Raw genomic sequence first — 57671 nt, 5'->3', positions numbered from 1 at the left:
GAAATTCCTGAACGAAATGTACAGTAATGCAGATCTGGTCAACCTGTTAGACTGGGGAATTGAGGGCGTTCATTATGAAGTCCAGGACGATGGAACGGTTGATTTTCCGGAAGGGGTGGATGCCAGCAATACAACGTATGGTCTGAACATGGACTGGTTCTTTGGAAATCAGTTCTTAAGCAAAATCTGGGGTAAAGGAAGAGATACTACCATCTATGAGAGACTGGAAGCAAACAACAAAAATGCACAGTTCACACCGGTTATGGGATTCTCTTATAACAGTGAGCCGGTATCCACAGAAATTGCAGCAATTTCCAATGTAACAAATCAGTATCTGCCAGGCTTACAGTGCGGTTCCCTGAATCCGTCTGAGACCATTCCGGAATTTTTACAGGCACTCGATGACGCAGGTATCAATGTTGTAATCGAAGAAAAACAGAAACAGCTGGATGAGTGGAAAGCAAACAATCAGTAAACAGAGAAATAGTCAGTAAAGAAAAACGCAGGCTGCTGCACGGGTGCAGCAGCCTGTTTTGATGACAGACAAACTGATACAAAGTGTAAAAATGGAGTGGCAAGAAATATGACGAATAAAAAGAAAAAAGGCCTGAGAAAACAGTGGCCGTTTTATTTGATGGTACTTCCTGGAATGTTGTATCTTCTGATTAATAATTATGGACCTATGGCGGGACTGTTTATCGCGTTTAAGAAAATCGATTATTCATTAGGTGTCTGGAAGAGCCCATGGGTGGGACTGAAAAACTTTACCTATTTATTTAAAACAAAAGCAGCTTTTCAGATCACAAGAAACACGATTCTTTACAATCTGGTATTTATCGTTCTTGGTACAGTTCTCGGAATCGCAGTCGGCATTATGCTCAGCGAACTGCGGCATAAATGGGAGACAAAAATATTCCAGACATTAATTCTTCTTCCATATCTTCTTTCCTGGGTTATCTGTGCGTATATCGGATATGCCTTTATGAGTAAAGAAACTGGTCTGATCAATGGCGTACTGAGCAGTCTTGGCATGGCGAAGATAGACTGGTATAACGATGCCGGAAAGTGGCCGTTTATTCTTACTTTTGTCAATTTGTGGAAAGGCATCGGTTATGGTTCCATTGTTTATATGTCCACAATTATCGGTATTGACCGATCTTTGTATGAATCGGCCATGGTAGACGGAGCCAGCAAATGGCAGCAGATCGTCAAGATTACCCTGCCGTTATTGAAATCCACCGTAATCATGATGCTGATTATGAGCATTGGCCGTATGTTCTATTCCGATTTCGGTCTGTTCTATCAGATCCCGATGAACTCCGGAAGTATTTTCTCGACCACGCAGACAATTGATACGTATGTATACCGTGCACTGATGCAGCAGAACGATGTAGGAATGTCTTCTGCAGCCGGTTTCTATCAGTCAATCGTTGGATTTATCTTAGTACTGTCCGCAAACATGATTGTCCGCAAACTCAGTCCGGATGATGCAATGTTCTAAAAAGGGGGAAAAGAAAAATGGCAAATGTATTAGGAAAAGGAGAAAAGATTTTTCAGGTCATTATCCATATCTTTTTGATCCTGCTGGCACTCTGTGCAGTTTTACCGATCTGGATTCTGGTTGCCGGTTCGATCACCGGAGAACAGGAACTGATTTTAAGCGGCTATTCATTTATACCGAAAACACTGAGCCTGGACGCCTATAAATATCTGTTTTATAAAGGAGCCGATATCCTGCGTGCTTATGGTATCACCATTTTTATCACGATATTCGGAACGGCAGTGAGTCTTCTGATGACACCGCTTCTTGCGTATCCGCTGTCCAGAAAAGACTTTAAAGCAAGAAACATTTTCGCTTTTCTGGTCTTTTTTACGATGCTGTTTAATGGTGGTATCGTACCGTCTTACATCATGTGGACGCAGATTTTTCATATGAAAAATACAATCTGGGCACTGATTGTACCAGGTCTTCTGATGAATGGATTTAATGTTATTCTGATGAAGAACTACTTTGCACAGAATATTCCGCCGGAACTGATTGAAGCAATGAAAGTGGATGGAGCCGGAGAGTTCTGCATTTTCTTTAAAATGGTACTTCCGCTGTCTCTTCCGATTATGGCAACCGTAGGCCTCTTTGTCGGAATTGGTTATTGGAATGACTGGACAAATGGTTTATACTACATTACAGATACTTCGCTTTTCAGTCTGCAGAATCTGTTGAATCGTATTTTACAGGATGTGCAGTTCTTAAGCTCCAGCACCTTGTCGCAGGCAGCCGGAGGCGCAGCAGCGCAGACAACCATGCCGTCTGTCAGCATCCGTATGGCAATTTCCGTTGTTGGAATTCTGCCGATTATGATCCTGTATCCATTCTTCCAGAAATACTTTGTAAAGGGAATTACAATTGGAGCGGTAAAAGGCTGATATAGCAGAAAACAGGAAACCGAAAGCATGAAAAACAGAAGGTATCAAAACATGGAGGTGTAGCAAAATGGAGTTTCAGATCCCATATACGAACTGGATCTGGCTTCCGGTGTGGGGGCCGGACGACCAGGAGGAATGTGCGCTGGCTTATTTTAAAAAGAATGTGAAGCTAGACGCCGTTCCGGAAGAAGCGTGCGAGATTGAAATCTCGGCAGATTCCAGATATAAACTGTATGTCAACGGAGTATTAGCAGAACTTGGTCCAAGCAAGGGAGACCGGATGAAATGGTATTACGATACCGTCGATCTTGGTCCGTTCCTGAAAGAAGGAGAAAACAGCATTGCCGTAGAAGTTCTGCGGTATCCGATGAACAGCCGGAAAGGTAATTATGGTGTTTTCCGTACAGAGACACCGGGCTTGTATGTGAAAGAAAAACCAGGAAAGGTTTCTCTTGGACTGAATGCAGATGCTACCTGGAAATGCTGGAGGGAAAAAGAGTTTCATATTGTCTCAGAGAATCCGTTTTTTGCACCGCTCCAGATTCTGGAGGAGCGCAGCGGAGACGGCGAAACGGCGGGATGGAAATACAGCACTTACGATGACAGCAAATGGGAAACGGTAAAAGTATATAATGAGTTCGAGATGCCAAAAGCAGTTTCTCCGGGAAATCTGTTCCCGCGTCCGATTCCGTATATGAAAAAAATCCCGGCAGAATTTCCTGGTGTCCATGGAAAATATGAGGCAGAAGCTTCAACCCGGGAAGCTTGGAATGATGTGCTGCATAAGAAAGGAACCATTACGATTCCGGCAGGCTGTACCGTATGCGTGGAAATCAATGCAGGCGAAGAAATGACGGGATTTCTTTCTTTACAGCTAAAGCAGGGAGCAGGAGCAGAAGTAAAAATTCTGACTTCCGAGTGTTATGTAGAAAAAGAGAAAGGTGAATCCGACCATCCGATGCGGCTGCCGAAAAAGGGAGACCGCTGTGACTGGGAAAATGGAGAGCTGAACGGTTATACCGACACGTATCACGTAGCGGGATATGGCGATGCCGAACAGGAAGAGATCTATGAACCATTCTGGTTCCGGACCTTCCGTTTTGTCCGGCTGGAAATCAGGACAGCGGAAGAACCGCTTGTCGTTACAGGCTTTGATTATATGGAAACCGGATATCCACTGGAAGTGAAAACCAAAGTGGAAACGTCCGATGAAAGCCTGAAAGGCGTGTGGGATATCAGCCTTCGGACTTTAAAGAGATGCATGCATGAAACGTACGAGGACTGTCCGTTCTATGAGCAGCTGCAGTATGCGATGGATTCGAGAAGCCAGATTCTTTATACCTATATGGTATCGGGAGATGACCGTCTAGCCAGAAACTGTATGGACGATTTCCGGCGCTCCCAGCGCTATGATGGGATGATTAACTGCTCATACCCGACCTGGGGACCGAATGTTATTCCGGGATTTTCTATTTATTATATTTTGATGCTGTACGATCACATGATGTACTTTGGTGATCCGGAATTTTTACGGCAGCACATGGGAGCTGTGGATGGAATTCTGGAGTTCTTCCGGAGAAATCTGGATGAGCGGGGTCTGGTAGGAAAAGTCGGAGGCATCAACGGCAGAGCAAAATACTGGTCTTTCATCGACTGGACAAAACAGTGGGATGAGACAAGCGGAATGCCGCGTGCCGGACTGGAAGGGCCGATTACGATGGAAAGCCTTCTGTATATCCTGGGTTTGGAATATGCTGCAAAAGTTCTCGAATATCTGGGAAGAAACAGTGTGGCAGAAGAATACCGGGAGCGTGCCGCGAAAGTCCGCGATGCGGTGAACCGCTGGTGTGTGGACGAAAATGGCGTATACATCGATGGACCTGGCGTAAAACAGTACAGCCAGCATTGTCAGGTATTTGCATTACTGGCGGGCTGTGTAGATCCACAGAAAGGCGCAGAGAACCTGAAGAAATCCATGGAAGATCCGGAAACTTATGCACAGTGTTCCGTGGCAATGGCGTATTATCTGTACCGAGCACTGGAAAAAGCCGGTATGTACGCAGAGACGGAAAAGTGCTGGGATCTCTGGAAAAAAATGGTAAAAGACAATCTGACCACCTGCGTGGAAGACGGCGTAAACGGCAGAAGCGACTGCCATGCGTGGGGATCGCTGATCCTGTTTGAGCTTCCGGCGGTTGTCCTAGGCGTTCATCCGGCAGCACCGGGCTATGAAAAGATTGCCGTAGAGCCAAATCCGGGCTATCTTGAATGGGCGAAAGGTGAGGTTATTACGAAAAAGGGAATGGTGAAAGTTTCCTGGAAAAAGACGGAATCTGGTGTGGATGTAGCGTATGAACTGCCACAGTAAAAGGAACGACGCAAGTCATAGACGAAAACTATGACTTGCGTCGTTTTTGTACATGACAGAGCGGGTAGTCCGACAGAACAATTTTAGTCCGGCCACACAAAGTGTGCGTTCCCTGCTTCGAGCCCGTCAATCAGAATATTCTGCCCGGTGCAGAACCGGTTCGTCACGGTCATGAAATACGCCCAGTCGGCAGCCTCCTTGACGGTCATCCACCTCTTCAGCGGTGTCAGATCCATAATCTGATCCCAGAGCTTTTTGTCCTCCATGACCGGCAGATTCAGCTCCGTCAGTACGCCGCCAAAGTCAAGGCTGTTGCACGTTCCGCCGTACGGTGCAATGCGGAGTGCCACATTTTTCGTATAAGCGAGCACGCCGCCTTTACTTGCCGTATACTCCGGAAATTCTGCACCGGTGTGGCCGCTGGCCGATCCGATCATAAGAACGGCGCGGATTCCATCATGAATCCCGTAGGATTCCGTGATCGCAATGGTTCCCTTCAGATTGATATCAATATCATCTTCATTCTGCACGCCGGCGTTGTTGATAACAATATCAAACGGCGCAAGAGACGGATACTGCTTTTTATCGCGGATATCGAGACAGAAGTGGGTATAATGCTCCTGCACAATCGAAGCTGCTTTCCGGTCAAAGCCGGTAACGTCAAATCCTTCTTTTAGAAATTTTTCCGCAATCGCTTTCCCGATTCCGGAACTGGTTCCTGTGATAAGTACACGCATATGATAACCTCCAAGTCAAAGATTACCCACATTATACCGCAAACCCGCCGTGTGATCCAGAGAAAAGGAGAGGCATTTCCGGATTGCTTGGCATCCCAAGAGAGCTGCCCGTGGCAGGTCCTGCCGGTGTGCTCGAAATAGCAGGAATTGGCCTGAACGATCCGATTTGGTTTCCAAAAGAGAACAAAGGAATGAAAGTAAAACGTGGAAAAATCAACGGATTTATGGTACAATGTGCGCATAAGCGTCAGGCACCGAGCGACAAGACAGATCCGGAACATTTCCGACCAACGAAAAGCATCCATTCCGATTGTGCCAAAATAGACGTAAAACAGGTGCGGCGGCATTCTGGAAAAGAGGAGAAGACCATGGAAAAACAGAAAAAGATAGCGCTGATTAACGATTTGACCGGCTTTGGCCGGTGTTCCACAGCCGTGATGGCGCCGCTTGTGTCAGCGATGAAGATTCAGGCGGTGGTAGTTCCGACCGCGATTCTTTCCGCACATACGCAGTTCCCGACGTATTACTTTGACGATTATACGGACCGGATGAAGGATTACATTCAGACATATAAGGATCTGAAGCTCGATTTCGACGCGATTTCAACCGGTTTTCTGGGATCGGAGCAGCAGGTAAACATTGTGCTTGATTTTATCTGCCATTTTAAGACGGACAACAATTTCGTCATCGTTGATCCGGTAATGGGAGATTATGGAAAGCTGTATCGAACCTACACAAAAGAGATGTGCGACAAGATGAAAGAACTGGTTCACTATGCGGACATCATTACACCGAATCTGACAGAGCTGTGCACACTGCTCGATATGCCGTACCCGGAAAACGGGGCATCCATTGAGGAGCTGAAAGAAATGTGCTCCAGACTGGCAGAGCGGGGGCCGAAGCACATTGTGGTGACGGGTATCCATTTCAATCAGACACAGATTGCAAACTTTATCTATAATAAAGGAGAAGATTTCCAGATTGTCATGGTAGACCGGATCGGCGGCGACCGGAGTGGGACGGGAGATGTGATCGCGGCGATCATTGCGGGAATGTATCTGAACGGCCACAGTCTTTACGAATCCGTGAAAAAGGCGGCAGACTATGTATCGAAATGCATCCGCTACTGTGAAGAGAACGAAGTGCCGAGTTACTGGGGACTTAGTTTTGAAATGTTTATGAAAGATCTGACGGAGGAAAACTGATGTATTTATATACCGTAACCGGAGCCGTCGGCGAGGAGGGATACCTCGACCTTGCAAAAAGCGGCGATTTAACCGGAAAAAATGTCTATGTCAACATGACGAACAAATGTCCGTGCAGCTGTGTGTTCTGCCTGCGCCAGACGAAACAGCAGCAGGAGGGAAATACACTGTGGTTAAAAGAGGGCGAGCCGTCCGTTGAGACGATGCTGTCGCTGTTTGCAAAGTACGATCTGAGCGTAATCAACGAGCTTGTATTCTGCGGCTTCGGCGAACCGCTGGAGCGCCTTTCTGATGTCTGTCAGGTGATTGATGCGCTGAAAAAGCAGTATCCGTCCCTGAAAGTACGCCTGAACACGATCGGACTTGCAAATCTGATTTATGGAAGAGATGTCACGCCGGAATTAAAGGGAAGATTCGACACCGTTTCGATCTCTTTAAATGCACCGGATGAAAAAGAGTTCCTGGAGCTGACACGCTCCCGCTTTGGGCTTCAGTCATATGAGGCGCTCAAGGAGTTTGCTGTCCTTGCGAAACGGTATGTGCCAAATGTTGTCATGACCGTGGTGGAAAAAGTTATGCCGGAAGAAAAAATCCAAAAATGTCGGGAAATCTGCGATTCCCTTGGCGTTACGCTGCGGGTAAGACCGTTTGAAAATTAAAAGATAAAAGCTTAAAATTTTTAAGCTTTTATCTTCTTTATCTTTCCCTTGTGTTTTTGACGGGCATTGCCTATAATAGAAAAGAAAAACAAAAGAGAGGGAAAGACGTATGAACGAATCTAATGGAGTCATTCGTGATGCGAGAAAACTCGGCATTCCCAAAATGCTGATTCTCGGATTGCAGCACATGTTTGCCATGTTCGGCGCAACCATTCTGGTGCCGATTCTGGTAAACAGCTACTTTGTGGATGCATGCGGCGAGGGTCCGTCGAGAGGCCTTACCGTATCCGTCACACTGTTCTGTGCCGGTTTTGGAACTCTGCTGTTCCATCTGTGCGCGAAATTTAAAGTTCCGGCATTCCTTGGTTCCTCGTTTGCATTCTTAAGCGGTTTTGCCGCTGTTGCAAATCTGAACACGGGAAAATATGCCAATATGAGTGTCAACGACAAGGCAGCCTATGCCTGCGGAGGTATTGTGGTAGCAGGTATTCTGTACCTGATCTTTGCCCTTATCATCCGCCTGGTCGGCGTAAAACGCGTGATGCGTTACCTGCCGCCGGTTGTCACAGGTCCGGTCATCATCTGCATCGGCCTGAGCCTTGCAGGTTCCGCCATTGGAAATGCTTCGACCAACTGGTTCCTGGCACTGGTGGCACTGGCTGTCATCATCATTTTCAATATCTGGGGAAAAGGAATGTTCAAAATTATTCCGATTCTGATGGGTGTTGTGATTGCCTATGCCGTGGCCGTGATCTTAAACGCACTCGGGATCAAAAACCCGGACGGATCCGTCATCATCAACTTCGCACCGGTTGCGCAGGCAGGCATCGTCGGACTTCCGCCGCTGCAGTTCTGCAAATTTGATCTGACGAGTATCATGATTATGGCGCCGATCGCGATTGCTACCATGATGGAGCATGTCGGCGATATGTCCGCAATCTCTGCAACGGTAGGAGAGAACTTCCTCTCCGATCCGGGACTGCACAGAACGCTGCTTGGCGACGGTCTTGCAACGGCAATGGCAGGTCTCATTGGCGGACCGGCAAACACAACGTACGGTGAGAACACCGGCGTTCTGGAACTGAGCCGTGTTCATGACCCGAGAGTCATCCGCATTGCTGCAGTTTTTGCCATCATTGTCAGCTTCATTCCGAAGGTATCGGCACTCATCAGCACCATGCCGTCCTCCATCATCGGAGGCGTCAGCTTTATGCTGTACGGTATGATTTCTGCCATCGGTGTGCGTAACGTCGTTGAGAACAAGGTAGACCTGACGAAATCAAGAAACCTGATTATTGCGGGTGTAATCTTTGTCTGCGGACTTGGGTTCAGTGACGGCCTTTCCTTTACCATTGGCGGAACGACCATCACCCTGACTGCACTTGCAATTGCAGCGATCGCAGGAATTCTGCTGAATATGATTCTTCCGGGCAACGATTACGAATTCGGCGTAAACGAGACCGGAGACGAGAACAGAGGAATCCACGCATAAAAAGCAAAAAGAAAAAGATCTGTATTTTCAGAACCTGTTATGAAAAATGACAGGTTCTGAAAATACAGATCTTTTTTTCTTTTCAGACTATTTTATCCGTTCAAACGCGATCCGTGGGGAGTGATTCAGGACGTAGATGATGCCGCACTGTTCAAATCCGTTTTTCCGGATCAGATGCTGCATGATTTTGTTGTCTGCATGTGTATCGATACGCAGATGCGGGATCTGTGCCTGACAGTAAGCAACGATCTGCGAGAAAAATCCATGGATCGTTCCATCCGAGGCAACCTGGTGGATGGTGCCGTATGGCGCATCGGAAAGCCAGGAGCCGTCGTCGATCTGCAGATACGTCGGATCTTCACCGATGATGAAGGCAAAGACGCCGTGCAGTACGCCGCCTTCTTCGAGGACAAAGAGCTGACGGTCACGGATGCGGTTGCGAATCAGCGCTTCCGGCGGAAAATGATTTCCCCATTGATTCGGATTTCCGGTTTCCTGCATAAAAGAGCGGGCGTATGCATAGATTGCCATGATCGATGAAAAATCATTTTGGACGGCAGGTCGTATCATGATAAAATTCCTCCTTTTGGTTCGAAATCAGCAGTTTTATTGTAACACAGTGAATGGGGAAGCACAAGAAAGAGAAAACAGGATTTGACTTTTCAAAAAATCCTATGTACAATGAAGTTAGTTGAGACTAACTAAAAAGCAAAAAGGTAATTTCAGGTTATCCATCAGCCGGTTCCGTATCAGAACAGCAGAAAGGAAAGAATATGAAACAAAGTAAAAAACAAAATGAGACGGCGGGTATGAATTTTCTTCGCTATCTCGGACCGGGGCTTCTTGTCACGGTCGGCTTTATCGATCCAGGAAACTGGGCATCCAACATTGCCGCAGGATCGGGCTACGGCTATGAGCTTCTGTGGATGGTTACGCTGTCCACGATCATGCTGATTTTTCTGCAGCACAATGCGGCACATCTTGGCATTGTCACAGGAAAATGCCTCTCCGAGGCGGCAAGCGTCTATCTGCCATCCTGGCTGAAAAACACGATTCTCGCGACGGCGATGATGGCAGCAGTGGCGACTGCAATGGCGGAAATTTTAGGCGGTGCGATTGCACTTCAGATGCTGTTTGGCATTCCGGTCAGGCTTGGGAGCATGATGATTCTCGTGCTGGTTCTGATCTGTGAATTTACAAGTGCCTACAAACGGATTGAAAAACTGATTATTGTGTTTGTGTCGCTGATCGGTTTTTCGTTCCTCTTTGAGGTCTGGATTGCCGATATTGACTGGGCGAGGGCGGCCGTCGGCTGGGTGAAACCGTCGTTTCCAAAGCATTCGATGCCGGTTATCTTAAGTGTCCTCGGCGCGGTTGTGATGCCGCACAACCTGTTTCTTCACTCGGAAATTATTCAGAGCCGCCAGTGGAATCTCGAGGATGGTGCGGTGATCGCGCGCCAGCTGAAATATGAGTTCAAAGATACCCTGTTTTCTATGATGATCGGCTGGGCCATCAACAGTGCGATGATTCTGATGGCGGCCGCAACCTTTTTTCAGCCGCAGAATGCAAAACAGGTGGATGATCTCGCAACAGCGGGAAGGATGCTGACGCCGCTCCTTGGAAATGCCGCTTCTGTGATTTTTGGCGCTGCACTTCTCCTTGCTGGAATTTCGTCGAGCATTACCGCGGGAATGGCGGGCGGAACGATTTTTTCGGGAATTTTTAACAAGCCGTATGAGATGAAAAGTCAGGAGACACGCGGGGGAATCCTGCTGACCATGATCCCGGCGGCCGCGGTGATTCTCCTGATTGATTCCCCGTTCCAGGGGCTTCTCTATTCACAGATGTTCCTGGGAATGCAGCTTCCGATCACGGTGTTTACACAGCTCTATCTGACTTCGTCGAAAAAAGTCATGGGAAAATATGCAAACAGTCTGCGGCTGAAATTTGTCTTATTTGGCATTGCGGCGATTGTGACGTTGCTGAATCTTGCGCTGCTGTTTTTGCAGTAAAAGAAACAAAAACGGGAAGAACTCCGCCGCCGGCACCTGGAAAAGGTACCGGCGTGCGGAGTTCTTCTATTATAATATGCTCTCCATGCAGGCATCGACAAAGTCCTGCAGAAGAGGGGAAAGATTTCGGCCCTTTTTCCAGATTACGGCGATCTGTGTTTCAAGGTCACTTTCTAAGAGCGGCTGGATGCGAAGACCCTGACAGAGAGAACTCATGGACTGCGGGAAAATGGCGGTAGCAAGGCCTTCCTTTGCCCAGAGCATCGCGCCGCGGGGATCGTCGCAGACACAGAAGAGATCGGGTTCCATGCCGCGCGAGTGGAATGCATCCATGATGAGTGACTCGTACCGGCGGTAGATGATAAGTGGAATATTTAAAAGATCCGAAAGTTTTAGCGCTCCGTTCTTCTCGGGAAGCATATCTTTGGAAGAAACGGCAATCATAGGTTCAGAGCTTAAAATTTTATAGTCGACATCATCGAGCCGCAGCGGCGTGCGGGCAATGGAAATATCAATGATGCCGTCCATCAGATAGCGGTACAGGGTGTAGGTGATGCCGTCATGCACTTCGAAGTTGACGTCGGGATTGCGGCGGGAAAAAAGCGAGACACACGGCATGATTGTCGCAACTGTGGTCGGTGTGATGCCAAGTCGGAGAACCCGCTTTTTGCCGACCTTTGCGACCTCAAGCTCCGTCGATTTCACGTACTCGAGCAGGTTGGCGGAGCGGTCGTACAGCAGTTTTCCGGCCTCCGTCAGACGGACACCCTGGCGGGTGCGCTCAAACAGGATGACGTTCAGTTCCGTTTCGAGCTGTTTTAACTGGTAGCTGAGCGGCGGCTGGGACATGTTGAGGCGGCGGGCGGCCTCATGGATGCTTTCGGTTTCCGCGATGACACGGAAGTATTCGAGCTGACGCAGTTCCATAGGGGAAGCTCCTTTCGTAAAAAATTCTATGATATAAAAATTATATCACTAAGCGATAAAAACAATACTAGTCGTATTAATCATATGAGATTATACTGTCAATGTCAAGGTGCCAGGATTGCGGAGTACAAAATACGGAGCGATCCGTTATGGCATTGAAGAAACAAAGAAATGGAGAGTGAAAAAGAAGATGAAAAGTCTTGGAGTCTACTTGAAGCACTACAAAAAAGAGAGCATCATTGCTCCTTTGTTCAAGCTTCTGGAAGTCGTATTCGACCTTCTGGTGCCGATGGTTGTTGCCCAGATCATCGATGTGGGTATCGCCGGCAATAACCGTCCGTACATCGTCAGCCGTTTTGGAATCCTGGTTCTGATGGCGGCAGTCGGACTTTGCTGCAGTTTCACCGCACAGTACTTTGCGGCAAAAGCCAGCGTCGGCTGTGCGACAGAACTTCGCCAGGCAGTATTTGACCATATCCAGGCTCTGTCCTTTACCGAGCTGGATACGATTGGAACCGATACGCTGATTACCCGTCTGATCAACGATATCAACCAGGTGCAGAATGGAATTAACATGGGTCTGCGTCTGCTGCTGCGAAGCCCGTTTATCGTATTTGGTTCCGTTGTGATGGCATTTACCGTCAATGTAAAATGTGCCATTGTATTCCTGGTAACCATTCCGATTCTGTTCGTTGCCGTTTTTGGCATCATGCTGGTCAGCATTCCGCTGTTCAAAAAAGTACAGTCAGCGCTTGACCGCGTCACCGGAATGACAAGAGAGAACCTGACCGGCGTCCGCGTCATTCGTGCATTCTGCCGTGAGGAGCAGTCCGTTGCCGATTTTGAGAAGAGCAACGACGAGCTGACCCGTCTGAACGAATTTGTCGGAAAAATTTCCGCACTGTTAAACCCGCTGACTTATGTTCTTATCAACATCGCAGCCGTTGTCCTGATCTGGCAGGCAGGTCTTCAGGTCAACATCGGCAGTATGCAGCAGGGACAGGTCGTCGCACTTTACAACTACATGCTGCAGATCATTGTGGAGCTGATTAAACTGGCTTCCCTGATCATCACCTTAAACAAATCCGTTGCCTGTGCAGAACGTGTTTCCGGTATACTGGCCGTTCCGACCAGCATGGCTTACCCGGCAAAGAGCGGCGCTGCAAAGAAAGTCAGCGGAGATGCTGCTGTTACGTTTCAAAATGTCAGCTTCACCTACGAGGGAGCCGGCGCAGAGAGTCTGTCGGATATCAGTTTTACTGCAAAACGCGGTCAGACCATCGGAATCATCGGCGGTACCGGAAGCGGAAAATCGACTCTGGTCAGCCTGATTTCCCGTTTTTACGATGCGACAGGCGGTGAAGTATTCCTTGACGGTGAAAACGTGAAAGATTACACCAAAGAAGAACTTTGCCGTAAGGTTGGCGTCGTACAGCAGAGAGCTGTGCTCTTTAAGGGAAGCATCCGCGACAACATGAAATGGGGCAAGGAGGATGCCACCGATGCAGAAATCTGGGAGGCACTCACCACAGCCCAGGCAAAAGAAGTGGTGGAAGGAAAACCGGATCAGCTCGATTTTATGCTGGAGCAGAACGGAAAGAATCTCTCCGGCGGACAGAAACAGCGTCTTTCCATCGCGCGTGCGCTGGTAAAGAAACCGGAAATCCTGATTCTGGACGACAGCTCGAGTGCGCTTGACTTTGCAACGGATGCAAAACTCCGCAAGGCCATCCACAATCTTGAAGGAACTACCACCACATTCCTCGTATCCCAGAGAATCGCCGGCATCCGTCAGGCAGATCAAATCCTGGTACTTGGAAATGGTACGCTTGAAGGAAACGGCACACACGAGGAACTGATGAAAACGTGTGAGGTTTACCGCGAGATTTACTTCTCTCAGTTCCCGGAAGAGCGTGCATCCTATCATAACGAAAGCGGGGTGATCGCATGAAAAAGACAGAAAACAAGTCCGGAAAGAGCGGCATGCAGGTGATGAAAAAACTGATGGCGTTTATTGGAAATTACAAGATTTTCCTGGCCTTCAGTATTGTGCTGGCTGCGATTACCGTTATTTTACAGCTGTATATCCCAATCCTTTTCGGTGATGCGATCGATGAAGTTGTAGCAGCCCATCAGGTCAATTTCCCGGAAATGTGGTTCTATCTGAAACGAATCGTATTCTTTACCCTCGTTTCCGCCCTCTCTGCGTGGGTGATGAACCTGATTAACAACCGTATGACGTACCGCATTGTGCGCGACCTGCGTTCCCAGGCGATCCGCCATATCCAGGTGCTTCCACTGTCCTATCTGGATCAGCACAGCTCCGGAGACATTGTAAGCCGTGTCATCACAGATACCGATATCTTATCGGACGGTCTGCTGCTTGGCTTTACACAGCTCTTCTCCGGTGTGGTAACCATTATTGTGACACTGTTTTTCATGTTCTCAAAGAATGTATGGATCACACTCCTTGTGATCTGTCTGACGCCGCTGAGCTTCTTCGTGGCAAAATTTATTTCCGGCCGTTCGTTCAAAATGTTCCAGAAACAGAGTGAGACGAGAGGAAAACAGACCGCACTCATCGATGAGATGATTGGAAACCAGAAAGTAGTCAAAGCCTTCGGTTATGAGGAAAAAGCTTCCGAGCGCTTTGCAGAGATTAACAAAGATCTGCAGAAATACAGTCAGCAGGCCGTATTCTACAGCTCGCTGACCAACCCGTCTACCCGTTTTGTCAACAATGTCATCTATGCCGGAGTTGCCCTTGTGGGAGCGTTTATGATACCGGGCGGCGCGCTGACCGTCGGCGGACTTTCCGTTCTGCTGTCGTATGCAAACCAGTATATGAAACCGTTCAATGATATCAGCTCCGTTATCACAGAAATGCAGAACGCACTTGCGTGTGCAGGCCGTATCTTTGCCCTTCTGGAAGAAAAAGAGGAGAGCGCTGATCCGACCGGAACGATCGATCAGGTGACGGGAAATGTGACCATTGACGAGGTAGCGTTCAGTTATGACAAAGACAAAAAGCTGATTGAAAACTTTAATCTCGACGTACAGCCGGGCATGCGTGTTGCGATTGTCGGTCCGACCGGATGCGGAAAGACCACATTTATCAACCTGCTGATGCGTTTCTATGACGTAGATGCCGGAAAGATCTGCATCGACGGAAAGCCGATCGACGGGCTGTCCCGCCATGCACTCCGCAGCTGCTTTGGTATGGTGCTGCAGGATACGTGGATCAAGCAGGGAACTGTGCGCGACAATATCAGCTTCGGAAAGCCGGATGCGACCGAGGAGGAGATCATTCGTGCGGCAAAAGAGGCACACAGCTGGGAGTTCATCAAACGTCTGCCGAAGGGACTTGATACGGTTCTGAGTGAAGACAGCATCAGCCAGGGACAGAAGCAGCTTCTCTGCATCACCCGTGTGATGCTCTGCCTGCCGCCGATGCTGATTCTCGACGAGGCAACCTCCAGCATCGATACCCGTACCGAACTGCAGGTTCAGGAGGCGTTTGACAAGCTGATGCAGGGCAGAACGAGCTTTGTGGTTGCACACCGCCTGTCAACCATTCGCAATGCTTCCCTGATTCTTGTCATGAAAGACGGAAAGATCATCGAGCAGGGACGCCACGAGGAGCTGCTCGAGAAGAAAGGCTTCTACTACAATCTGTACAACAGCCAGTTCCAGGCGTCATAAAATATGGTTTAACCAAATCGAGAAAGTCCCCTGCTTTCCAGAGGAATATCCTTTGAGAAAGAGAACAGCAGATCTATGCCGTACATACGATTTTGAGGCGTGTGTGCGGTAGATCTGCTGCTTTTTTTATATAACGGGAAATTTCGTTGAAATTCCCCGTTATATAAAAAAGCCCTCCGGGCAGGATCGCACTGCGGCGGAGAGGAATTATGTCGCTAAAGCGACCCGCCGCAGGCGGAGAATCCTGCAAAGCAGGATTCTTTCTTAGATATTTTTCCAATATTTCGAAAAAAATACGGCAGGGGGTATTGACGAATCGTATCACAGGTGCTATAGTTTTACAAAAATAAAAAAAGACGTAGAAGTTTTTAGAAAATGTGCGGAGAGCCTTTGGAAATTTAATTTTTGAAAGGTGCACGACCGAAGAAGTAAAACTTTCAGGTGCCGGTTCTCTTCTTAAAACAAGAATGGGAGGAAACGGCGAGGACTAAAAACGGAGTGGTCTCTGGAGAAGCTCTTGAAAAGAGTGCCGAAGGTGCAATGCAGCGATGCAGAATCTCTCAGGCAAAAGGACAGAGTCAAAAAAAGATACAGAAGAAAAACAGCCGCGGAACAAGAAAAGCGGTGCGCAGGAACGAAAAAAAGTTTTCGGAAGCGCAGTTTTTGCTGTATTTTTCAATCAGAGCCATGTTCTGCAGGATATCCCGCGGAAGATGGTATTTTTTTTCTCAAAACGGTGCGGATGTGTGATCCGGATCGTTCAGACCATACGTCGAATGGAAAGGGAGAAAAGAAAATGGATGCATTGAATCAGGCAATTGCGCAGATCAGTGATGTGCTCTGGAACAGCGTACTGCTGTTTCTGCTGGTAGGTACGGGAGTTTATTTCTCTGTTCGGACCCGCTTTGTACAGGTAAGAAAGTTTAAGACCGCGTGGAACCGCGTCTTCGGCGGTTTCTCGTTAAAGGGTAAGAAGGCCGGAAAAGACGGCATGACTTCCTTCCAGGCACTTGCAACAGCGATCGCCGCACAGGTCGGAACCGGAAACATCGCAGGATGTGCGACCGCACTCGTATCCGGCGGCCCGGGAGCCATCTTCTGGATGTGGCTTGCTGCGTTCTTCGGCATGGCAACGATCTACGGCGAGGCGTATCTCGCGCAGATCTCCAAACGCCGCGATGAGAGCGGAGAAGTCATCGGAGGACCGGTTTACTACATTACCCACGCATTCAAGGGAACGTTTGGAAAAGCACTGGCAGGCTTCTTTGCCGTAGCCGTTATTCTGGCACTTGGCTTTATGGGAAATATGGTACAGTCGAACTCCATCAGTGATGCGTTCTACACCGCATTTTCCGTACCGAAATGGGTGATGGGTGTGATTGTAGCCGTTCTCGCCGCATTCATTTTCATCGGAGGTATCTCCCGTATCGCATCCTTCACCGAAAAAGTTGTTCCGGTGATGGCAGCACTGTATCTCGTCGGAGCCCTTGTTGTTATTCTGATCAACATCCAGCATGTGCCGTCAGCGATTGCTTCGATCTTTATCTGTGCATTCCGTCCGGACGCCGTATTTGGTGCAGCAGCCGGTATTACCGTGCGGAAAGCCATGCGTTACGGTGTTGCCCGAGGCCTCTTCTCTAATGAAGCCGGTATGGGTTCCACCCCGCATGCCCATGCGATTGCCGATGTCGAGAACCCGGAGGATCAGGGTGAAGTAGCGATGATCGGTGTCTTTATTGATACCTTCGTTGTCCTGACCATGACCGCTCTCGTTATTCTTTCTTCCGGCGTTCTGGAAGAGATGATGAGTACCGGTGTTAAAGGAACCCCGGTCGCACAGGCGGCATTCCGAACCGGCCTCAAAGGCTTCGGACCGGCGTTCGTAGCGATCTGTCTTCTGTTCTTTGCATTCTCGACCATCGTCGGATGGTACTTTTTTGCAAGACAGAACGTACAGTATCTGTTCGGAAAGAAAGCAGTCGTTCCGTTCTCGCTGATCGTCGTTGTGTTCGTTTTCCTCGGCTCTCTGCTGAAAGTGGATCTCGTATGGAACCTGTCAGACCTCTTTAACGGCCTGATGGTAATTCCAAACCTCATGGCGTTGATCGTCCTCGCAGGAACCGTAGCAAAAGCGGCAAAAGGTGAAAAAGTAGAATTCTAATCATATATACAGAACGGGAAAAAGGAGGAAAGTCTGCTGATGCAGACTTTCTTTTTGCAATTATTCAGAGCCACATCTCGATTCCGCTGCGCTGCATCTCGAGATGGCTCTGAATAATTGCAAAAAGAAAGACCGGCAGGGGAGCTACCGGTCTTTCAAGGGGAGTATAAATAATTAATAAGGGGTTATTAATTGTAAAAAAATTTATGAAGGGTAAATTCTTTTACAAAATTGATTATAATACAGATAACGGGAAAAAGCAACATCGAAATTCAAAAGTTGGAAAAAATTACCACAATTTGGAAAGCAGTGGTCCGAAAGCAGGAAAAACACTGTATTTTTGGGCTTGCATTCCCCACTTTGGAACAGATACCGTGGAAAAACAGGGTTCTGGATGCATAATCTGCGCGGAAAAAGCGATACTAAAGGATGTCGCAGGACAAAAAAACATTCAGGAGGAAACAAGATTATGACCAGAAACAGCAAAAATGAATACAGCAAAAACGAGTACAGCAAAAACGGATACGAGAAAAGCGAATACAGCAAAAACCAGAAGAACAGCAGAGACTGCAATCATGTGAAAGACCGTGAGATGTCATCCTACGGTCAGCAGAACCGGGAGCAGGACGAGAAGGATGAGTATGAAAAATACTAAGTAAACCTTGGGATTCCGGCAGAAAAAGCCGGCGGAGGGTCCCATACGGACTCTGCCGCCGGTTTCTGCATACATATAAAACAGGAGAGAAAGTCAGATCCGGAGAGGGGGACCAGGATATGGCAGGCATGACACTGCTGGCGGCAGACCAGCTGGACTGGTACGTGGGAAAACCGTGGGCGATGATCATCGATGTGCGGAACCGGCGGGAATACGAAAAAGGGCATGTGAAAGGAGCGGTGAATCTTCCCTATGACCATCTGCTCGAACGGGTCTGTCTGCCGCGGGACAAAATTCTTGTGATCTGCTGTGAGCGGGGTGCCGCGAGCATGGCGGAGGGAAAGCGGCTGGCGGAGAACGGATACGAGGTCAAAACGGTCATCGGCGGAATGCATGCATACCGCGGACGATATCTGGTGGCGGGAGAAGAGCTGTAATGGGGCGGCAATCCAACATTTCTTCTTGTCAAGCGGGAAAAGATACGGTAAGATGAAACAGAAAACAATACAAAACCAAACCACAAAACGAAAGAGAGATCACGATATGAAATACATGTTTGCATCTGATATTCACGGTTCTGCCTATTACTGCAGAAAAATGCTGGAAGCCTTCGAAGCAGAGGGCGCAGGCCGCCTGTTTCTGTTAGGCGACCTTCTCTATCACGGCCCGAGAAACGATCTTCCAAAAGAATACGCACCGAAACAGGTCATCGCCATGCTGAATGAGAAAAAACAGTACCTCACCAACGTGCGCGGAAACTGCGACGCAGAAGTAGATCAGATGGTACTGGAGTTCCCGGTGCTGGCAGATTACGGCATCCTGATCGAGGGAGGCCATACCTTCTATATGAGCCATGGCCACATCTACAATGAGCAGAATCTGCCGCCGCTGATGGATGGAGATATCTTCCTGTACGGCCATACCCACGTCCTGCGTGCCGAGAAAAAAGGCGCACACACCTTCCTGAACCCGGGTTCTGTATCTCTGCCGAAAGAGGGCAATATCCCGACCTATGCAATCCTCGAGGACGGCGTATTTACGATCAAAGGCTTTGACGGCACCGTCGTAAAACAGCTCACATTATAAGAGGGGACGGGAGAGTATGGAATTATATGAACTGATCGCCCCGTGCCACTTCGGCCTGGAGGCGGTGATGAAACGTGAAATCCTCGACCTCGGCTACGAAATCGAGCGCGTGGAGGATGGAAAAGTAACGTTTCTTGCAGATGCAGAGGGAATCGCCTACGCCAACCTGTTCCTTCGCACGACCGAGCGTATCCTGCTCAAAGTAGGACAGGTCCACGCCGAAACGTACGATGAACTCTTTGAAGCGACAAAAGCGCTCCCGTGGGAGAAATTTATCCCGAAAAACGGAAAGTTCTGGGTAACGAAGGCAAACTCCATCAAGAGTAAGCTCTTCAGCCCGTCCGATATCCAGTCGATCATGAAAAAAGCGATTGTCGAGCGATTGAAACAGGTCTACCACATGGAGTGGTTCCCGGAGGACGGTGCACAGTACCCGATCCGTGTTTCGATTTTAAAAGACGAGGTTACGATCGGACTCGATACCTCCGGCGTTTCCCTTCATAAGAGAGGCTACCGCAAGCTGACCGCGAAAGCGCCGATCACCGAGACCCTTGCCGCAGCACTTATCATGCTGACTCCGTGGAAGGGTGACCGGATTCTTGTCGATCCGTTCTGCGGAAGCGGTACATTTCCGATTGAGGCGGCCATGATGGCGGCCGATATTGCACCGGGTCTCAACCGTTCTTTCCTTGCGGAGCAATGGACGCACCTCGTGCCGAAAAAATGCTGGATGGATGCGGCGGAGGATGCACGCTACCGGATCCGGAACGATATTGAGACAGATATTCAGGGCTTTGATATCGACGGAGATGTCATCAAGAGTGCCAGAGAGAACGCAAAGCTGGCCGGTGTGGATCACCTGATCCATTTCCAGCAGCGTCCGGTTGCCGAGCTGTCGCACCCGAAAAAATACGGTTTTCTGATTACCAACCCGCCGTACGGTGAGCGCCTGGAGGACAAAAAAGATCTTCCGGCCCTGTATCAGACATTAGGAGAGCGGTACCGCGTTCTCGATTCCTGGTCGATGTATCTGATCACGAGCTACGAGGATGCCGAGCGGTATCTCGGCAAAAAGGCGGATAAAAACCGTAAAATTTACAATGGAATGCTGAAAACCTACTTTTACCAGTACGCGGGACCGAAGCCGCCGCGCCGGGAAAAAGAACAGAAATAATACAAATGGAGGAGCAATGCCGAATGATTTTTGGCGTTGCTCCTTTTTGATAACAAAAATTAAAAGAAGAATTTTAGAAAAGTTTAATATTTTCTTGAAATCACTGCACTACTGTGCTAAACTGTCCTCATGCGAAATTTTTTCATCAAGCGGAGGAAACCATGAACGGACAGGAGATCAGAGACAGGCTGCTGCATTCCTACGAGAGGAGCTACGATATCGTAAAGCCGTCCGAAGTAAACGGCCATACATACGATGCCTGTGCAAGCTACCACGAGAGCGGCGCAAAATACGTGCTCTCAAAGAAAGCAGAGCTGTGGAGGATCAGCTGTCATGAGCATGCGTATTTTAAAGCGGTGGAAGAACTGAACGACCAGGACGTCGAAACATTTCTGACGGACCTGACAGAATGGATAGAGCCAAAGGTGGTTCGCGAGGGGAAGGAAGTACCGGATACCGACCACATGTACACGCTGGTCACCGGTATTTTTTTTGCGGACAAACCGGTTGCGGACAGCGTAAAGAAGAGAATCCGAAAATATAAGTATTATAAAAATTACCGGTTTTCTTTGAGAGGCTACTGTCAGGTGCGGCTGCTCGTCTTTGATACGGCAGAACAGAAAGTGTTTGGAAACCGGGCGGCCTGGGAATTGGTAAAGGGATATGCTAAGATGTTCCGGTCTTAGTTATCTATAAATTTATTCTACCAAAAAGAGGGAGGAAAAAACAAATGAATAGTATTCTTGTACTGGTTGTCGGAATCGGCATTCTGATCGCCGGATACGTATTCTACGGAAAATGGCTTGCCGAGCAGTGGGGCGTTGATCCGAAACGGAAAACCCCTGCATTCACCGAGGAGGACGGTGTGGACTACGTTCCTGCCAAAGCTCCTGTCTTAATGGGACATCACTTCTCATCCATCGCAGGCGCAGGCCCGATCAACGGACCGATTCAGGCCGCTGTCTTTGGATGGGTTCCGGTTCTTTTATGGGTACTCATCGGCGGTATTTTCTTTGGAGGCGTTCACGATTACGGTGCACTGTTTGCGTCCCTGCGCCACAAAGGACAGTCTATCGGTGAGGTTATCGCAGACACGATGGGAAGCAAAGCGAAAAAGCTCTTTATCGTATTTGCTTACCTGACCTTGATTCTCGTTGTCGCAGCATTCGGTTCCATCGTTGCAAACACCTTTAAAGCGACCTATACCGAGAGCGGCGCTGTCGATGTGGCAGCAAGCTCCGCCAATGCAACAACGGCTATGATTTCCATTCTGTTTATCGTACTTGCCGTTGTGTTCGGCTTCATGGTATACAGAAGAAATGTATCTCTTGGCGTTTCCACCATCGCAGGCATTGCAGCAATCGTTGTCTGCGTAGTTGTTGGCTTAAACTTCCATCCGATCTATCTCTCCGAGACAGTATGGATGGTGATTGTTGGTATCTATATCACAGTAGCTTCCGTTGCGCCGGTCTGGATTCTGCTTCAGCCGCGTGACTACTTAAGCTCCTTCCTTCTGTACTTTATGATGATCGTAGCCATTGTCGGTGTCATCGGAAGTGCCCTGATGGGCCATGCATCCCTGGATATCCCGGCTTTCACCGGTTTCAAAGATACGCTGGCTCCGACCGGAAGCTCTCTTGGATTTATGTTCCCGGCACTGTTCGTAACGATTGCCTGCGGTGCAATTTCCGGATTCCACTCACTTGTTGGTTCCGGAACAACATCGAAACAGCTTGATAACGAGAAAAATGCCCGCCCGATCGCATACGGCGGTATGCTGATTGAGTGTGCGCTTGCGATTGTATCTCTGTGTGCAGTCGGCTACATCTGGTCCAGATACGCAGACGGAACCACCGTTGTTCCGACCGCTGTATTTGCAACCGGTATCTCCGAGATGGTAGCAACCATTCCGGGACTTGGCGGATCGACCCACGTACTGTACTCTCTGCTGGTTCTGACTGTATCGGTATTCTGCCTGACTTCTCTGGATACCGCAACCCGTCTGGCAAGATACATGTTCCAGGAGTTCTGGCTTGAGCCGGGACAGACTTACAAAGAGGCAACCGGCTACAAAGCCGTTCTGACCAATCCGGTTGTATCAACCGTTATCACTGTAGTACTCGGCATCGGCCTTGGCCTGACCGGTTACTCCAAAATCTGGCCGCTGTTCGGTGCATCCAACCAGCTGCTGGCAGCCATCGGACTTCTTGCTGTTGCCACCTGGCTTGGAAAAGTCGGCAAAAACAACAAAATGTTCCTGTTCCCGATGGTATTCATGCTGATCGTAACCATCACATCCCTTGTACAGACCCTGATCGCAAACTTCAAGGGCCTTGGCGCAGGCGTTGGCATCGGCTGGTGCGTAGCACGTATCGTGCTGGCAGGCCTGCTTGTCATCCTGGCGCTGATCCTGGCTGTCGATGGATTTAAGACTCTGGCAAATCAGAAAAAAGCAAAATAATGTGTGATTACAGAAAAAGGCTCCCGGATAAAAACGGGGGTCTTTTTTTGTGACAGGGTTCTTGTGTTTGCGTCACACATACGGTATAATGATCGCAAGTTATTTCAGCGTGAAAGAAGGAAAACGGTTATGAAAAAAATTGTATTTGCAACAGGAAACGCCGGCAAAATGAAAGAAATCCGTGAAATCCTTGCGGATCTGCCGGTGGAAATTTATTCGATGAAAGAAGCCGGCATTTCGGTCGAGATCGATGAGAACGGCAAAACCTTTGAGGAGAATGCAAAAATCAAAGCACAGACCGTTGCCGGATGCACAGACGGCGGCACGATCGTGCTGGCGGATGACTCCGGTCTGGAAGTGGATGCCTTAAACGGCGAGCCTGGTGTCTATTCGGCAAGATATATGGGAGAGGATACGTCCTACCGCATCAAAAATCAGAGCCTCGTTGACCGCCTGGAGGGCGTGCCGGTGGAAAAAAGAACGGCACGATTCGTCTGTGTGATTGCAGCCGCCTTCCCGGATGGAACAGTCTATACCACCAAAGGAACGATCGAGGGAAAAATCGGTTACGAGGAACGCGGGGAGAACGGTTTTGGCTATGACCCGATTTTCTATCTGCCGGATATGAGCCGCACGACCGCAGAACTTTCTCCGGAAGAGAAAAACGCAGTCAGCCACAGAGGAAAAGCACTGGCGGCGATGAAAGAACAGATTGCATCATATTTGAAATAAGAAGAGGGAAGAGAATGAGTATGAAATTTCTGATAGTGAGCGATACCCATGGACGGATGTATAACCTCGAGGAGGCCATGGAACGTGAGGAGTTCGACGGCATGATCCACTGCGGTGACGTGGAAGGGATGGATGACCTGATCAAATCCAAGGTAAACGGCCCGTGCTATATGGTCATGGGAAATAATGACTGGTTTTCAAACCTCCCGGCGGAGATTCAGGTGAACATTGATGATTACCGTGCCTTTATCACACACGGTCATAACTATGGCGTATCGCTCGGCCTGGAGGGAATCTATGCGGAGGCGCTTTCCAGGGGTGTGGATATCGTACTGTTCGGCCATACGCACCGGCCGGTCGCAGAAAAGCGTGGAAATCTCTGGATTGTCAATCCGGGCAGCCTCACGTATCCGCGTCAGATGGGAAGAAAACCAAGCTATGCCATGCTGACGATCAACGAAGAGCATGAGCTTTCGGTGGAAATCAAGTATCTGGATTAAAAAACGGGTCGAAAAAGGGCGGAGAACAGCCCAAAATCAAATGAATTATCGCAACTAACATGACTATTCCAAAGAAAACAGGGTAGTACCGGAGCAGGTTCTGACTAATCCTTAAAAAGTTTGTCAAAAAAATACAATTTAGGTGTTGACAGATGAGAAAAGATATGATAAGATCTCTTTGTTGTCCGGTGAGAGCAAAACAACACAAAAACATTTTGAAAAAAATGAAAAAAAGTGTTGACAAACCGAAAACAATGTAATATAATAAATCTTGCGTCGAGCGCGAAAGGGTTAAACGCAAATCGGGAAACCTTGTTTACGGGGTGTGGCTCAGCTTGGCTAGAGCGCCTGGTTTGGGACCAGGAGGTCGCAGGTTCGAATCCTGTCACCCCGATGTCGTGCGGGTGTAGTTCAATGGTAGAACACCAGCCTTCCAAGCTGGATACGTGGGTTCGATTCCCATCACCCGCTTGCTGCTACGATTTTGTAGAAGCTGTGTGCTTGTAGCTCAGTTGGATAGAGCAACGGCCTTCTAAGCCGTGGGTCGGGGGTTCGAATCCCTCCAAGCACGCTTCACTAAAATTAAATAGTGAAAAAAGACTGTAAGTCGTAATTATGGTGGGTATAGCGCAGTTGGTTAGCGCGCCAGATTGTGGCTCTGGAGGCCAAGGGTTCGAATCCCTTTATCCACCCTGCCAGCAAGGCGAAACATTGGGCTATCGCCAAGCGGTAAGGCACAGCACTTTGACTGCTGCATTCGCTGGTTCGAATCCAGCTAGCCCAGTTGGATGCAAAAGTATACGGAGCATTAGCTCAGTCGGTAGAGCACTTGACTTTTAATCAAGTTGTCCGGGGTTCGAATCCCCGATGCTTCACTAAATAACCCGTAGAAAACGCCCATGGAGGTTTTCTATGGGATTTTTCTTTTTCTCGAAAAAATAATATGCGGTTATGACGGAATTGGCAGACGTGCAGGATTTAGGTTCCTGTGCCTTTCGGCGTGTGGGTTCGAGTCCCACTAACCGCAGAAAAATCCACAGCAGTAAAATGACAAAAATCAGATTCTAAATAATTGCAGCAAAAATATTCGCGCATCAAATATCTTAAAAACTCCAAACAGAACCGAAAATCAAATAGAGAATAGATAGAGGAAAAATGGTATGACAAGAGAAAAGTATGAGTCATTGCCTTTGAGCACGCTGAAAGCGCTGGCAAAATCCAGAAACATGAAGGGGATTTCCACCCTGCGGAAAGAAGCGCTGATTGAGCGGATGCTGGAAGAAGATCAGAAAGAAAACCAGAAAAACATGGAAGAGCCGGCGGTTCTAAAAGAGGAAAAAAAGACGGAAACTGTACAGGATCAGAATCAGGAACCGCAGGAAAAGCGGGAGGACGGTATGGAGCGCCAGAATCGGGAAACCTCGGAAAACGGCACCGCGCGCCCGTACCAGAGACCGCGGTATGTCCGCCGGGAAGAGCGCAGTGAAAACGGAGAGCGCCAGGAGTACCGTCCAAGAGCGCCGCGTTTCAATGAGCGTAGATTTCAGGAACCACGGAATTATAATCAGAATAACCGTGAGGAAGAGCAAAGACAGGAGCCGCGTCAGGAAGCAGGGCAGGAAATGAGACAGGAGCCGCTGCGTCAGGAAGCAAGACCAGAGACGAGACAGGAACCGCGTCAGGAAACCAGCACGCTCGACAGCGGCCAGGAGGCCTGCGGCATCCTCGAGGTCATGCCGGACGGATTTGGATTTATCCGCTCCGACAACTATATGCCGGGCGACAGCGATGTCTACGTTTCTCCGTCCCAAATCCGCCGTTTCGGACTGAAAACGGGAGATATCATCCGCGGAAACACGAGAGTAAAGTCCGCAACCGAAAAATTCAGCGCCCTTTTATACTTAAAGAGCGTCAACAATCTGCCGCTCGACCAGATCATGCGCCGCGGCAATTTCGAAGATATGACACCGGTCTTCCCGGATGAGCGGCTGCGCCTTGAGCGCCCGGGCGGAAGCATGGCGATGCGGATCGTGGATCTTGTAAGTCCGATCGGAAAAGGCCAGCGAGGCATGATCGTTTCCCCGCCGAAAGCCGGAAAAACGACGCTTTTGAAGGATGCGGCAAAATCCATCCTGCGGAACAACCCGGAGATGTATCTGATCATCCTTCTGATCGACGAGCGTCCGGAGGAGGTCACCGACATTAAAGAAGCGATTCAGGGATCGAATGTGGAAGTCATCTATTCCACCTTCGATGAGCAGCCGGAGCACCACAAACGCGTGTCCGAGATGGTCATTGAGCGCGCGAAACGTCTTGTGGAGAGTAAAAAAGACGTTACGATCTTCATCGACAGCATCACACGTCTCGCCAGAGCTTACAACCTGACCGTTCCGCCGAGCGGCCGTACCCTTTCCGGCGGTCTCGATCCGGCAGCACTCTACATGCCGAAACGGTTCTTCGGCGCGGCCAGAAACATGCGCGAGGGCGGAAGCCTGACGATTCTTGCAACGGCGCTTGTGGACACCGGAAGCAAGATGGACGATGTCGTTTACGAGGAATTCAAAGGCACCGGAAACATGGAACTCGTGCTCGACCGGAAACTGCAGGAACGCCGCGTCTTCCCGGCCATCGACATAGCCAAATCGGGAACAAGAAGAGAAGATCTGCTTCTGACACCGGATGAGCAGGAGGCCGTTTACAATATGCGGAAAGCATTAAACGGCATGAAATCCGAGGAAGCCGTGGAAAATATTCTGAACATGTTTGCCCGCACCGGAAACAACGGCGAACTGATTCAAATTTTAAAGAAACAAAAAATAGTATAAGGCTTGCAATTTTCAAAATTGTGTGATACAATGAGAAAGCTGTGCAAGGTTGATGAGATTTTGTCAGCCTGAAATACGAAATCATCAGAGTAAATCTGAGAAGATAACAATATTAAGAAGAGGTGAATAAAATGAGAGAAGGAATCCATCCAGAATACCATCAGGCAACTGTTACCTGCAACTGCGGAAATACTTTCGTAACAGGTTCTACCAAGAAAGAGATCCATGTTGAGATCTGTTCTAAATGCCATCCGTTCTACACTGGCCAGCAGAAAGCTGCTGCAGCTCGTGGACGTATCGAGAAGTTCAACAAGAAATACGGCATGAAATAAGAATTGAATCAAGCAAGATGAAAAACGGGCTGAGGTTGGAAGATCTCAGCCCGTTCTTGCGTTACGGATGCAGAAAATCCCCTTTGAGGAGGTAAACGTAAATTATGAAATCATCCAATATTGGCGGCCAGGCCGTGATGGAAGGCGTCATGATGATGAACAAGGACCACTATTCCGTCGCAGTACGCCGGCCGGACGGGGAGATTGAGGTTAAAGTAGAGCAGCACAGGCCGCTGACAAAGCACAAGGGGCTTTTAAAAGTTCCGATTCTGCGCGGTGTCTTCAGCTTTGCCGATTCGATGATCGTCGGCATGAGTTCCCTTATGTACTCCGCTTCGTTCTATGAGGACGAGGAGGAGGAAAAGAAAAAGCCGGCGACGAAAGAGGAAGAGGAGCAGCAGAAAGCGAAAAAAGAAAAGACAGACAGGCTGATGATGTACGGAACCGTCACATTTTCCGTTGTCATCGCCGTCGTTCTCTTTCTGATGGTGCCGTACTTCCTGTCCGAACTGCTGCACAAAGCGGGAGCCGGAACGACACTGACCGCGGTGGCAGAGGCCTTTGTGCGTGTGGCACTGTTCCTCGGCTATCTGGCAGCCATTTCCCGTATGGAAGACATTCAGCGCGTGTTCATGTACCACGGCGCCGAGCATAAATGCATCAACTGTGTTGAGCACGGTCTGGAACTGAACGTGGAAAACGTCTTAAAGAGTTCCCGGGAGCACAAGCGCTGCGGAACGAGCTTTCTTATGTACGTCATCGTCATCAGCATCATCTTTTTCATGTTCATCCGGGTCGATTCCCCGGTGCTGAAAATCGTGATCCGCCTGCTTCTCATTCCGGTGATCGCGGGCATTTCGTATGAAATTATCCGCCTGGCGGGAAAAAGTGACAATAAACTGGTCAACCTGATCAGTAAACCGGGCCTGATGCTGCAGCACCTGACGACGCGCGAGCCGGATGCCGAGATGGCAGAGGTTGCGATCGCCGCTGTGGAGGCTGTGTTTGACTGGAGAGCGTACCTGAACGAAAACTTTGGTTATACGTACCCGGCCAAAACCGAAAAGAAAGAACATGAGGAGCCGTGACCGATGAGTGTGCACGATAGAAAAAACTTGAAATCTGCACTGGAATCCGCTATTCTGTACTTACAAAAGCAGGGGGTGGAGGAAGCCCGGCAGGACGCATGGCTTTTACTGGAGCATGTCTGCGGGATCAGCCACAGCACCTACTTTGTACACAGTGAAGATGAAATGCCAAAAGAACAGCAGGAGCAGTACGAAGCGCTGGTCAGAAAGCGCGGCGAACACATTCCGCTGCAGCAGCTGACCGGAGAGGCGTGGTTCTACGGAATCCCTTTTTTTGTGAATGAGCATGTACTGATTCCGCGGCAGGACACCGAGATTCTTGTGGAGGAAGCGCTCCGCGGCCTTCCAAAAGATGCACGGATTCTCGATCTCTGCACCGGTTCGGGATGCATTCTCATATCGCTTCTTGTGACGAGAGAGGACTGCACTGGAATCGGCGCGGATCTCTCCGAGAAAGCCTTACAGGTTGCGGAAAAGAACGGCGCACAGGCGGGCGGACGGGCATCGTTCGTAGAGAGCAACTTATTTGAAAACATCGAGGGAACCTTCGATGTGATCGCAAGCAATCCGCCGTATATCCGCACGGATGTGATTGAAACGCTGATGCCGGAGGTGCGCGACCATGAGCCGCGGATGGCACTCGACGGCAGTGCGGACGGTCTTGTCTTTTACCGGAAGATTACAGAGCAGGCAGGAAGCTATTTAAAAGAGGGCGGAAAGCTCTGTTTTGAAATTGGATACGATCAGGGAGATGAAGTGCGGGAGCTGATGGAAACCCACGGCTTTGCCGATGTACAGGTTCTGAAAGATCTGGCAGGCCTGGACCGCGTGGTGACCGGTATCTGGCACAAAAAACCCTGACAGAAATGAATTTTAATTTTGACACCATAATGACATCATAAACAGACGAAAACAGCAAAAAGGAGCAGTCATTTTATGTTTGATAAACTTGATGATATCCTCATGCGTCTCGAGGAGGTACTGAATCAGTTAAGCGAGCCGGACGTCGCTGCCGATGCGGCGAAGTTCCAGAAGCTGATGAAGGAGCAGGCAGAACTCCAGCCGATCGCAGACGCATATAAGGACTATAAAACACAGAAACAGACCATCGAAGAGAGCCTGATGCTTCTTGAGGAGGAATCCGACGAAGAGATGCGTGAAATGCTGAAAGAAGAGCTCTCCGATGCGAAAAAACGCGTAGAGGAGCTGGAGCAGGAACTCAAAGTCCTGCTTCTGCCGAAAGACCCGAACGATGACAAGAACGTTATCGTAGAGTTCCGCGCAGGTGCCGGCGGAGACGAGGCGGCACTCTTTACCGCAGAAATCTGCCGTATGTACATCAAATACGCAGAGAGCCGCGGCTGGAAAACCGAGCTGACCAGCGCCGATGAAAACGGAATCGGCGGCTTTAAAGACGCAACACTTCTGATCAACGGAGCAGGCGCGTACTCCCGGATGAAGTACGAGAGCGGCACGCACCGCGTACAGCGTGTGCCGGAAACCGAGTCCGGCGGAAGAATCCATACCTCAACCATGACCGTAGCGATCATGCCGGAGGTGGACGACGTCGAAGTACAGATCGACCCGAAAGATTACAAATTCGATGTATTCCGTGCTTCCGGAAACGGCGGCCAGTGTGTCAATACGACCGACTCAGCAGTCCGTCTGACCCACTTCCCGAGCGGCATCGTCATTTCCTGCCAGGATGAGAAATCACAGTTAAAGAATAAGGACAAGGCACTGAAGATTCTGCGTGCCCGTCTGTACGACTTAGAGCAGCAGAAACAGCACGATGAGATGGCCGAGCTTCGAAAGAGCCAGGTCGGAACGGGAGACCGCTCCGAGAAGATCCGTACGTACAACTTCCCGCAGGGACGTGTGACGGATCACAGAATCAAACTGACCTTATACAAACTGGACGCCATCATGAACGGCGATCTGGATGAAATCATCGACAGTCTGATTGCAGCCGATCAGGCCGCAAAGCTGAGCAGCATGCAGGAAGAAGCATAATAATAAACGCTGCGAATCACGATTGGTCTACAGGATCGATTGCTGATAGAATAAACAAGAGAAAAAAGGGGAAAAGAGAAAGGGAAAACGCTATGAAGAAAACAGCACTTGTGATCATGGCAGCCGGAATCGGCAGCAGATTTGGAAAGGGAATCAAACAGCTTGAGCCAGTAGGACCAAACGGGGAGATCATCATGGATTATTCCATCCACGATGCACTGGAAGCCGGCTTCAACAAAGTAGTCTTCATCATCCGCAAGGATCTGGAGAAAGATTTCAAGGAAGTCATCGGCAACCGCATCAGCAAAATCACAGAGGTGGAATATGCATTCCAGGAGCTCGATGATCTGCCGGCAGGCTTTGCAAAACCGGAAGGCCGTACCAAACCGTGGGGAACCGGCCAGGCCGTTCTTGCCTGCAAAGGTCTTGTAAAAGAGCCGTTTGCTGTTATCAATGCTGATGACTATTACGGAAAAGATCCGTTCGTAAAACTGCACGACTACCTCGTACAGGAGCATGATGTGGATGAAGTTATGCCGATCTCCATGGCAGGATTCGTGCTTGGAAACACCTTAAGTGACAACGGCGGTGTTACAAGAGGTGTCTGCGTCGTTGATGAAAACGGAAACCTGACCGGTGTCAACGAGACGAAAAACATCGTAAAGACCGCAGAGGGCGCAGGCGTTGAAAAAGAAGACGGAACGGTTGATCCGATCGACAAAAACTCCCTTGTTTCCATGAACATGTGGGGACTGCAGCCGGAGTTCATTGATCTTCTGGAGAAAGGCTTTGTTGAATTCCTTTCTGCACAGAAAGAGGGAGATGTAAAAGGCGAGTACCTCCTTCCGATCTACATCGACGAGCTGCTGCACGCAGGAAAAGCAGAAGTAAAAGTTCTTCCGACCGACGCAGAGTGGTTCGGCGTAACGTATCAGGAAGACAAAGCTTCCGTAACAGAAGCATTCCGCAAACTGATTGCGGACGGCGTATACAGCGAGAAGCTGTACGACTAATTACGTATTTTGTTATTTGAGTGAATAACCAGAAAAAGCGTGTTTGAATGATTGCAAAAAATTTCAGACACGCTTTCTGCCCGAAAGGGGAAAGGAGCATACCATGGGTAAATATTTTGGAACAGATGGATTTCGCGGAGAAGCAAACATTGATCTGACGGTTGAGCATGCATATAAAGTGGGAAGATTCCTCGGATGGTATTTCGGAAAAGACCACAAAGCACAGATCGTCATTGGAAAAGACACCAGACGCTCCAGCTACATGTTCGAATATTCGCTGGTAGCAGGACTGACCGCATCGGGAGCAGACGCTTATCTGCTGCACGTAACGACCACCCCGAGCGTTTCCTATGTTGTCCGTACTGAAAACTTTGACTGCGGAATTATGATCTCCGCCAGCCACAACCCGTTCTATGACAACGGAATCAAAGTCATCAACGGCCTGGGACAGAAACTGGAAGCCGACATCGAAGCGCAGATCGAAGCCTACATCGACGACGGAACACCGAAGATCCCGTTCGCAACGAGAGAAGACATCGGACGCACCGTGGATTTTGCAGCCGGAAGGAACCGCTACATTGGACACCTGATCTCGATTCCGACAAAATCCTTTAAAAACATGAGAGTCGGACTCGACTGCTCCAACGGAAGTGCCTCTTCCGTAGCCAAGAGCGTGTTTGATGCCATCGGCGCCAAGACATATGTGATCCACAACGAGCCGGACGGAACAAACATCAACTGCGGCTGTGGTTCCACCCACATCGAAGAGCTTCAGAAATATGTAAGAGAGAAACACCTCGACGTCGGATTTGCCTACGACGGAGACGCAGACCGCTGCATCGCTGTCGATGAGCTGGGAAATGTGGTAGACGGAGACCTGATCATGTATGTCTGCGGTAAATACTTAAAAGAAAAAGGCCAGTTAAACGGAGATACGATTGTGACCACGATCATGTCAAACCTCGGTCTTTACAAAGCGTGTGACCGCGCCGGTATCCGGTATGAGAAGACGGCAGTCGGCGACAAATACGTGTGCGAGAACATGATGGCAAACGGCTATTCTCTCGGCGGAGAGCAGTCCGGCCACATCATTTTCAGCAAGCACGCGACGACCGGTGACGGAATCCTGACCTCCCTGATGGTGATGGAAGTGCTGATAGATAAGAAACTCCCGCTCAGCACCCTGACAGCCGAGGTAGTGATTTACCCGCAGCTCTTAAAGAATGTCCGCGTGGCAAACAAAGCAGCTGCAAAGGCCAACCCGGCAGTACAGAAAGCAGTAGAAGACGTAGCAGAGGCCCTGGGCGATGACGGACGCATCCTCGTAAGAGAGAGCGGCACCGAGCCGGTGATCCGTGTCATGGTGGAAGCACCGGACGACGCAACGTGTGCAAAATACGTAGACCAGGTTGTTTCTGTGATGCATAAAGAAGGACTTGTGACAGAATGAAAAAAAGACTGGTAATCTTTTTTCTGGCGGCGGCAATGATGCTTGGCGGCTGTGAAAATAAAAATTCAAAGCTTTATAAAAAGGGCATCGAGGCGCTCGAACAGAAGGACTACGTAACGTCGATTGCGATGCTGGAGGGAGCCGTAAAGGCAGGCGACCGACTGGCGGAGAGCTACCGGTCGCTCGGCATCGCTTATCTGAAAAGCCAGGAGTATGACAAGGCAAAAGAGGCTTTCAAGAGCAGTCTTTCGAGCATGAAGCACAAAGACGCGGAGTTTTCGCGCGATGTCATGTATTACGAGGCGGAAACCTGCGTACAGGCCGGAGATCTGGATGGAGCCATTGAGATCTGCACCAATATTCAGGAAGAAAAGGCAGATGCCGATGCGCTGTTCCTTAGGGGACGCGCGTACTTCCTGCAGAAGAATTACGAGCAGGCGAAGGTGGATTTTGATGCGGCAGTGGAGACGAAGGAGAGCTATCAGCTCTGCCTTGACATTTACGAGCTGTATCAGGAGAGCAGCATGAAGGCGGACGGAGACCGTTACCTCGAAGCGGCAGTGAAGATTGAGCCGAAAACGACCGAGGATTATTATAACATCGGCTGCGCATACTACTATCTGGAGGAGCAGGACGAGGCGGTCAAAGCGTTCTCGAAGGCAATGAAAGACGGCAGCAGCGCGGCGATGGAAATGCTCGGCGAGGTTTACCTTTCCAATGGTCAGAACGATGAGGCGAAAGCACTGTTTTCTTCGTATCTTTCGACAGATGGCTTTGCGGCGGCAGCAAACAACGGGCTGGCGCTCTGCGCACTTGCGGAAAACGACACGGACAGTGCACTCTCGTATATCGAGGAAGGACTCAAAACGGCAGAGGATTCCGACCGGGAAAATCTGCTGTTCAACCAGATTGTATCCTATGAAAAACGGGCGGATTTTGATACCGCGAAGTCGCTGATGGCGGATTTTCTGGCAGCATATCCAGAAAACACCGCGGCGCAGCGGGAAAATACGTTTCTCCAGAACCGATAACAGACGGAGGAAGTTGGATTGTTTGATTTAAGAGAAGAACAGGAGCGCGTGATTCTGGTCGGCGTACAGGAAAACGGCGGCGCAAAAGCAGAAGAATCGCTCGACGAGCTGGCGGAACTGGCCAGCACCGCCGGTGCGAAGGTGGAGGGCCGCCTGGTGCAGGTGCGGGAGGCCATTCATCCGGGAACGTACATCGGAAAAGGAAAATTAGAGGAATTGAAAATTCTGGTGCGCGCCTGCGATGCGACGGGCATCATCTGCGACGATGAGCTCTCCTCGATCCAGTTAAAAGGGCTGGAGGAAGCACTGGAATGCAAGATCATGGACCGTACGCTTTTGATCCTGGATATCTTTGCGGCGCGCGCCGTGAGCAGCGAGGGTAAAATCCAGGTTGAGCTGGCCCAGTTAAAGTACCGTGCGTCCCGACTTTCCGGCCTTGGCACATCGCTTTCCCGTCTTGGCGGCGGAATCGGTACGAGAGGACCGGGAGAGAAAAAGCTGGAAACCGACCGGCGCCTGATCCGCACGCGTATTACGCAGTTAAAACGTGAGCTTGAGGAAGTACGCCAGCACAGAGAGCTCCTTCGTGAAGGCAGAAAACGTTCCAAAATCCCGGTAGCGGCGCTCGTAGGCTATACGTCAGCGGGAAAGAGCAGTCTTTTAAATGCACTGACAGGATCGGAAATTCTGGCAGATGCAATGCTGTTTTCCACGCTGGATACGACGACGCGGTCACTGACCCTTCCGGATGGACAGGAAATCCTGCTGACCGATACGGTTGGATTTATCAATAAGCTGCCACATCATCTGATCGATGCATTCCGCAGTACGCTGGAGGAAGCACGGTATGCCGACTATATTCTCCACGTTGTGGATACGTCAAATCCGCAGATGGAGCTGCAGATGCAGGTCGTGTACGATACGCTGCGGGAACTGAAAGTTGAGGACAAAAAGATCGTCACCCTGCTGAACAAGCAGGATAAGCTTCTCGCCCCGATGGTTGTAAAAGATTTCCGGGCAGACGCGAGCCTTGCGGTCTCTGCCAAAACAGGACAGGGACTCGAAGACCTCAAAAATTTACTCTCCTCGTGGATGATGGAGGGAAAAATCTATATCGAGCGCCTCTATCCGTACGATAAGGCGGGAACGATTTCACTGATCCGCGGATACGGAATTCTGCTCGAAGAAGAATATCTGCCGGAAGGCATCCGCGTAAAAGCCTATGTACCGAAGGATATCTATCCGAGGGTATAGAGGTATGGCAAGCGGGCTTAAAAACGGCAGTACATCCCTTTAAGCGCCGTACAGCGCCGAAAAATGGAAGGGACAGAACACAAGTAAAAGTACCATATCTAGTGATGTTAGAAAATTTCACACTAGATATGGTACTTTTTACTATTGACGGGAGAAACATGCTCTGCTATCATATGGTTCAGACACTGCAAAGAGTGGAACCTTAAAAAGGCCTTGCAGAAACGGTTGAATTAACAGGAGGGATTCCATGTTTCAGGTAGAAAAGAGAGACGGAACGATTGCAGAGTTCCAGATGAAAAAGATTACCGATGCGATTGGAAAAGCATTCGGCGCAAAAGATATGCAGTTCAGCGATGACATGCTTCAGATGCTGGCATTGCGCGTAACAGCGGACTTTCAGTCCAAGATCAAAGACGGAAAAATTTCAGTGGAGGCAATTCAGGACAGCGTGGAGAACGTGCTGATCCAGTGCGGCTACGCAGAAGTGGCAAAAGCTTACATTCTGTACCGCAAGCAGAGGGAAAAAATCCGCAACATGAAATCGACGATCGTAGACTACAAAGAGATCGTGGACAGCTACGTAAAAGTAGAGGACTGGCGTGTCAAAGAGAATTCGACCGTAACGTATTCTGTCGGCGGTCTGATCTTAAGCAATTCCGGCGCGATCACAGCCAACTACTGGTTATCAGAGATTTATGATGACGAGATCGCCGAGGCACACCGCAACGCGGATATTCACATCCACGACCTGTCGATGCTGACCGGCTACTGTGCAGGATGGTCGTTAAAACAGCTCATCAAAGAAGGACTTGGCGGCATCAACGGAAAGATTACTTCTTCTCCGGCAAGACATCTTTCGGTTCTGTGCAACCAGATGGTCAACTTCCTCGGCATTATGCAGAACGAGTGGGCAGGTGCGCAGGCATTTTCTTCGTTTGATACGTATCTGGCGCCGTTCGTCAAAGTGGACAACTTAAGCTACGGCGAAGTGAAGAAGTGCATCGAGGCGTTTATCTACGGCGTCAACACACCGAGCCGCTGGGGAAGCCAGGCACCGTTCTCCAACATCACACTCGACTGGACCGTACCGGATGACCTCGCGGAGCTTCCGGCGATCGTCGGCGGCAAGGAGATGGACTTCAAGTACAAAGACTGTAAAAAAGAGATGGATATGGTCAACAAAGCGTTCATCGAGACGATGATCGAGGGAGATGCCAACGGAAGAGGCTTCCAGTACCCGATCCCGACCTACTCCATCACATCCGATTTTGACTGGTCCGATACGGAGAATAACCGTCTGCTGTTCGAAATGACTGCAAAATACGGTACCCCGTACTTCTCCAACTACATCAACAGCGATATGAAACCAAGCGACGTGCGCTCCATGTGCTGCCGTCTCCGCCTGGATCTGCGTGAGCTTCGAAAGAAAACCGGCGGATTCTTCGGTTCCGGCGAGAGCACCGGATCGGTCGGCGTTGTCACCATCAATATGCCGCGTATCGCATATCAGTCCAAAGATGAGAAAGAGTTCTACCGCCGTCTCGATCATATGATGGATATTGCCGCACGTTCGTTAAAGACGAAACGTGAGGTCATTACCCGCCTCCTGGACGAGGGACTGTATCCATATACGAAACGGTACCTTGGAACGTTTGAGAACCACTTCTCAACCATCGGTCTGATCGGTATGAACGAGGCCGGCTTAAATGCCGCATGGCTCGGAAAGGGTCTGGAGGATCCGAAGACACAGCAGTTTACGAAAGAAGTTCTGAACCATATGAGAGAGCGTCTTTCTGATTACCAGGAGGAGTACGGCGATCTGTACAACCTTGAGGCAACTCCGGCGGAGTCGACCGCATACCGTCTGGCAAAACACGACCGTGCAAAATGGCCGGATATCAAGACCGCAGGCCATGAGGGAGATACCCCGTACTACACCAACAGCTCCCATCTGCCGGTGGACTATACCGAGGATATTTTCTCTGCGCTTGATATTCAGGATGATCTGCAGACGCTGTACACCTCGGGAACTGTATTCCATGCGTTCCTTGGCGAAAAACTGCCGGACTGGAAAGCAGCAGCTTCCCTTGTGCGGAAGATTGCAGAGAACTACAAACTGCCGTACTACACGCTGTCCCCGACGTATTCTGTCTGTGCGAACGACGGCTATCTCGCCGGCGAGCATTTTACATGTCCGATCTGTGGAAAAGAGGCAGAGGTTTACAGCCGTATCACGGGATATTACCGTCCGGTCAAGAACTGGAACGACGGAAAACGCCAGGAGTACAAGAACAGAACTGTATATGATATCATCCACTCCAAATCGCCGGAGCAGAAAATGAAATCGTACGGCGCAGCAGAGAAACTGGCAGAGCAGGCCGCTGGAAAAGAAGAGCCGAAAGCCGCTGCAGCAGCAGATAAAATCGAGGAAGACGGCATGTACCTGTTCACGACAAGCACCTGCCCGAACTGCAAAATGGCAAAAGAAATGCTCGCCGAGGAGCAGTATGAGGTGATCGACGCAGAGCGTCACCCGGATCTTGCCGCACAGTACGGCATCATGCAGGCACCGACTCTTCTCGTTGTGGAGGACGGCCAGGCGCAGAAGATTGTGAATGCTTCCAATATCCAGAAATATGTGGATGAATATCTCTCCTAAATCTGTGCGCATATAGTTGCAGGAAAGAACAAACAGAGTTATAATAGGAAAAAGTGATACCCTCGCCCGGGCATCCCGGGTGGGGGTATTATTATGGCGCTGAGCACAGCAGAAATCGGCCCGGTGGACCGGTTTCACTTACAGAAGGGAGAAAAATTATGGGATACAGCCAGGACACAATCTGTGTACAGGGAGGATGGCAGCCGAAAAACGGTGAGCCGCGTGTACTTCCGATTTACCAGAGCACAACATTCAAATATGCAACCAGCGAGGAAATGGGAAAACTGTTCGATCTGGAGGAAGAGGGATATTTCTATTCCCGTCTGCAGAACCCGACGAACGACGTCGTAGCACAGAAAATCTGCGATCTGGAGGGCGGCGTGGCAGCCATGCTCACATCTTCCGGCCAGGCGGCAACGATGCTTGCTGTTACCAACATCTGTGAGGCAGGCGACCACGTTGTCTGCGCGGCAAAGGTTTATGGAGGAACCTCCAACCTGCTCGCCGTTACCTTAAAACGATTCGGCATCGAGACTACCCTCGTGGACCAGGATGCGCCGGCAGAGGAGCTGGAAAAAGCATTCCAGCCGAACACCAAAGCTGTCTTTGCCGAGACGATTTCCAACCCGGCAGGTGTTGTACTTGACATTGACAAGTTTGTTAAACTTGCACATGAGCACGGCGTTCCGATGATCTGCGACAACACCTTTGCAACCCCGATCAACTGCCGTCCGTTCGAGTTCGGTGTAGATATTGTCACCCATTCCACCACAAAATACATGGACGGCCATGCAATGGCGCTCGGCGGAGCGATTGTCGATTCCGGAAACTTCGACTGGGATGCGCATGCAGACAAATTCCCGGGCCTTACTACACCGGACGAATCGTACCACGGCGTGATTTATACGCAGAAATTCGGTAAAAAAGCGTATATCACAAAAGCAACCGCACAGCTGATGCGTGATATGGGAGCGTGCCAGTCCCCGCAGAATGCATTCCTGACGAATGTCGGTCTGGAGACCCTGCACCTGCGCGTGGAGCGCCACTGCAGAAATGCCGAGAAAGTGGCAGAGTTCCTGAAAAATCATCCGAAGGTAGCGTGGGTTGAGTACGCAGGCCTTGCAGACAGCAAATACCATGCACTGGCAGAAAAATATATGCCGAACGGAACGTGCGGCGTTCTCTGCTTCGGACCGAAGGGCGGAAGAGACGGTGCGATGCGTTTTACGAACGGCCTGAAAATGGTAGCAATTGTAACACACGTTGCCGATGCAAGAAGCTGCGTTCTGCACCCGGCAAGCCATACCCACCGCCAGCTGAACGATCAGCAGCTCATCGAAGCCGGTGTTCTGCCGGATCTGATCCGTCTGTCGGTCGGCATTGAGGATGTGAACGATATCATTGCAGACCTTGATCAGGCGCTTGCGAACGTATAAAGATACAAAAAACAGGATGTGAAAAGGAGCGTATTGGTAAAATGGAAGAAATGGCAAAGAAACGCGTAAAAGATTCTGAGACAGAGCAGTCGTATCTTCTGATGCACCGCCATATCAACGGCTATGGCCGTCTGTTCGGCGGCCAGCTGGTCGCGTGGATCGATGAGCTTGCCGGTCTGGTGGGACGCCGCCACTGCGGCCACGAAATCACCACCGCGTGCATCGACAATCTGAACTTCAAGCATCCTGCTTTTCTGAACGACACCGTCGTACTGGTCGGAAGAGTGACGTATGTCGGACGCACCTCAATGGAGGTGCGCGTCGACACGTACGTGGAAGAGCTTGCGACCGGCATTCGGAAAATGATCAACCGTGCCTACGTGGTGATGGTGGCCATCGACGAGAACGGCCGCGCACTTCCCGTCCCGGGCCTGATTCTGGAATCCCCGGAGCAGGAGGCCGAGTGGGAGGGCGGAAAACGCCGCTATGAACTGCGAAAAGAGCGTCACAGAGAGGGGTTCTAAGTTGACGTTCACCCGCACATTTGCAGAATCCACCGGAGCTGTCTTCGTGCATTCTGAAAATTTTATTTTAAGAAAATCCCGCCGTGTCCCTTGACAGGCGGGATTTTCCATGTTAAGGTAAAGGCAGTTATACGACTGACGGAAGTGGAAATGACCACAGGGAGTATAGCGTGAGAAGAGGCCGACCGTCTGGGCAGAAGAATGCTTGGGGGAGTGGGTCTGTTTTTTTATCCAAAAACAGAAAATCCCATTCCAGCCACCTTGAAAAGGAGATCAGAAGATGAAAAAAGTATCACTGGAACAGGAATTAAAAGGAAATGCATATCCAGGAAGAGGAATTGTGATCGGCAGATCCAAAGACGGCACAAAAGCCGTTGCCGGATACTTTATTATGGGCAGAAGCCAGAACAGCCGCAACCGTGTCTTTGTTGAGGAGGGTGAGGGAATCCGCACACAGGCGTTTGATCCGTCGAAGCTGGAAGATCCGAGCCTGATCATCTACGCACCGGTACGCGTTCTGAGAAATGATACGATCGTAACAAACGGAGACCAGACCGATACCGTATATGAAGGACTGGAGCAGGGAAAAACGTTTGAGGTATCCCTTAGAAGCAGAGAGTTTGAGCCGGATGCACCGAACTACACTCCTCGTATTTCCGGTGTGATGCACGTAGAGAACGGAACGTACGGCTACCAGATGTCGATCTTAAAGAGCAACAACGGCGATCCGTCCCAGTGCAACCGCTACACCTTCTCCTATGATAACTGTGTAGCAGGGGAAGGTCATTTCATCCACACCTACATGCACGACGGCAATCCGCTGCCAAGCTTTGAGGGTGAGCCAAAACTGGTCGAGATTCCGGATGACATCGATGCTTTCACCGAACTGCTCTGGAGCAGCTTAAACGAGGACAACAAGGTGTCCCTCTTCACACGCTATATCGACATTGCAACCGGCAAGTATGAGACAAGAATCGTGAATAAAAATAAATAAGAAATCGAGTGTTTTGCGAAAGGAGAAAATCATGAAAGAATTAGCGTTAAAATACGGATGCAACCCGAACCAGAAACCTTCCAGAATTTACATGGATGATGACAGGGATCTTCCGATCGAAGTATTAAGCGGCCGTCCGGGCTATATCAATTTTCTGGATGCCTTCAATGGCTGGCAGCTGGTACGTGAGCTGAAAGCAGCCACCGGTCTTCCGGCAGCAACTTCCTTCAAGCACGTTTCCCCAGCAGGTGCAGCCGTAGGTCTTCCGCTGGACGAGACCCTGCGTAAAATTTACTGGGTAGACGATATGGGAGAGCTTTCTCCGTTAGCATGCGCTTATGCAAGAGCCAGAGGCGCAGACCGTATGTCTTCTTTCGGCGACTTTATCGCACTTTCTGATGTCTGCGACAAAGACACCGCATCTCTGATCAAACGTGAGGTTTCTGACGGTGTCATCGCTCCGGGATTTACCGATGAAGCACTGGAAATCTTGAAAGCAAAGAAAAAAGGTAACTACTGCGTCATCAAAATCGACGAGAATTACCGTCCGGCTCCGCTCGAGCACAAACAGGTCTTCGGCATTACCTTTGAGCAGGGCCGCCAGGAGCTGCCGATCGACGATGAGCTGCTCTCCAACGTGGTAACCGAGAACAAAGAGATTCCGGAAGCAGCAAAACGCGATCTGAAGATTGCACTGATTACCTTAAAATATACCCAGTCCAACTCCGTATGCTTCGTCAAAGACGGTCAGGCCATCGGTGTCGGCGCAGGCCAGCAGTCCCGTGTGCACTGCACCCGTCTTGCCGGACAGAAAGCCGACAACTGGTTCCTGCGTCAGTGCCCGAAGGTGCTGGATCTGCAGTTCGTAGACGGCATCCGCCGCGCAGACCGTGACAATGCGATCGACGTTTACATCGGCGAGGAGTACATGGATGTTCTCGCAGACGGCGCATGGGAGAAGATCTTCAAAGTAAAACCGGAAGTCTTCACAAGAGAAGAGAAACGTGCATGGCTCGACCAGATGAAGGGCGTAACCTTAGGTTCCGATGCCTTCTTCCCGTTCAGCGACAACATCGAGCGCGCACACAAGAGCGGCGTCCAGTACATCGCAGAGCCGGGCGGATCGGTTCGTGATGACGCTGTCATCGAGTGCTGCAACAAGTACAACATGGCGATGGCATTTACAGGAATCCGTCTGTTCCATCACTAAAAAGAAATGCGTTTTATATTTATATAAGAAGAAAGAATCCGGTCTCTGGGCGGCCGGATTCTTTCTTTTTTTCGCACATGTATCATCAAAGAGAGAGTAGCACTTTCTGAAGAATAAAAAATAAGCAGGAAGAGGGCGGTACCGCCCTTTTTCTGTCGAAAACCCCTGTTCTTTTTCGGAAAAGTGTGATAAAATACCCCATGGGCGTATCTTTTGCCCGCTGCAAAAAGGAGGATGAGGAATATGCGGCAGATGGAATTTAAAATGGAGCGACAGGGACTTCTCGAGGAAGGCCAGGAAGTCAACGTGACAGAAAGCGCACTGCCTACCTCCTATTATTATACGATTACCCCGGCAGTGGCCATGAGCAGGAATTATCAGGCGTATGAGAGGCTGCAGTCCCGGAAGGGAATCGTAAAAGAAGTAAAAGAGACACCGAGAGGATTCTATACGGTAGTGGAGTTTGATGAAGATGAGCCGACCTGACGAGAACAAAAATGAGCACCCGGTGGTGCATCCGATTCCGCCGGTTTACCGCGCCGATTCCCGGATTCTGATTCTCGGCAGTTTTCCGTCCGTAAAATCCAGGGAGACCGGATTTTTTTACGGCCATCCGCAGAACCGTTTCTGGAAAGTGACGGCAGCCGTGTGCGGGGAAGAGGTGCCGCAGACCGTGGAAGAGAAGAAGGCGTTTCTGCTCCGGAATCATATCGCTGTCTGGGATGTGATCGCGTCCTGCGTCATCACAGGCTCGAGCGATGCGAGCATCCGCGATGTTGTGCCGAATCCGCTGCAGGACATTCTGGAATGCGCCGATATTCGGCAGATTTACTGCAACGGGGCGACCGCGTGGAAGTATTACCGGAAGTACCAGGAGAAGCAGCTGGGACGGGAAGCGGTTCGCCTTCCGTCGACGAGTCCCGCGAACGCCGCATGGTCTGTGGAGCGGCTGCTTGGCGAGTGGAGCCAGTGCGGAGAAGTCTTACGAAACGGAGAGTGACAGGATGAAAAAAGAGTACGAGACCGTCTGGGAGATTTTTAATGAGTGTGCCAATAATCAGATGCGGGACGTCTTTTTCGACGAGATCGAGACGGATGACCCGGAGGCGTATATCCGTCAGAAATTTCCGGACAAAAACTTAAAATATGAAAAAACGGTGGAAGCGGACGGATCTCTGGTCTTTGACATTGAGACCTCCGGCATCCGCCAGCGGTTTACGTTTACAGAAATCTGAATCGCGCAGAAAATACCAGAAAAGCGGAGAAAAAAACGATGAGTGAAGAAAAACACACGCATGTGCATGTGCTGGAAGACGGCACCGTGATCGAGCATTCCCACGATCACGCCCACGGGCACCATCATACAAATACAAAAGCAGTCTTAAACCGCCTCTCCCGCGCGATCGGACACATGGAGTCGATCAAGCGGATGGTAGAGGAAGGCCGGGACTGCACTGAGGTTCTGATCCAGCTGTCTGCCGTGAAGGCGGCCATTAACAATACAGGAAAAATTATCCTGGAGGATCACATTGAACATTGCATCGTCGATGCAGTCGAGCATGGGGACACAAAAGCGATTCAGGAGCTGAATAAGGCGATCGACCGCTTTGTCAAATAAGCAAGAAAAACAAGAAAAGAGGAAAGAAACATGGCAAAAGAATGCAGCAATTCGAGCTGTTCCAAAGAAAGCTGCGAAGGATGTCCAAGCAAAGCAGGACAGGGCAAACCGGATTTTCATATTGATCTGAATGCCGATTCTTCGATCAAACATGTCATTGGCGTTGTCAGCGGCAAGGGCGGTGTTGGTAAATCCATGGTAACCGCATCTCTGGCAAACCAGAAAGCAAAAGAGGGCTACAAGGTTGGTATCCTCGATGCCGATATCACAGGACCGTCCATCCCGAAAATGTATGGCCTGAAAGGACCTGCAAACGTAGATGACAAGGGCGTTTACCCGGCAGTTGCAGCAAACGGCGTAAAGGTAATGTCCATCAACCTCCTGCTTCCGGGCGAGGAAGAGCCGGTCATCTGGAGAGGACCTGTCATCGCAGGAACCGTAAAACAGTTCTGGACCGACGTCATCTGGGGCGACCTGGACTATCTCTTCGTCGATATGCCGCCAGGAACCGGTGATGTTCCGCTGACCGTTTTCCAGTCTCTTCCGGTAGACGGCGTAGTGATCGTATCTTCCCCGCAGGATCTGGTGCGCATGATCGTCATGAAAGCCTACAAGATGGCACAGATGATGAGCGTTCCGGTGCTCGGTATCGTAGAGAACTACAGCTACCTCGTATGTCCGGACTGCGGCAAAAAGCTGTCCATTTTCGGCGAAAGCCACATCGACGAGATCGCAGCCGAGATCGGCGTGCCGGTTCTCGGCAAAATGCCGATTCATCCGGAGTTTGCCGAGCTGGTGGACGAAGGAAGATTTGCAGAAGTGGATAACACCGATATTGCAAAGATCAACATCTAATCATTAAATATAGAAGCAAGTAATGGCATGAAAAACTCGTTTTTCCTTGATTTTACAAGGAAAAGCGGGTTTTTTTGACAAGATTTTTACGTTTCTTTTGGCAAAAACTATTTTATTTTAAACGGATTTTGTGTAACCGGTTACACACGACTGCGCAAATGAGACAAAAAGCGACAAATATGAAGGGTTAATGAGAAAAACTTGCATAAAAAACATGCATAATATGGCAAAAACAAGGAAATAAATTCAATATTGACATTTAAAGAGAAAAAGTGCATAATCTACCTCAACGATAGGAAAACAAACAGCTATTGATTAAGAAAGAGGTGAATCGTATGTCACACTGCGTAGTAAGACTCAATGGAACTGAGGAAGTAGAGGAGTTTGTAAAAGCAGCTTCCAAATGTGATTTTGATATTGACATTTTTTACAACCGCGTTATTATTGATGCAAAATCCATTCTTGGCATCCTCAGCATGGATCTGAACCGTGATCTCACCGTACACTGCTATGGTGACAGTCCGGCATTCAATAAAACCCTGCAGAAATTTGCTGTAGCATAAATTTTATTAAGGGAAACGAAAAAAATTCAGCCTGCGCCGCCAGCGAGAGTAGAGACAGAATTTGCGCAGGGGACTTTCTGAAGAAAAACTAATCACACGAGACACATAACTTCAGAGAGAAAAAAGGAGACTGTTGCGGCAGTCTCCTTTTTTCTGTATAATGATAACTATTCAGAGCCATGCGAAATTCCAGAAAAGGACACGAATCATGCTTGCATGAATGAGCGTTCTTTTCTGGAATTTCATATGGCGAGAAGCCACATCGAGATGCAGCGCAGCGGAATCGAGATGGGGCTCTGAATAGTCTGGTTAGAAAAGGAGCGGGCTAGTGGAAGAGAAGAAGAAAGAGATCCGGATTTCCGTGCGGAATCTGGTGGAGTTTATTCTGCGCAGCGGGGATCTGGACAACTCGTCGGGCGGTTTTGGCGAGCGGGATGCCATGCAGGCGGGAACGCGGGTGCATCAGCAGATTCAGAAAAAACGGGGCGCCGATTACCGTGCGGAGGTTCCGCTGGTTCACGAAAAAGAATATGAGCATTTCATCCTGCGCGTCGAGGGAAGAGCAGACGGCATGTACGAGGACGGAACCACGACCGTGATCGAGGAGATCAAGGGAACGTACCGTGACCTCGAAACGATGGAAGAGCCGGTTCCGGTACATCTGGCACAGGCGAAGTGCTACGCTTACATCTACGGCTTTCAGAACCGCAAAGAGGAGATGGGCGTGCTGATGACGTACACCCTGCTCTCCTCCGAGGAGGAAGGCCTTCTGCGCCCGCTCACCAAAGAAGAGGTAAAGCCGGAGCACTCCAACTGGCGCATCCGCCATTTTCTGCAGACGTACAAGCTCCCGGAACTGGAGCAGTGGTTCGATGAGCTACTCGACGCCTGGTTTATCTGGGCGGAATTCCAGTACCAGTGGCAGAAAGCGCGAGATGCCTCAATGCAGCACCTCGAATTCCCCTTCCCGTACCGGAAAGGCCAGCGGGAACTGGTGAGCGGCGTCTACCGTACCATTCTGCGGAAAAAAGAACTCTTCGTCCAGGCACCGACCGGCATCGGAAAAACAATGTCCACGGTCTTTCCGGCCATCCGCGCGATCGGAGAGGGCTGCGGCGACCGTCTTTTTTATCTGACTGCGAAAACCATCACCCGTACCGTGGCAGAGGAGGCGGTCTCCATTCTAAAAGAGAAGGGACTGCAGTTCAAAGCAATCACGCTGACCGCAAAAGAAAAAATGTGCATCCTCGATGAGCCCGAATGCGATCCGATCCACTGCCCGCGCGCGAAAGGCCATTTTGACCGGATCAACGCGGCGGTGTACGAGATGCTGACGGAATGCGATTCCTACACAAGAGAGGAAGTCCTGCGCCAGGCGGAAAAATGGAACGTCTGCCCGCACGAGTTCCAGTTTGATGTGGCTTCGTGGGTGGACGGCGTGATCTGCGATTACAACTATGCGTTTGATCCGACCTCGAAATTAAAACGCTTTTTCGCAGAAGGAACGAAGGGTGATTACATCTTTCTGATCGACGAGGCGCACAACCTGGTCGAGCGGGGCCGCGATATGTTCAGTGCCACGCTCGTCAAAGAGGAGATTTTAAAGGTCCGCCAGCTCCTCCGCCCGTATGCACCGGGCAAAAAGCTCGAGAAGGCGCTGAATCGCTGCAATCACCAGATGCTCGTCTACAAAAGAGAGTGCGATTCCTGCACGGAGCTGGAAAGCGTATCGACGTTTCTTATGATGGTCAATCAGCTGCTGGAAGAACTGGCGGGCTGGCTGGAAGCGCATAAGACAAGCGAAATCCGGAAGCAGGTTCTGGAATTTTACTTTAACTTGCGAAATTTTTCCGAGATTTACAATTTAGTGGATGAAAATTATCTGATCTACACGAGTTATCTCGATAACGGCGATTTTGCACTGCGCCTGTTCTGCGTCAACCCGGCGGAGAATCTGCAGCAGTGTATCAACCAGGGGCGGTCGGCCGTCTTCTTTTCCGCGACGCTGCTGCCGGTGCAGTATTATAAGAAGATGTTCAGCACGAATACGGACGATTACGCGATTTACGTGGAGTCCCCGTTTGATCCCACGAAGCGGTGTCTGGCGATCGGAAGCGAGGTCAGCACGAAGTATCAGCGGAGAAACCGCGCAGAGTTTGAGAAGATCGCTGCCTATCTGAACGAGATGATCCAGAGCCGGAAGGGCAACTATATGGCGTTCTTCCCGTCATACCGCCTGATGCAGGATGTCTATGCGGTCTATGAGGAACTGTATGCAGATGAAAACGTGACCTGCCTGATCCAGGAGTCGGCGATGCGGGAGCAGGAGAGAGAAGCGTTTCTGGAAGCATTTGCGAAAGACAACGAGAAAACGCTGGTGGGATTCTGTATCATGGGAGGCATTTTCTCGGAGGGAATTGATCTGGACGGGGAAAAGCTGATCGGCGCGGCCGTTGTGGGAGCCGGAATCCCGCAGGTGGGGCCGGAGAGAGAACTTTTAAAGCAATATTTTGACCGTAGCGGAGAGAACGGTTTCGACTACGCGTACCGCTATCCCGGCATGAATAAAGTATTGCAGGCGGCAGGGCGCGTGATCCGTACGACGGAGGACACGGGTGTGATTCTGTTGCTCGACGAGCGGTTCCGAAACCGGGAGTACCGCGAGCTGTTCCCAAGAGAATGGGAGGACTGCCGGATTGTGCAGCGCAGCAGCCTCCCGGAGGTAATCCATTCGTTTTGGGAGAGGGTGGATTGTGAGAGCGGATCAAAAGCCGGGCAGCAGGAAATGAAATCTCGGTGCAGCGCTGAACGTTACGTGTGATCCGCGCGGTTCCGGTATTCGCTCGGCGAGCAGCCCATCTGCTGCCGGAAAATTTTAGAAAAATAGGCAGGACTGGAAAATCCGGTCTGTTCCGCTACGGAAGTGATACTGGCCTGGCGCTCGAGAAGGAGCGGCAGGCTTTTTTCAATACGGTAATCGAGAAGATAGTCAAACAGGGATTCGTTCATGCATTTCTTGAAAAAACGGCAGCATTCACTGCGGCAGATGTGGATCTGTGCGGCGAGATCCTCGAGCGTCAGATGCTCCATATAATGGCGGTGGATGTAGTCGAGCAGAATGCGGAGCCGCTCAACATCACGCGCTGCCGCCGTGTTCTGGGATTCACCGGAAAACGATGCGTGGCGGTAAATCTCAATCCAGATCGACAGCAGAAGCTCCTGGATTTCCATCTCAAACGCGGACGGCTGCGAAAGCGAGAGGTCGTAGATGCGGTGCATACAGGCAAGTACCTGGTTCTGCCAGTTGATCTCCGGCGAAAAGACGATGGAGGCGAGCTGCATATCCGTCAGCACCGGTTCGACGTAGCGCGTCTGGATCACACTGTTTGAAAAACCATAGAGAAAGCGCGGGGCGAACGTGGTTGAAATATAGACGCAGTCCATCCCGTCGATCATGTGGCCGCTGTGAAGCGCATTCGTGTTGCAGAAAATGCCGTCCCCTTCTTTTAAGACATACGATTTGCCGTTGACCTGATATCCGATCTGCCCCGAGAGGACAAACGTCAGCTCAATTTCCGGGTGCCAGTGCCAGGAAAAGGAGCCGCGCTCGTAGCGGGAGAGCTGTTCGTAACTGATGTTGACAGGAAATTCATAGCTGCCGTGGGCCTTCAGCTCACGGTTTTCTTTATCCATGCGGATCTGCATGAAACGTACCTCCAATCCATAAAATCCGTTAAAAATCATACGATAAGTAAAGTATGCGGCAAAAAGGGAAAAAAAACAAGAAAAAATCGAAGATCACCTCAATATAATTATCGTTTGCCCCAATATTGTTGTTGCAGATGGGCGTACGGCTCACTATAATGATACTTAAGAAGATAAGAAAAAACACACAAACACACAAACACACAATACACACACAACACACAAAACGAAACCATGAAAACAACACACCAAAAAGAAAAGGAGACAACAAAATGAAACAGCAGGTACTGGATTGTTTTGCAAAACTGTTCGGGGGAGAGGGCGACATCCGCACCTACTTCGCACCTGGACGTGTAAACCTGATCGGTGAGCACACCGATTACAACGGAGGCCACGTGTTTCCATGCGCACTGACCATCGGAACCTACATGGCAGCAAGAAAACGTGACGACAGAAAGCTTCGTTTTTACTCTATGAACTTTGAAAAACTCGGCGTGGTAGAATCTTCTCTCGATGAATTCCTGATGGGAAAAGAAGGCAACTGGACCGCATATCCGAAGGGAATGATGTGGGCATTTTGCCAGAAGGGCTTCCCGGTAGAGCAGGGCTTCGATATCGTGCTCTACGGAAACATTCCGAACGGCTCCGGCCTTTCCTCTTCCGCATCCGTTGAGACCGTAACCGGCGTAATGCTGCGTGACATGTTCGGCTACGACACCATCTCCATGATCGACATCGCTCTGTACGGCCAGTTCTCCGAGAACAACTACAACGGCGTCAACTGCGGTATCATGGATCAGTTCGCCATCGCCATGGGCAAAAAGGACTGTGCGATCTTTCTTGACACCAGCGATCTGAAATATGAGTACGCACCGGTTAAACTGGAAGGCGCAAGAATTGTCATCTCCTGCAGCAACAAGAAACGCGGCCTTGGCGACTCCAAATACAACGAGCGCCGCAGCGAGTGCGAGACTGCTCTGGCTGAGATTCAGAAAGTCAAAGACATCAAGAGCCTTGGCGAGCTGACCGAGGAAGAGTTTGAGGCAGTGAAAGATGCCATCAAAGATCCGGTCCGCCAGAAACGTGCAAAACATGCTGTTTACGAGAACCAGAGAACCGTTCAGGCCGTTGCAGCTTTAAAGGCAAACGACATCGCAAAATTCGGCGAGCTGATGAACGCATCCCACGTTTCCCTGCGTGATGACTATGAGGTAACCGGCATCGAGCTGGATACTCTTGTGGAAGAAGCATGGAACTGCCCGGGTGTCATCGGATCCCGTATGACAGGCGCAGGCTTCGGCGGATGCACCGTCAGCATCGTAAAAACAGAAGATATTGACAACTTCATCGCAAAAGTAGGCGCAGCTTACAAAGAAAAAATCGGCTATGCCGCAGACTTCTATGTCGTAGACATCGGAGACGGCGCAGGCGTATTAAAATAAGAAATAAAAAAGCTGGATCGGCAGCAGGGAGGAAGCTACAGTGATTAACGAGAGTATTGCAAAACTGGTAAAATATGGAGAAAATGCCGGTCTTGTTTCGGGACTGGATAAAATCTATGCGACAAACCGGATTCTGGAAGTCATGCAGATTTCCGATTACGAAGAGCCGGAGCAGATTCCGGAGACCCCGGATCTGGAAGAGACTTTAAATGAACTGCTTGATGATGCAGCTAAGCGCGGTCTTCTCGAACACAACAGCGTCGTTTACCGCGATCTGTTCGATACGAAACTGATGGACTGCCTGATGCCGCGCCCGGGAGAGGTGGTAAAGAAGTTTGAGGAACTCTATGCGAAGAGCCCGCAGGAGGCAACCGATTACTTCTACAAACTGAGCCAGGATTCCAACTACATCCGCAGATACCGCATCGCAAAGGATATCCGCTGGAGCGTACCGAGTGCCTACGGCGATATTGATATCTCGATCAACCTCTCCAAACCGGAGAAGGACCCGAAGGCGATCGCGGCTGCAAAACTGGCAAAACAGAGCGGTTATCCGAAATGCCTGCTCTGCAAGGAGAATGTGGGCTATGCGGGACGCGTCAACCACCCGGCGCGCCAGAACCATCGCATCATTCCGCTGACGATCAATCAGACGGAGTGGGGATTCCAGTACTCGCCATATGTGTATTACAATGAGCACTGCATCGTGTTCAATTTCCAGCATAACCCGATGAAGATCGAGCGCGCGACCTTTGTGAAGCTGTTTGACTTTATCAAGCTGTTTCCGCACTACTTCATCGGTTCTAATGCGGATCTGCCGATCGTGGGAGGCTCCATTTTAAGCCACGATCATTATCAGGGCGGTCACTATACCTTCGCAATGGCGAAAGCGCCGATCGAGCGCCATTTTACCATCAAAGGATACGAGGATGTGGAAACCGGCATCGTCAAATGGCCGCTGTCCGTCATCCGGATCCGCCACAAAGATGAGAAACGGCTGATCGATCTGGCAGAGCATATCCTGAACTGCTGGAGAGGTTACACGGATGAGGATGCGTTTGTATTCGCCGAGACTGACGGAGAGCCGCACAACACGATCACACCGATCGCAAGAAAAGTGGGCGATACGTTCGAACTCGATCTGGCACTGCGCAACAACATCACGACGGACGAATGCCCGCTCGGTGTTTACCATCCGCATGCACAGTATCATCACATCAAAAAAGAGAACATCGGCCTTATTGAGGTTATGGGACTTGCGATTCTGCCGGCGCGCTTAAAAGATGAGCTGGAAGAGCTTTCCAAATGCCTTGTAGAGGGAAAAGATGTCCGCGCTGTCGCAGAGCTGGAGAAACATGCCGACTGGGTAGACGAATTCCTGCCGCGCCATCCGGAGCTGAACAGCGAAAATGTGATGGATATCCTGAAAGAGGAAGTCGGAAAAGTCTTTGTCGGCGTACTCGAGGATGCCGGCGTTTACAAGTGCACCGAGGAAGGCAGAAGTGCATTTGCAAAATTCATGGAAACGTTGTAGAATAAACTAAATGCTTCAATTAACCCGCTGCGGCAAAAAAGCAGCAGCGAAGGAAAACATGGAGGATACCAAAATGAAAATCTTAGTTACTGGCGGTGCAGGCTATATTGGAAGCCACACCTGTGTGGAACTGCTGAACGCAGGCTATGACGTTGTTGTCATGGACAACCTTTACAATGCAAGCGAGAAAGCCATCGAGCGTGTAGAACAGATTACCGGAAAGAAAGTAACCTTCTACAAAACCGATATGCTGGACCGCGAAGGCGTAAAGAAAATTTTCGACAACGAGAAAATTGACGCTGTCATCCATTTCGCAGGCTTAAAAGCAGTCGGCGAGTCCGTACATAAACCGATTGAATATTATCACAACAACATGACCGGAACCCTGATTCTCTGCGATGAGATGAGAAACCATGGCGTAAAGAACATCATCTTCAGTTCTTCTGCAACCGTATACGGCAATCCGGCACAGATTCCGATCACCGAGGAGTGCCCGAAGGGAACCCCGACCAACCCATACGGCTGGACAAAAAGTATGCTCGAGCAGGTTCTGACCGACATCCACACCGCAGATCCGGAATGGAATGTTATCCTGCTTCGTTACTTCAACCCGATCGGAGCGCATAAGAGCGGCCTTATCGGAGAGGATCCGAAGGGCATCCCGAACAACCTGCTTCCGTATGTCGCACAGGTTGCCATCGGAAAACTCGAGTGCATCGGCGTTTTCGGTGATGACTACGATACTCCGGACGGAACTGGTGTCCGCGATTACATCCATGTTGTTGACCTGGCACGCGGCCATGTAAAAGCCATCCAGAAACTGGCTGACAACGACGGCGTTTCCATTTACAACCTCGGAACCGGCAAAGGCTACAGCGTACTCGATGTGATCCACGCATTCGAGAAAGCATGCGGCCATCCGCTGAAATACGAAATCAAACCGCGCCGTGACGGTGATATCGCAACCTGCTACTCCAAATGCGACAAAGCAAAAGAGGAGCTTGGCTGGGAGGCTGAGTACGGCATCGAGGAGATGTGTGCCGATTCCTGGAACTGGCAGCAGAAGAATCCGAACGGATATAACGACTAATGTAATGTGAGTGTTATCTGGCGGCCCGCCGATACTTGAAAGAGTGTCGGCGGGCCGTTTTTGTATAGATAAATTCAGTCTTTTTTCACAAAGTCCGGCTTGCTAATTAAGAGGGAATCCGATATAATGTAAGAGTTAAAGTGTCCGTAAAAAAGAGGGGCGGTTTGACATACAAGGAGGAAAAGCATGGACGATAGAAAAAATCAGAACCGGGAACCAGAAAAAGGCTCCGGGGGAGGACCGAAAAACAGACAGACGATACTCATTATCCTGATCTGCCTCCTCGTCAGCCTGATGGTGATGGGACTTCTGAACAATGCCCTTGGGGGAATTACTTCCGAGGATCTTGACTATAGCAAATTCCTGGACATGGTAAACAACGATGGAGTGCAGGAAGTTGTCTTGAAATCGGGAACACTGACCGTAACGCCGAAAGACCAGAAATCGGAGGGAATCACCTATCAGGTAACGATGATGGGAGATGAGCAGGAGCTGGTCGATCTGTTACAGGAGAAAGGCATTACGTACCACAAAGATCCGCCGGATTCTACCGGAACGATCATTTACACATTGCTGACCGTCATTCTGCCGGTTGTGATGCTTGTCGCTGTCATGGTATGGGTGATGCGCAGCATGAACAAAGGCGGCGGAGTCATGGGCGTAGGAAAGAGCAGAGCAAAGGCCTACGTACAGAAAGAAACCGGCGTGACATTCCGCGATGTTGCGGGACAGGACGAGGCAAAAGAATCGCTCCAGGAGGTTGTGGATTTCCTGCATAACCCTGGAAAATACACGACAATCGGTGCAAAACTTCCGAAAGGAGCGCTTCTTGTAGGCCCTCCTGGAACCGGAAAAACACTGCTTGCCAAAGCCGTAGCCGGTGAGGCGCACGTACCGTTTTTCTCGATGTCCGCTTCGGAATTTGTCGAGATGTTCGTCGGTGTCGGTGCATCGCGTGTGCGTGACCTGTTTGAGGAAGCAAAGAAAAACGCACCGTGCATCATCTTTATCGATGAGATCGATGCGATCGGAAAGAGCCGTGACAACAGCTACAACAGCAACGACGAGCGGGAGCAGACGTTAAACCAGCTCCTCGCCGAGATGGACGGATTCGACAGCTCCAAGGGTATTCTGATCCTTGCGGCCACAAACCGCCCGGAGGTTCTTGACCCGGCGCTGCTGCGTCCAGGCCGTTTTGACCGCCGGATTATCGTAGAAAGACCGGACCTGAAAGGCCGTGTGGAAATCCTGAAAGTACACGCCAAGAACGTATCGCTCGATGAGACGGTTGATCTCGACGGCATCGCACTTGCGACATCGGGAGCCGTTGGTTCTGATCTTGCAAATATGATCAACGAGGCAGCGATTCTTGCGGTCAAGAACGGAAGAAAAGCCGTTTCCCAGAAGGATCTTCTCGAGGCAGTCGAGGTTGTCCTCGTCGGAAAAGAGAAGAAGGACCGCATCTTAAGCCAGGAAGAGCGAAAGATCGTTTCCTACCACGAGGTAGGCCACGCACTTGTTACTGCACTGCAGAAGGATTCCGAGCCGGTACAGAAAATCACGATTGTGCCGCGTACGATGGGTGCGCTCGGCTACGTCATGCAGGTGCCGGAGGAGGAGAAATACCTCAACACGAAGAGCGAACTCGAGGCGATGATCGTCGAGTGCCTCGGTGGAAGAGCGGCAGAGGAGATCGTATTCGGCAATGTGACAACGGGAGCTTCGAATGATATCGAGAAAGCGACGAAGATTGTCCGCGCGATGATCACGCAGTACGGTATGTCGGAGAAATTCGGTCTGATCGGTCTTGCGACCCAGCAGAATCAGTACCTCGACGGAAGAATGGTCTTAAACTGCGGCGATGCCACAGCAACCGAAATTGACCACGAGGTCATGAAGATCCTGAAAGAGTCGTATGAGCAGGCAAAAGAACTTCTGGCAGCTAACCGCGATGCGATGGATGAAATCGCAGCTTACCTGATCCAGAAAGAGACGATCACCGGAAAAGAATTTATGGAGATTTTTCATCAGGTGATTGCAAAACGGAATGGAAACGCGGAAGAAGCGGTTGAAAATCCAGAAATATAAAAAGAAAGCGAAAAGGCCCGGCGGGAGCAGAGAAAACGATCTCTGCACGCTGGGCATTTTCAACATTACAGTCCCAAAAAGAGGAGGGTCATATGGCGTTTGATATCCAGGAAGAACTGAAAAAACTGCCGGGGAAACCCGGCGTCTATCTGATGCACGACGCGGACGATACAATTATCTACGTAGGAAAGGCGATTTCGCTGAAAAACCGTGTCCGCCAGTATTTCCAGACGAGCCGCAACAAAGGGCCGAAGATTGAGCGGATGGTCACGCATATCGCCCGTTTTGAGTATATTGTGACGGATTCCGAACTGGAGGCGCTCGTGCTGGAGTGCAACCTTATCAAAGAGCACCGTCCGAAATACAATACGATGCTGAAAGATGACAAGGCGTACCCGTACATTAAGGTGACCGTGAACGAGGATTTTCCACGCATTCTGTTTTCCCATCAGATGAAGAAGGACAAGGCGAAATATTTCGGCCCGTACACAAGCGCCGGAGCTGTGAAAGATACGATCGAACTGTTGCGGAAGCTGTACGATATCCGTTCCTGCAATAAGAGCCTGCCAAAGGAGATCGGCAAAGACCGCCCGTGTCTTTACTATCACATCCACCAGTGTAAGGCACCGTGCCAGGGATACATTTCCAAAGAAGAGTACGGCGAGCAGATCAAAAAGGCAATCAGTTTTCTGAATGGAAATTACAATGACATGATCAAAGAGCTGACTGGAAAAATGACGGAGGCGGCTGAGGAGATGCGGTTCGAGCAGGCGGCGGAGTACCGTGATCTGATCGACAGCGTGCGCAGGATCGGCGAGCGGCAGAAGATTACGAACAGTAACGGCGAGGACAAGGATGTCATTGCGCTTGCGATGGACAAAGAGGATGCGGTGGCGCAGGTCTTCTTTATCCGGAACGGAAAGCTGATCGGGCGGGAGCATTATTATCTGCGGATCGGGGAGGAGGAGCAGAAAAGCGAGGTGCTGCTCACGTTTATGAAACAGTTCTATTCCGGCACGCCGTTCATCCCGCGGGAAATCATGATTTCCGAGGAGATTGCCGAGCAGGAGCTGATGGAAGAGTATTTAAGCAGCAAACGGGGCCAGAAGGTCCGCATCCGCGTGCCGAAAAAGGGCAGCAAGGAAAAAATGGTGGAACTGGCAGAGCGGAACGCACAGATCGTTCTCGACCAGGACCGCGAGCGGATCAAGCGGGAAGAGGGTCGGACGGTCGGTGCCGTAAAAGAGATCGCCAGATGGCTGAACCTGCCGTCGATCGACCGCATCGAGGCGTACGATATCTCCAATATCAGCGGTTTCCAGTCGGTCGGCTCAATGATCGTCTACGAGAAAGGAAAGCCAAAGCGCGCCGATTACCGAAAATTCAAGATCAAATCCGTCGAGGGACCGAACGATTACGCCAGTATGAAAGAGGTCTTAAGCCGCCGTTTTCTGCGCGGCATCCAGGAGGACAGCGGTTTCGAGCGGCTGCCGGACCTGATCATGATGGACGGCGGACGCGGCCAGGTTAACATTGCGCTTGAGGTGCTTGAAGAAATGGATCTTGCGATTCCGGTCTGCGGTATGGTAAAGGACGACAAGCACCGCACGAGGGGTCTGTATTTCCGAAACGTGGAAATCCCGATCGACCGGAACAGCGAGGGCTTCAAACTGATCACACGCGTGCAGGACGAGGCGCACCGCTTTGCAATCGAATACCACCGCCTGCTGCGGAGCAAAGGCCAGGTCCACTCGATTCTCGACGACATCCCGGGCATCGGGCCGACAAGAAGGAAAGAACTGATGCGCCACTTTCAGGGAATTGATGATATCAAGGCGGCAACCGTGGAAGAACTTTCCGGACTTCCGGGCATGAATAAAAAGGCGGCGGAGCAGGTTTACACATTCTTTCACGCACCTGCACAGGAGGAAAATGAGGATTCGTCAAAATAGTTAAATTTCTAGGTTGCCCGTGATGCTTTATTGTGCTAAAATCATAGAAGAGACGGATTTAAAAAGACGTCGAATGAAGTCGGAGGACAGGAAAATGAAAGAAATTGAAATGACCAAAATGGTGGAGGAAATGGATCTCCGCAACCTGACACCAGAGGTTGATATGACAGATTTTGTCATTGCCACACCGGATATCAACCGTCCTGCACTGCAGCTGACCGGTTACTATGAGCATTTTGCCAATGAGCGTGTGCAGATCATCGGTTATGTAGAGTTCACGTATCTGCAGCATCTTGAAGAGAGCGAGCGCGTCCGCGCGTTTGAAGAGTTTGTAAGCCGCAAGATCCCATGTGTCATTTTCACCACGAAGATGATTCCGGGACCGGAAATTCTGGAGCTGTGCAATCGTTATCAGGTACCGGCCTTTGCGGTAGACAAATCGACTTCCGTTTTCATGGCTGAAATCATCCGCTGGCTGAATGTCCAGCTTGCCCCGATGATCTCCATCCACGGCGTGCTGGTCGATGTATTCGGCGAGGGCGTTCTGATCATGGGCGAGAGCGGAATCGGAAAGAGCGAGGCTGCACTGGAGCTGATCAAACGAGGCCATCGTCTCGTCAGCGATGATGTGGTTGAAATCAGCCGTGTCAGCGACATTACGCTGGTCGGAACGGCACCGGATATCACGCGTCACTTT

At 50.1% G+C, this 57671-nt stretch carries 50 protein-coding genes, 7 tRNA genes and 2 riboswitches (2 of these 59 running past the window's edge); of the genes, 53 read left to right on the top strand and 4 right to left on the bottom strand.

From position 1 onward, the window contains the following. From DW769_RS02505 to DW769_RS02490, 4 genes are all read left to right on the top strand, one after another. Positions 1 to 475, top strand: partial view of an ABC transporter substrate-binding protein gene (locus DW769_RS02505; protein ID WP_117509689.1) — the end only. 1088 nt of this gene lie to the left of the window's left edge; 475 of the gene's 1563 nt are visible here — the last part of the coding sequence; its start codon lies off the left edge, out of view; it ends in the stop codon at positions 473 to 475. Between the two features lie 108 nt (positions 476 to 583). Next, positions 584 to 1501, top strand: coding sequence for an ABC transporter permease (locus tag DW769_RS02500; protein ID WP_117509688.1), 918 nt, complete (start codon positions 584 to 586; stop codon positions 1499 to 1501). A gap of 17 nt (positions 1502 to 1518) precedes the next feature. After that, positions 1519 to 2424 (top strand): carbohydrate ABC transporter permease, encoded by a 906-nt coding sequence (locus DW769_RS02495; protein ID WP_117509687.1) that lies wholly within the window; start codon positions 1519 to 1521, stop codon positions 2422 to 2424. A gap of 67 nt (positions 2425 to 2491) precedes the next feature. Next, a complete protein-coding gene (locus DW769_RS02490; protein WP_117509686.1) occupies positions 2492 to 4792 on the top strand; it encodes an alpha-L-rhamnosidase-related protein in 2301 nt (766 codons plus the stop codon). Positions 4793 to 4875: 83 nt separating this feature from the next. On the opposite strand, the gene DW769_RS02485 is transcribed toward DW769_RS02490, so the two are convergent. After that, the gene (locus tag DW769_RS02485) at positions 4876 to 5529 is read right to left on the bottom strand and encodes an SDR family NAD(P)-dependent oxidoreductase (protein ID WP_117509685.1); all 654 of its coding nucleotides are present in this window, start codon (positions 5527 to 5529) and stop codon (positions 4876 to 4878) included. A 110-nt stretch (positions 5530 to 5639) separates the two neighbouring features. Here DW769_RS02485 and DW769_RS02480 point away from each other — a divergent pair, with 110 nt between their 5' ends. From DW769_RS02480 to DW769_RS02470, 3 genes are all read left to right on the top strand, one after another. Continuing rightward, positions 5640 to 6734 (top strand): pyridoxamine kinase, encoded by a 1095-nt coding sequence (locus tag DW769_RS02480; RefSeq protein WP_242991141.1) that lies wholly within the window; start codon positions 5640 to 5642, stop codon positions 6732 to 6734. Then, on the top strand, positions 6734 to 7393 hold the full coding sequence (locus tag DW769_RS02475; RefSeq protein ID WP_117509684.1) for a TatD family nuclease-associated radical SAM protein: 660 nt from the start codon (positions 6734 to 6736) through the stop codon (positions 7391 to 7393). The genes DW769_RS02480 and DW769_RS02475 overlap by 1 nt, the downstream gene beginning before the upstream one ends. Positions 7394 to 7502: 109 nt before the next feature. Then, complete coding sequence (locus DW769_RS02470) at positions 7503 to 8885, top strand: uracil-xanthine permease family protein (protein ID WP_118749911.1); 1383 nt, start codon at positions 7503 to 7505, stop codon at positions 8883 to 8885. A gap of 87 nt (positions 8886 to 8972) precedes the next feature. On the opposite strand, the gene DW769_RS02465 is transcribed toward DW769_RS02470, so the two are convergent. Next, complete coding sequence (locus tag DW769_RS02465) at positions 8973 to 9455, bottom strand: N-acetyltransferase (RefSeq protein WP_117509682.1); 483 nt, start codon at positions 9453 to 9455, stop codon at positions 8973 to 8975. 203 nt (positions 9456 to 9658) lie between these two features. Here DW769_RS02465 and DW769_RS02460 point away from each other — a divergent pair, with 203 nt between their 5' ends. Next, positions 9659 to 10900 carry an Nramp family divalent metal transporter gene (locus DW769_RS02460; protein WP_117509681.1) on the top strand — a complete coding sequence of 414 codons (1242 nt, stop codon included), beginning with the start codon at positions 9659 to 9661 and terminating at the stop codon, positions 10898 to 10900. Positions 10901 to 10969: 69 nt separating this feature from the next. Here the strand turns inward: DW769_RS02460 and DW769_RS02455 are convergent, their stop codons facing one another. After that, positions 10970 to 11827: a LysR family transcriptional regulator gene (locus tag DW769_RS02455; RefSeq protein ID WP_117509680.1), complete on the bottom strand. Its 858-nt coding sequence runs from the start codon at positions 11825 to 11827 to the stop codon at positions 10970 to 10972. A gap of 190 nt (positions 11828 to 12017) precedes the next feature. Here DW769_RS02455 and DW769_RS02450 point away from each other — a divergent pair, with 190 nt between their 5' ends. From DW769_RS02450 to DW769_RS02255, 39 genes are all read left to right on the top strand, one after another. Beyond that, positions 12018 to 13778 (top strand): ABC transporter ATP-binding protein, encoded by a 1761-nt coding sequence (locus DW769_RS02450; RefSeq protein WP_117509755.1) that lies wholly within the window; start codon positions 12018 to 12020, stop codon positions 13776 to 13778. Next, positions 13775 to 15529 (top strand): ABC transporter ATP-binding protein, encoded by a 1755-nt coding sequence (locus DW769_RS02445; RefSeq protein ID WP_242991140.1) that lies wholly within the window; start codon positions 13775 to 13777, stop codon positions 15527 to 15529. The genes DW769_RS02450 and DW769_RS02445 overlap by 4 nt, the downstream gene beginning before the upstream one ends. Positions 15530 to 16024: 495 nt before the next feature. Beyond that, positions 16025 to 16115: riboswitch (glycine riboswitch) on the top strand. Between the two features lie 210 nt (positions 16116 to 16325). Continuing rightward, a complete protein-coding gene (locus DW769_RS02440; protein WP_055227150.1) occupies positions 16326 to 17690 on the top strand; it encodes an alanine/glycine:cation symporter family protein in 1365 nt (454 codons plus the stop codon). Between the two features lie 469 nt (positions 17691 to 18159). After that, positions 18160 to 18345: a hypothetical protein gene (locus DW769_RS02430; RefSeq protein WP_022462634.1), complete on the top strand. Its 186-nt coding sequence runs from the start codon at positions 18160 to 18162 to the stop codon at positions 18343 to 18345. Between the two features lie 119 nt (positions 18346 to 18464). Further along, a complete protein-coding gene (locus DW769_RS02425) occupies positions 18465 to 18782 on the top strand; it encodes a rhodanese-like domain-containing protein (protein ID WP_022462633.1) in 318 nt (105 codons plus the stop codon). Positions 18783 to 18888: 106 nt separating this feature from the next. Continuing rightward, complete coding sequence (gene yfcE / locus DW769_RS02420; RefSeq protein ID WP_118666766.1) at positions 18889 to 19431, top strand: phosphodiesterase; 543 nt, start codon at positions 18889 to 18891, stop codon at positions 19429 to 19431. 16 nt (positions 19432 to 19447) lie between these two features. Next, positions 19448 to 20605, top strand: coding sequence for a THUMP domain-containing class I SAM-dependent RNA methyltransferase (locus tag DW769_RS02415; RefSeq protein ID WP_118666765.1), 1158 nt, complete (start codon positions 19448 to 19450; stop codon positions 20603 to 20605). 161 nt (positions 20606 to 20766) lie between these two features. Beyond that, complete coding sequence (locus tag DW769_RS02410; RefSeq protein WP_118749910.1) at positions 20767 to 21291, top strand: hypothetical protein; 525 nt, start codon at positions 20767 to 20769, stop codon at positions 21289 to 21291. A 44-nt stretch (positions 21292 to 21335) separates the two neighbouring features. Further along, positions 21336 to 23066, top strand: a complete 1731-nt coding sequence (locus DW769_RS02405; protein ID WP_118749909.1) for a carbon starvation CstA family protein — start codon at positions 21336 to 21338, stop codon at positions 23064 to 23066. Positions 23067 to 23195: 129 nt separating this feature from the next. Continuing rightward, positions 23196 to 23798, top strand: coding sequence for an XTP/dITP diphosphatase (locus tag DW769_RS02400; RefSeq protein WP_118749908.1), 603 nt, complete (start codon positions 23196 to 23198; stop codon positions 23796 to 23798). A 20-nt stretch (positions 23799 to 23818) separates the two neighbouring features. Further along, a complete protein-coding gene (locus DW769_RS02395) occupies positions 23819 to 24298 on the top strand; it encodes a metallophosphoesterase family protein (RefSeq protein ID WP_055265863.1) in 480 nt (159 codons plus the stop codon). 319 nt (positions 24299 to 24617) lie between these two features. Then, positions 24618 to 24692: transfer RNA gene (locus DW769_RS02390), tRNA-Pro, on the top strand. 6 nt (positions 24693 to 24698) lie between these two features. Further along, positions 24699 to 24769: transfer RNA gene (locus DW769_RS02385), tRNA-Gly, on the top strand. A 26-nt stretch (positions 24770 to 24795) separates the two neighbouring features. Continuing rightward, positions 24796 to 24869 (top strand) — tRNA-Arg (locus tag DW769_RS02380). Between the two features lie 47 nt (positions 24870 to 24916). After that, a tRNA-His gene (locus tag DW769_RS02375) sits at positions 24917 to 24990 on the top strand. A gap of 20 nt (positions 24991 to 25010) precedes the next feature. Further along, positions 25011 to 25082 (top strand) — tRNA-Gln (locus DW769_RS02370). 18 nt (positions 25083 to 25100) lie between these two features. After that, positions 25101 to 25173: transfer RNA gene (locus DW769_RS02365), tRNA-Lys, on the top strand. Positions 25174 to 25243: 70 nt separating this feature from the next. Further along, positions 25244 to 25325: transfer RNA gene (locus DW769_RS02360), tRNA-Leu, on the top strand. A gap of 133 nt (positions 25326 to 25458) precedes the next feature. Then, a complete protein-coding gene (gene rho, locus DW769_RS02355; RefSeq protein WP_118749907.1) occupies positions 25459 to 27123 on the top strand; it encodes a transcription termination factor Rho in 1665 nt (554 codons plus the stop codon). Positions 27124 to 27254: 131 nt separating this feature from the next. After that, on the top strand, positions 27255 to 27455 hold the full coding sequence (gene rpmE, locus DW769_RS02350) for a 50S ribosomal protein L31 (protein WP_022462139.1): 201 nt from the start codon (positions 27255 to 27257) through the stop codon (positions 27453 to 27455). Positions 27456 to 27559: 104 nt separating this feature from the next. After that, positions 27560 to 28543, top strand: a complete 984-nt coding sequence (locus DW769_RS02345; protein WP_118749906.1) for a DUF1385 domain-containing protein — start codon at positions 27560 to 27562, stop codon at positions 28541 to 28543. Between the two features lie 3 nt (positions 28544 to 28546). Next, entirely contained in the window at positions 28547 to 29404 is an 858-nt protein-coding gene (gene prmC, locus DW769_RS02340; protein WP_118749905.1) for a peptide chain release factor N(5)-glutamine methyltransferase, read from the top strand. A 75-nt stretch (positions 29405 to 29479) separates the two neighbouring features. Continuing rightward, the gene (prfA, locus tag DW769_RS02335) at positions 29480 to 30556 is read left to right on the top strand and encodes a peptide chain release factor 1 (RefSeq protein ID WP_022462136.1); all 1077 of its coding nucleotides are present in this window, start codon (positions 29480 to 29482) and stop codon (positions 30554 to 30556) included. Positions 30557 to 30648: 92 nt separating this feature from the next. Then, a complete protein-coding gene (locus DW769_RS02330) occupies positions 30649 to 31569 on the top strand; it encodes a nucleotidyltransferase family protein (protein WP_055219722.1) in 921 nt (306 codons plus the stop codon). Positions 31570 to 31672: 103 nt separating this feature from the next. Continuing rightward, entirely contained in the window at positions 31673 to 33019 is a 1347-nt protein-coding gene (gene glmM / locus DW769_RS02325) for a phosphoglucosamine mutase (RefSeq protein WP_022462134.1), read from the top strand. Continuing rightward, a complete protein-coding gene (locus tag DW769_RS02320) occupies positions 33016 to 34050 on the top strand; it encodes a tetratricopeptide repeat protein (protein WP_117509671.1) in 1035 nt (344 codons plus the stop codon). The genes glmM and DW769_RS02320 overlap by 4 nt, the downstream gene beginning before the upstream one ends. Before the next feature lie 18 nt (positions 34051 to 34068). Then, positions 34069 to 35304, top strand: coding sequence for a GTPase HflX (gene hflX / locus DW769_RS02315; protein ID WP_118749904.1), 1236 nt, complete (start codon positions 34069 to 34071; stop codon positions 35302 to 35304). A 247-nt stretch (positions 35305 to 35551) separates the two neighbouring features. After that, positions 35552 to 37963, top strand: coding sequence for a ribonucleoside triphosphate reductase (locus DW769_RS02310; protein WP_055227013.1), 2412 nt, complete (start codon positions 35552 to 35554; stop codon positions 37961 to 37963). A gap of 158 nt (positions 37964 to 38121) precedes the next feature. Then, on the top strand, positions 38122 to 39399 hold the full coding sequence (locus DW769_RS02305; protein ID WP_022463108.1) for an O-acetylhomoserine aminocarboxypropyltransferase/cysteine synthase family protein: 1278 nt from the start codon (positions 38122 to 38124) through the stop codon (positions 39397 to 39399). 41 nt (positions 39400 to 39440) lie between these two features. After that, positions 39441 to 39923: an acyl-CoA thioesterase gene (locus tag DW769_RS02300; RefSeq protein WP_022463109.1), complete on the top strand. Its 483-nt coding sequence runs from the start codon at positions 39441 to 39443 to the stop codon at positions 39921 to 39923. 121 nt (positions 39924 to 40044) lie between these two features. Then, positions 40045 to 40125, top strand: a riboswitch (ZMP/ZTP riboswitch). A gap of 78 nt (positions 40126 to 40203) precedes the next feature. After that, on the top strand, positions 40204 to 40917 hold the full coding sequence (locus tag DW769_RS02295) for an IMP cyclohydrolase (RefSeq protein ID WP_118749903.1): 714 nt from the start codon (positions 40204 to 40206) through the stop codon (positions 40915 to 40917). A gap of 31 nt (positions 40918 to 40948) precedes the next feature. After that, positions 40949 to 42127, top strand: coding sequence for a phosphoribosylaminoimidazolecarboxamide formyltransferase (locus DW769_RS02290; RefSeq protein WP_117760499.1), 1179 nt, complete (start codon positions 40949 to 40951; stop codon positions 42125 to 42127). Between the two features lie 243 nt (positions 42128 to 42370). Further along, positions 42371 to 42613, top strand: coding sequence for a hypothetical protein (locus DW769_RS02285; protein WP_022463113.1), 243 nt, complete (start codon positions 42371 to 42373; stop codon positions 42611 to 42613). After that, positions 42600 to 43127: a DNA-deoxyinosine glycosylase gene (locus DW769_RS02280; RefSeq protein WP_022463114.1), complete on the top strand. Its 528-nt coding sequence runs from the start codon at positions 42600 to 42602 to the stop codon at positions 43125 to 43127. The genes DW769_RS02285 and DW769_RS02280 overlap by 14 nt, the downstream gene beginning before the upstream one ends. Before the next feature lie 4 nt (positions 43128 to 43131). After that, positions 43132 to 43362 carry a hypothetical protein gene (locus DW769_RS02275; protein ID WP_022463115.1) on the top strand — a complete coding sequence of 77 codons (231 nt, stop codon included), beginning with the start codon at positions 43132 to 43134 and terminating at the stop codon, positions 43360 to 43362. A 38-nt stretch (positions 43363 to 43400) separates the two neighbouring features. Next, a complete protein-coding gene (locus DW769_RS02270) occupies positions 43401 to 43745 on the top strand; it encodes a metal-sensing transcriptional repressor (RefSeq protein WP_055219739.1) in 345 nt (114 codons plus the stop codon). Positions 43746 to 43775: 30 nt separating this feature from the next. Further along, positions 43776 to 44600, top strand: coding sequence for an Mrp/NBP35 family ATP-binding protein (locus DW769_RS02265; protein WP_055219741.1), 825 nt, complete (start codon positions 43776 to 43778; stop codon positions 44598 to 44600). 335 nt (positions 44601 to 44935) lie between these two features. Then, positions 44936 to 45163, top strand: a complete 228-nt coding sequence (locus DW769_RS02260) for an HPr family phosphocarrier protein (protein ID WP_022463118.1) — start codon at positions 44936 to 44938, stop codon at positions 45161 to 45163. A gap of 328 nt (positions 45164 to 45491) precedes the next feature. Continuing rightward, positions 45492 to 47984: an ATP-dependent DNA helicase gene (locus DW769_RS02255; protein ID WP_070103187.1), complete on the top strand. Its 2493-nt coding sequence runs from the start codon at positions 45492 to 45494 to the stop codon at positions 47982 to 47984. On the opposite strand, the gene DW769_RS02250 is transcribed toward DW769_RS02255, so the two are convergent. After that, complete coding sequence (locus DW769_RS02250) at positions 47975 to 48868, bottom strand: AraC family transcriptional regulator (protein WP_055227007.1); 894 nt, start codon at positions 48866 to 48868, stop codon at positions 47975 to 47977. The two genes, DW769_RS02255 and DW769_RS02250, sit on opposite strands and share 10 nt — an antisense overlap. 272 nt (positions 48869 to 49140) lie before the next feature. Between DW769_RS02250 and DW769_RS02245 the strand changes: the two genes are divergently transcribed. The 6 genes from DW769_RS02245 to hprK all read left to right on the top strand — a co-directional run. Next, positions 49141 to 50310, top strand: coding sequence for a galactokinase (locus DW769_RS02245; RefSeq protein WP_022463121.1), 1170 nt, complete (start codon positions 49141 to 49143; stop codon positions 50308 to 50310). A 40-nt stretch (positions 50311 to 50350) separates the two neighbouring features. After that, the gene (galT, locus tag DW769_RS02240) at positions 50351 to 51844 is read left to right on the top strand and encodes a UDP-glucose--hexose-1-phosphate uridylyltransferase (RefSeq protein WP_055219747.1); all 1494 of its coding nucleotides are present in this window, start codon (positions 50351 to 50353) and stop codon (positions 51842 to 51844) included. A 73-nt stretch (positions 51845 to 51917) separates the two neighbouring features. Beyond that, the gene (galE, locus tag DW769_RS02235) at positions 51918 to 52934 is read left to right on the top strand and encodes a UDP-glucose 4-epimerase GalE (RefSeq protein ID WP_118749938.1); all 1017 of its coding nucleotides are present in this window, start codon (positions 51918 to 51920) and stop codon (positions 52932 to 52934) included. 186 nt (positions 52935 to 53120) lie between these two features. After that, positions 53121 to 55022 carry an ATP-dependent zinc metalloprotease FtsH gene (ftsH, locus tag DW769_RS02230; protein ID WP_055227005.1) on the top strand — a complete coding sequence of 634 codons (1902 nt, stop codon included), beginning with the start codon at positions 53121 to 53123 and terminating at the stop codon, positions 55020 to 55022. Between the two features lie 92 nt (positions 55023 to 55114). Further along, positions 55115 to 56974 carry an excinuclease ABC subunit UvrC gene (gene uvrC / locus DW769_RS02225; RefSeq protein WP_118594607.1) on the top strand — a complete coding sequence of 620 codons (1860 nt, stop codon included), beginning with the start codon at positions 55115 to 55117 and terminating at the stop codon, positions 56972 to 56974. A gap of 94 nt (positions 56975 to 57068) precedes the next feature. Further along, a protein-coding gene (gene hprK / locus DW769_RS02220) for an HPr(Ser) kinase/phosphatase (RefSeq protein ID WP_118749902.1) crosses the window boundary here: on the top strand, positions 57069 to 57671 show its 5' portion. The gene runs 333 nt beyond the window's last position; only the first 603 of its 936 coding nucleotides appear in the window; its start codon is at positions 57069 to 57071; the stop codon falls past the right edge of the window.

The organism is Blautia sp. AM29-29, from assembly GCF_003480555.1.
In the GTDB taxonomy this organism is placed as follows: domain Bacteria; phylum Bacillota; class Clostridia; order Lachnospirales; family Lachnospiraceae; genus Fusicatenibacter; species Fusicatenibacter saccharivorans.
This window is presented reverse-complemented; position numbering and strand designations above follow the sequence as displayed.

What these genes read in the sequence shown, in the direction of transcription:
- rpmE (WP_022462139.1), top strand. Translation starts at nt 27,255, where the DNA reads ATGAGAGAAGGAATCCATCCAGAATACCATCAGGCAACTGTTACCTGC.
- galE (WP_118749938.1), top strand. Translation starts at nt 51,918, where the DNA reads ATGAAAATCTTAGTTACTGGCGGTGCAGGCTATATTGGAAGCCACACC.
- DW769_RS02310 (WP_055227013.1), top strand. Translation starts at nt 35,552, where the DNA reads ATGTTTCAGGTAGAAAAGAGAGACGGAACGATTGCAGAGTTCCAGATG.
- DW769_RS02305 (WP_022463108.1), top strand. Translation starts at nt 38,122, where the DNA reads ATGGGATACAGCCAGGACACAATCTGTGTACAGGGAGGATGGCAGCCG.
- DW769_RS02275 (WP_022463115.1), top strand. Translation starts at nt 43,132, where the DNA reads ATGAAAAAAGAGTACGAGACCGTCTGGGAGATTTTTAATGAGTGTGCC.
- DW769_RS02270 (WP_055219739.1), top strand. Translation starts at nt 43,401, where the DNA reads ATGAGTGAAGAAAAACACACGCATGTGCATGTGCTGGAAGACGGCACC.
- DW769_RS02415 (WP_118666765.1), top strand. Translation starts at nt 19,448, where the DNA reads ATGGAATTATATGAACTGATCGCCCCGTGCCACTTCGGCCTGGAGGCG.
- DW769_RS02460 (WP_117509681.1), top strand. Translation starts at nt 9,659, where the DNA reads ATGAAACAAAGTAAAAAACAAAATGAGACGGCGGGTATGAATTTTCTT.
- DW769_RS02395 (WP_055265863.1), top strand. Translation starts at nt 23,819, where the DNA reads ATGAAATTTCTGATAGTGAGCGATACCCATGGACGGATGTATAACCTC.
- DW769_RS02440 (WP_055227150.1), top strand. Translation starts at nt 16,326, where the DNA reads ATGGATGCATTGAATCAGGCAATTGCGCAGATCAGTGATGTGCTCTGG.
- rho (WP_118749907.1), top strand. Translation starts at nt 25,459, where the DNA reads ATGACAAGAGAAAAGTATGAGTCATTGCCTTTGAGCACGCTGAAAGCG.
- DW769_RS02280 (WP_022463114.1), top strand. Translation starts at nt 42,600, where the DNA reads ATGAGCCGACCTGACGAGAACAAAAATGAGCACCCGGTGGTGCATCCG.
- DW769_RS02245 (WP_022463121.1), top strand. Translation starts at nt 49,141, where the DNA reads ATGAAACAGCAGGTACTGGATTGTTTTGCAAAACTGTTCGGGGGAGAG.
- DW769_RS02320 (WP_117509671.1), top strand. Translation starts at nt 33,016, where the DNA reads ATGAAAAAAAGACTGGTAATCTTTTTTCTGGCGGCGGCAATGATGCTT.
- DW769_RS02295 (WP_118749903.1), top strand. Translation starts at nt 40,204, where the DNA reads ATGAAAAAAGTATCACTGGAACAGGAATTAAAAGGAAATGCATATCCA.
- DW769_RS02290 (WP_117760499.1), top strand. Translation starts at nt 40,949, where the DNA reads ATGAAAGAATTAGCGTTAAAATACGGATGCAACCCGAACCAGAAACCT.
- uvrC (WP_118594607.1), top strand. Translation starts at nt 55,115, where the DNA reads ATGGCGTTTGATATCCAGGAAGAACTGAAAAAACTGCCGGGGAAACCC.
- DW769_RS02475 (WP_117509684.1), top strand. Translation starts at nt 6,734, where the DNA reads ATGTATTTATATACCGTAACCGGAGCCGTCGGCGAGGAGGGATACCTC.
- glmM (WP_022462134.1), top strand. Translation starts at nt 31,673, where the DNA reads ATGGGTAAATATTTTGGAACAGATGGATTTCGCGGAGAAGCAAACATT.
- DW769_RS02260 (WP_022463118.1), top strand. Translation starts at nt 44,936, where the DNA reads ATGTCACACTGCGTAGTAAGACTCAATGGAACTGAGGAAGTAGAGGAG.
- DW769_RS02345 (WP_118749906.1), top strand. Translation starts at nt 27,560, where the DNA reads ATGAAATCATCCAATATTGGCGGCCAGGCCGTGATGGAAGGCGTCATG.
- DW769_RS02300 (WP_022463109.1), top strand. Translation starts at nt 39,441, where the DNA reads ATGGAAGAAATGGCAAAGAAACGCGTAAAAGATTCTGAGACAGAGCAG.
- DW769_RS02265 (WP_055219741.1), top strand. Translation starts at nt 43,776, where the DNA reads ATGGCAAAAGAATGCAGCAATTCGAGCTGTTCCAAAGAAAGCTGCGAA.
- DW769_RS02500 (WP_117509688.1), top strand. Translation starts at nt 584, where the DNA reads ATGACGAATAAAAAGAAAAAAGGCCTGAGAAAACAGTGGCCGTTTTAT.
- DW769_RS02495 (WP_117509687.1), top strand. Translation starts at nt 1,519, where the DNA reads ATGGCAAATGTATTAGGAAAAGGAGAAAAGATTTTTCAGGTCATTATC.
- DW769_RS02410 (WP_118749910.1), top strand. Translation starts at nt 20,767, where the DNA reads ATGAACGGACAGGAGATCAGAGACAGGCTGCTGCATTCCTACGAGAGG.
- DW769_RS02465 (WP_117509682.1), bottom strand. Translation starts at nt 9,455, where the DNA reads ATGATACGACCTGCCGTCCAAAATGATTTTTCATCGATCATGGCAATC.
- DW769_RS02330 (WP_055219722.1), top strand. Translation starts at nt 30,649, where the DNA reads ATGAAGAAAACAGCACTTGTGATCATGGCAGCCGGAATCGGCAGCAGA.
- DW769_RS02490 (WP_117509686.1), top strand. Translation starts at nt 2,492, where the DNA reads ATGGAGTTTCAGATCCCATATACGAACTGGATCTGGCTTCCGGTGTGG.
- DW769_RS02455 (WP_117509680.1), bottom strand. Translation starts at nt 11,827, where the DNA reads ATGGAACTGCGTCAGCTCGAATACTTCCGTGTCATCGCGGAAACCGAA.
- DW769_RS02250 (WP_055227007.1), bottom strand. Translation starts at nt 48,868, where the DNA reads ATGCAGATCCGCATGGATAAAGAAAACCGTGAGCTGAAGGCCCACGGC.
- DW769_RS02285 (WP_022463113.1), top strand. Translation starts at nt 42,371, where the DNA reads ATGCGGCAGATGGAATTTAAAATGGAGCGACAGGGACTTCTCGAGGAA.
- ftsH (WP_055227005.1), top strand. Translation starts at nt 53,121, where the DNA reads ATGGACGATAGAAAAAATCAGAACCGGGAACCAGAAAAAGGCTCCGGG.
- prfA (WP_022462136.1), top strand. Translation starts at nt 29,480, where the DNA reads ATGTTTGATAAACTTGATGATATCCTCATGCGTCTCGAGGAGGTACTG.
- DW769_RS02470 (WP_118749911.1), top strand. Translation starts at nt 7,503, where the DNA reads ATGAACGAATCTAATGGAGTCATTCGTGATGCGAGAAAACTCGGCATT.
- prmC (WP_118749905.1), top strand. Translation starts at nt 28,547, where the DNA reads ATGAGTGTGCACGATAGAAAAAACTTGAAATCTGCACTGGAATCCGCT.
- DW769_RS02405 (WP_118749909.1), top strand. Translation starts at nt 21,336, where the DNA reads ATGAATAGTATTCTTGTACTGGTTGTCGGAATCGGCATTCTGATCGCC.
- DW769_RS02445 (WP_242991140.1), top strand. Translation starts at nt 13,775, where the DNA reads ATGAAAAAGACAGAAAACAAGTCCGGAAAGAGCGGCATGCAGGTGATG.
- DW769_RS02400 (WP_118749908.1), top strand. Translation starts at nt 23,196, where the DNA reads ATGAAAAAAATTGTATTTGCAACAGGAAACGCCGGCAAAATGAAAGAA.
- yfcE (WP_118666766.1), top strand. Translation starts at nt 18,889, where the DNA reads ATGAAATACATGTTTGCATCTGATATTCACGGTTCTGCCTATTACTGC.
- DW769_RS02425 (WP_022462633.1), top strand. Translation starts at nt 18,465, where the DNA reads ATGGCAGGCATGACACTGCTGGCGGCAGACCAGCTGGACTGGTACGTG.
- DW769_RS02450 (WP_117509755.1), top strand. Translation starts at nt 12,018, where the DNA reads ATGAAAAGTCTTGGAGTCTACTTGAAGCACTACAAAAAAGAGAGCATC.
- DW769_RS02485 (WP_117509685.1), bottom strand. Translation starts at nt 5,529, where the DNA reads ATGCGTGTACTTATCACAGGAACCAGTTCCGGAATCGGGAAAGCGATT.
- DW769_RS02430 (WP_022462634.1), top strand. Translation starts at nt 18,160, where the DNA reads ATGACCAGAAACAGCAAAAATGAATACAGCAAAAACGAGTACAGCAAA.